We start from the raw sequence: 55,556 nt of genomic DNA, 5'->3' as shown, positions 1-55,556 counted from the left end.
CAGCTTCGACTGATTCATCAGGGGCCGGCTGGACAGCAAGCCACCGCCCAGGCTGCGTGACCGACTGAAGCTCTTGAAGGTGTACGCCGGCGCCATGAAGCTTTTGCAGGGCGAGCTTGACTGCGGCTTGCTTGCTCAGGTTGGGGAAGCTCGTGCCTGCCAGCTGGAGGTTGTATCGCGTGAAATCTCGCCCTGCAGAGATTCCGGCAGTGACCGCGGCCCCCTTCTGACGTTGCTGAATCTGGAAGTCTTTTGCTTCGGGGAGGGGGATGATCTGCTGCACATCGAGCAGCACGTCTTTATCCAGTCGGTAAGCGACGAGGCGGAAGCAGGAGATGTCTGTGCTGTAGTTTTCGTTTAGCCATAGGACGGTGCTAGTAATCTCGGTGCTGAAGTCCGCAGCAACAAGGACAATTCGAACGTGATTAGGCAGCTCTTCGATGGGTTCATCTAGCCAGTTGAGGATGGTATCCCTGGCCTCAGCTACCGGGATGTTGCGAGAATCAGCAAGTGTTTGTACCAGGTGGTCCAGGGTGACAGTGGAGACCATGGCTGCATAGCGCAGCGCCTGGAGCTCCATATGCCCACCATCTTCCGTTCGCTTCAACTCCATGACGACCAAGGTGCCAGTGCGATCGATAGCGAGAATGTCAATCCGCCGGCGGGAGTCCTTGAACAAGTTGTACTCCTCGGCGATGACGAGAAGGTCATCGCTGATGATGCTCATCCGCTCAATCAGAAGGCGCTGCAGGTCGTCGCGCTCTCGTATGTGCTCAGCCGCCAGAGTCGTGCGCACTAGAGGTTCGATCTTGGAAGTTGAGTAGCGGTACAGAGGCATGGGCTCAGTCTGGCGGACTCGAGCAATAAGCGGGTGCATCGTTTTGTTAGTCATCAGATCTCGTCGCTTCCTCGTTCTGTGCCAGGCACGCAGCGGAGGTCGGTGGTCTTTTACAGGGGTCGACGGAATCCATTGACGCACCAACTGCTAGGTTGGCGGAATGGTCGATCAGTCAATCCGGCAGGAGATCGCAGCTTTCGTAGCGGAGCGCGATTGGGCGCAGTTCCACACTCCAGAGAACCTCGCCAAGAGCATTTCCATTGAGGCCAGCGAGCTTCTCGAGTGCTTTCAATGGAATGCCGACGCCGACATGGATCGGGTGCGCGAAGAACTTGCCGATGTCCTCACCTACTGCATCATGCTCGCCGATCGCATCGGAGCGGATCCTGATCAGATCGTTCGCGACAAGCTCGTGACCACGAGAGCGAAATACCCTGCCGATAAGGCTCGGGGGCGCAGTACCAAATATGACGCCCTTTAAGATCGAGCATCTGAAGTTCACTAGCGATTCAATCTCAACTTGGGCCCCCGGCGACCACCGCAACACAAACTGGCCTGTGGTGTACGTCCTGGACGACATCACTGCCAGTCGCCCGACCATGCGAGGCGGCCGACTCAACGACGTGTACGTGGGTGAGTCCCGAAATGCCGTGGCGCGGATGCGCCAGCATCTGGTTGCCCCGGACAAACGACACCTCAGTACCGTCAGGGTCATCGTCGACGAGTCCTTCAACAAGTCTGTCTGCCTCGACCTCGAGTCGTACCTCATTAGGATGCTCGCCGGCGATGGTTCGTACCGGGTCCTGAATCGCAACGATGGAATCACTGAATCGGATTACTTCGATCGACACCGCTATCAAGCCTCATTTCTGGAGGTGTTTGATCAGCTCAGGCGCGATGGGGTCTTCACGCGGAGTATTCCGGAGATTGAGAACAGCGATCTCTTCAAGCTGTCGCCCTTCAAAGCACTGACCTTGGACCAGGCAGTCGCGGTTGAGGGCATCCTCGAGGGTCTATTCGAGGACCTGGGTTCTGGAGCCACGAGCACTACAGTCGTGCAGGGCGAACCCGGCACTGGTAAGACCGTTGTCGCCATTTACATGCTGAAGCTGCTCGTGGACATTGCGAATTCTGTTCCGACTGAAGATCTTGATAGCGATTCCCTCTTCTCCGAGTTCTTCGGCGGTGAATACAAGAAACGCCTTTCCGGAATCCGAATCGGTCTTGTGGTTCCCCAACAGTCGTTGCGGAACTCGATCAAGAAGGTGTTCAAAAAGACGCCTGGATTGAAGCCCGACATGGTGATGACGGCGTTCGAGGTGGGGGAGTCTGACGAGCACTTTGATCTGCTGATTGTCGACGAATCGCATCGTCTCAACCAGCGAGCCAATCAGCCATCAGGCGTGCAAAACAAGAAGTTCCAGGTGATCACCGAGAAGCTGTTCGGCACCGATGACACAACGAAGACCCAGCTCGATTGGATCCGGGCCAAGAGCACACACCAGATTCTCCTGCTCGACGCCGCACAGAGCGTTCGGCCCGCGGACCTTCCTCCCGAAGTCCTCTCGCAGCTCGTGGAACGTGCGCGCGCGGCCAATCGCAACTACCCCCTCGCTACCCAAATGCGGGTGCGCGCCGGCGCGGACTACGTGGGGTACGTCCGACGGATACTCAGCCCCGACGTCGGGGGAGTCTCGGTACCAATGCGTCCTGAGACTTTTGAAGGGTATGACCTTCGCATGTTCGACAGCGTCGCTGACATGCACGCCGAAATTCGTCGTCTGGATGCTGAGGTCGGCCTATCGAGACTGCTGGCCGGATTCGCTTGGGCTTGGACGACTAAGACTGACAAATCCGCCTATGACATCGAGCTTCCGGGCGTTCAGCTTCGCTGGAACGGCACGCAGACTGACTGGATCGCCTCTTCGACCTCGCTTGAGGAGGTCGGGTCTATCCACACCGTGCAGGGGTACGACCTCAACTACGCCGGGGTCATCATCGGCCCCGACCTGCGCTACGACGCCAGCTCGGGGCGCCTTGTCGTCGATCGATCACAGTACTTCGACAAAAAAGGCAAAGAAAATAACGCAGTCCTTGGCAAGGTCTATACCGACGAAGACCTCTTGCGTTTCATCACCAATATCTACGCGGTCCTGCTGACGCGCGGTATCCGAGGCACCTTTATCTACGTGTGCGATCCAGTTCTTCGTGTGCACTTGCAGCAGTTCATGCCGCACAACTAAGAGACAGCTCCGATTTGGGCGGCTGATAGGGGAGGGGACCATCGGGCGCAATGGTGAGCATCCTCCAGCACGTCGCTAGCTAAGCTGACAATACGCATCGACGGCCAAGCAACGGAGTGCACTTGTGAAGAAGAGAATCAATGTCGTCGGTGCTGTTCTCACCAGGGGCCAGACAGTTCTTGCGGCACGTCGCAGCTCCACAATGTCGCTGCCTGGCATGTGGGAATTCCCCGGGGGAAAGATCGAGCCGAACGAGTCGCCAGAGCAAGCTTTGCTCCGCGAGCTAGACGAAGAGTTGCTTTGCTCGGCAGAGATCGGCGAGCACGTCGAAACCACGGAGCACGAGTATGACTTCGGGATCGTAATTCTCACCACGTACTACTGCTCGCTGGTTGGGGCTGAACCTCGCCTCACCGAGCATTCAGAGATTCGCTGGGTACAGGCGACCGAGCTGGACCAGCTTGAATGGGCTCCCGCTGACGTACCTGCTGTGGAACGGGTCATGAAAGACTTTCGGGTTTGAGTTCGACCAGCAGGCAGCTAACCCGCGACAACACGTTTGGATTTCTCGATTCACAGGTCGAGGCCGATCAGGTATTCAATCCGACCCTGGTCTCGAACACCGACGGTAATACGATGCTTCGGGCCATTCGCGATGAGCTGAAGCGCTCAGAGCGATTCGTCTTCTCCGTCGCATTCATCACGCCGAGCGCGATCGCCATGCTCAAACAGGCTCTCCTCGATTTTCGGGGTACCGGCACCATCATCACGTCCACCTACCTCGGATTCAACTCACCCGCCGCATTCTATGAGCTGCTCAATCTCGAGGGCATCGACGTCTACGTGCACCCAGATTCGGCTGCAGGCTTCCACGCCAAAGGCTACATCTTCGAGCAAAAATCAAGCACCACAGCCATAGTGGGCAGTTCCAACCTGACAGAGCGCGCGCTGCTTCAGAATCACGAGTGGAACCTGCGCTTCTCCGCTCTTCCCGACGGTGACATCGTGCAGCAACTGAAGCGAGCGGCTCAAGCACATATTGACGCTTCAGCTTCTCTCACCCGGGCCTGGGTTGACGTGTATGCGTTGACCTGGTCGGCACCACCTCGGGCTTCTCTGGCCGTTCCGAGTGGGACGGAACCGTCTGGTGGTCTTCCGCCGGGCGGAATTATCTTCCCGAATGCAATGCAGGTCGAAGCACTTGCTGAGATTGCTGCGCTGCGGGATGCGGGCGAGCATAAGGCTGTCGTTATTTCTGCAACAGGGACTGGAAAGACAATCCTCTCCGCCCTGGACGTGCGTGCCTATTCACCGGAGCGGATGTTGTTCGTTGTGCACCGCGAACAGATCCTCGACCGTGCAATCGAGGAGTTCAAGCGAGTCCTGGGTGCCCCGGATAGCGACTTTGGCAAGTTTGTCGGGTCGAAGAAAGAACTCGACCGCCGCTACGTCTTTGCTTCGATCCAATCGCTGTCACGGCCAGAGAAGCTCGAAGCGATCTCGCCCAAAGCCTTTGACTATGTCCTGATCGACGAAGTCCACCGTGCCGGTGCCGCCAGCTACCGACGGCTGATCGAGTACCTCGAGCCGGACTTCCTCCTCGGAATGACCGCGACGCCCGAGCGCACCGACGATTTCAACGTGTTCGAGCTATTTGACTACAACGTGCCGTATGAGATTCGTCTCCAGAAGGCCCTTGAGGCAGACATGTTGGCGCCGTTCCATTACTACGGCGTGACCGACTTTATTCAGGCGGACGGCGAGGTCATCGATGAGGTGGCAGACCTCAGTCGGCTTGTGGCCTCCGAGCGGGTGGATCATCTCGTGTCGACAATCGAGCGGTACGGCCACGCTGGTGTTCCGGTTCGAGGGCTGATATTTTGCAGCAAGAACGCTGAGGCTGCCGAGCTCGCCACGCTTCTGAATCAACGTGATGTTCATGGACACCGTCTGCGCGTCCGCGCACTGAGCGGCACAGACTCGGTCGAAGAACGCGAGCTGATTGTGCAGATGTTGGAGCGCGGCGAGCTTGACTACATCGCGACTGTAGACATCTTCAACGAGGGTATCGACATCCCATCGGTCAATCAGGTGATCATGCTTCGGCAGACGCTCTCCAGCATCGTGTTCACACAACAACTGGGACGCGGACTTCGAAAAGCTGCAGGCAAGGACCACCTCGTGGTCATCGACTTCATCGGCAATTACGACAACAACTACCTGATCCCCATTGCACTGTTCGGCGACAGCACCCTGAACAAGGACTCGATCCGCAAGAAGATCATCGATTCTCAAGAAGCGGGCGCCATCGCGGGGCTATCGAGCGTCAACTTCGACGAGATATCGAGGGAGAGGATTTTCGCGTCCCTCGCGACCACAACCCTCGACAGCATGACCAATCTGAAGAAGTCCTTCCTCGAGCTCAAGAACCGTTTGGGGCGTCCGCCGGCGCTACTCGACTTCGCTCGCTTCGATCTGGTTGACCCTGTGGTGATAGCGACGAAGCAGAAGAACTACTGGCGTTTCCTGTGCAAAGTTCGGGTGGTCAACGTCGAGGCCGGCCCTTACGAGAACGCTATTCTGACTTATCTCTCGGGGGAGCTCTTGAACGGCAAGCGCCCCCATGAGCTCCTGCTCCTCGCTGAGCTTCTGTCCACCCCGAATGGAGTGACGGTTGAAGAATTCAAGGCATTGCTGGGGGAAAACGATCTGTCCAGCGAGCCGGCGACTCTCGATTCAGTGCTCGCTCTGCTGAGCTTGTCATTCTTCAAGGAGGCGGATGCCACAAAGTACGGTTCCTCCCCGATCGTCACCCTCCGGGACGGAATCTATCGCCTGGGCGAAGACTTTTCCGCGGCATGGGACAAGGAGGTGATGTTCCGCGAACATGTGCGGGACATCTTGGACACCGGGCTACACCTGGCTCGGCACCGCTACAGATGGACGGGAAGGCTCGAAGTGGGCCAGCGATACTCCCGAAAAGATGTTTGCCGTCTCCTCAACTGGAAGTCGAACCAGCAGAGCACGATCTACGGGTACAAGGTCGACACCTTTTCGAACAGCTGCCCCATTTTCGTCACCTACCACAAGGGCTCTGAGGTGTCAGAGAGCACGAATTATGGTGACGCGTTTCTCAACCCGTCAACCTTAACTTGGTTCACCCGCAGCCGGCGCACCCTCGGGAGTGGAGAGGTAAAGGCCATTGTGGAGAATCGACTTCCGCTTCACCTGTTCGCAAAGAAAGATGATGCAGAAGGCACCGACTTTTACTACCTCGGGCAAGCTCAGGCACGTGATGCCCACCAAACGAGCATGTCGGGAAGTGGGGGTGGAACACTTGATGTCGTGTCCATGACGTTAGGTCTCGCCAGCCCGATTGAATCAAGCCTCTTCGAGTATTTGTCAGCGAGGGGTCGGTAGTCGTCGGGGGCGAGAACCCACTCCATATTCGATCGGCAGTAGCCGAATTCGCAACGCGCGGCCAGCGCGCGGGCTGCTCTGATAGCTTCATACCCCAGTTCGAGGTGCCTAGCGCGATTTAGCGTCTGACAAGGTGATTTATCGCTAAGGTCCAAGCATCAGCACTCAGGGTGTAGTGCGATTCTCGAGGAAGATGTCTTCTACACATTTTCACTGTTCAGTACGTCCACAACTCCGCATGCGAAACAGCCTCAATGGCAGATTGTCACTGCTACTGTCACGGCGCTGGACATCAGAATGATCTAGTTGTTCGAGCCGCGTCATGCACCAATGCTGCTGACTATGCAATCCTCCTCGACAATCTAGAGAAGGTCCTAGGCGGCTTCCACAAAAGAATCCGAGATGTCACTACGCCGACGCGCGGCGCTCGAAACGTGCCGTTACCGAGAGAGATCGTCAGCATGCGGACTTCGGTGGGTAGCGGAGCCACTTGGTTTGAGACCCTGATGGTGGACGAAGCGCTCCACGCCGCATTTATTGAAGTAGCTCAAGGAAGTATGGCTAGCGGCCCCGTCGTCCGGCGTGTGCAGGCTGACTTCGTTAACAGGATTACGCATGGCGCGATCACCGTCATCGGCTCACCAGTAGCTTTCACAAACGTGGTTGAGTCACACGTGTGGTGCAGCATCGTCGCAGAGAAGCTCGGTTCGCTCACGCCAATGAGCAGTGGGGCATTGCCACGGGGTGGTCTTGCAGATATTTGCTACCCGAGGAAGTCAACGGCTAAAGCTCCAAGCTCCCTGGCGGTTGTGCGATCGAGGGGTCTCGCGCACATCGACGCTGCCTACGCAGCCGCAGCGGCAGAGCCCATTCCGAGTGATCAGCTCCTCGCGTTGTTGCGTCTAGTCGGGGCAGCAACTTACCCAGATCTTTGGCACCATGCGGCGGCTGTGCGATTCTGCCTGTCGCCATCTGTCGCCGCGGTCGGTTGGGCGCCTGCAAACACGACCGCCATCGCAACCCCCGCCAATTTTGCTGAACTGCTGGTCGCTGGTATCGAAGGAACCACTGGAGGTTCTGAAATGGCGAAGAATACTTGGCCCACTTCGTTTAGCTGCGCCAGCCATTTTCCTAGGGGCGGCCACGGCATTGCCATCTAGTACCGCACACGTGCGCCGCTGAGAGACCTCGTGATCTGGGCTTTACAGGGGGTGAGGCTTAGCAGGTGCATCCCCGTGACGATGCCCCAGACCAGAGCCGGGGCCAGGCGGTGACCGCGGATGCTGGCGCGGTCAGGACCGCAGGCGGAGCAAAACAGGACCGGTTGGGCTCTTCCTCTCGAGCTCGACGACCGCGTGGCGCGATTTCAGAAAGTCCGAAAATTGGCGGAATCCCAGAGTTCGTTCCTGAAAAGACGGGTCCATGCGTCTCATCTGCAGCTTAAGAGCCGAGGCGTGTTGCCACTCCTGATCGTTGTTCGCCAGCAGGTCCATCGCCCTCACCAGCAAGGCGGTCGCGGCCTTGCGCGCGGCCGGGCTGACGGCCGGGTTTGCGGGCGCGCTTGCTTCGGGACCCTCTGGTTCTTCAGCGATCGTTGGCACAACGTTCGACACCGCAGATGCCGCTGCCGGCGGATCCGTTGTCTTGATAGCAGGCTCGGTGAGCTGTGCCGCGCTCACCACGCCCGGCAGGGAGTCATAGTCGGCGAACTCGTGGCAGGCCGCGGCCAGCGCGGTGCTGGTGGCCCCGGATACTCCGATGCCGATGACGTAACGGCCGAGTCTCTTACATCGCTGGGCGAGCGGGATGTAGTCCGAGTCGCCGGCGACGATGACGATGTGGCTGAGGTCGGCAGACCGGAAGGAATCTTCCATGACGTCGATGGCCAGGCGGATGTCCGCCCCGTTCTTGAGCGATGCCACCGTGGGAAAGAGCTGAATCAGATCGACGGCGCGGTCGGTAAGTTGCCGCTGGTAGCGCGCGTTGACCGCGGCCGACCAGTCGGCGTAGGCGCGGCTGATGACGATGGCGCCAAACGACGATGCGTAGTCGAGCACGGCGCCGACATCGATCATGGCCAGTTGGATGCGTGCGGTGACCGCCGGGTCGGCCTTGGCGTTGCCGTTGGTATGGTGGCGCGCTTTGTCTTTGGCGAACTGATTGGTGCCGTGCAACTGGTTGTAGCGGGAGATGACGATGTTGTCGAAGTCCAGATAGACCCCAACCTGATCTTCTGACTGCTCGGCCATCCGGTGTTCCTCTTTACTGGGGGTGTCGCGTCCATCCCGTCGGGACGTGAATAGGAGATTGAATCGAGAAGGGCCGTTTTCGCGATAGCTCTGCACCCGACTAAGCGGGTAGGAACGAAGCCGCAAGCAGGCCATGAACGAATCGCGCGGTCTGCTCGGTCAGCGTTCCGGGCTTCAGGAGGTTCTCGATGGCCTTCTTGGGCCACACGACGCGCACTCCACCGATGACGAAAGCGCCACCGATGAGGGGCCAGTCGGCGCCAACGAAACACAGCATTCCGTGCACGGGAATCTCTTCCCAGCCCGCGTCTCTAAGCGCGGACCTCACGAGACTGACCTGCTTCTGCACACCGGCGACCTGCTTAGTGCGGTCCCGCGATCCGACCATAAGTTTCTCTGTTCGGGGGCTGAACAGTCCACCTTCAACTCTCAGGCTCGGACGACCTTGATACTTCTTGGCGTCAATAACGAAGACCCCCGCTGCAGTCACGGCGATGTGATCGATGTTCGCTTTGGAACGCGGGATGCGACGGTCGTGCAGAACGCGAACGCCATGTCCGCTGAGCGCATCGAGGCTTTGGCCGAGGTCTTCCTCTCCGCGCGCTCCGATAGCCCAGGCTTGAGTGCTCTGCGGATCATCGGACAGCGCGAGTATCAGGTTCCCCAGGTGCGGGTGCTTGTCGCGGATCCTCGTGGCGCGCTTCTCTCTGAGACGCTCGTGTTCTCGCCTGGCGGAGGCGCCGGCGGTGCCCGTGAAGACCTCGAATTGTTCTGTTCCTTGTTCCAGCTCCACGACAGTGAGCGCCTCGGGCGACGGAACTACCACCGGGCTGGCGGCCACCGGCGCGGCCGGGGTCGAGTGGGGCGGGCATTCCACGCAGGTAACGGTCTTGGACTCTCGCTCGTACATTGCCACGGTCCCGGCGGGAAGTGCGTATCCACAGGCTCGGCATCGTCCTGCGTAGCGCAGCCGCATTCTGTTTGGCGGTGGCGTCGCTTCGTCGCTCACGCCGTTGCCCCCTGCGCCGCGATGCAGCCGACCCACACTCCGTCGCGGGACCGCGTTATGCCCACGAACAGTTCGCGGCGGTCGCGCTCGTCGCGTTCGATCTGGGAATCGGACCACTCTTGGTCAGCGACGCCGGGGGACATCAATTGTTCCGCGACCCAGGGCAGAAGCACCTGCTTGAACTCCAGACCCTTGGCCCGCTTGATGGTGCCGACCTTTACGGCATCCGTGGACGAGCCGTCGTAATCGGTGAGTGCGATGACCGGGATGCCCGCGGTGCGGAGCAGCATGACCGCGTCGCGCACCTGCCAGGTGGTGGAGCAGAGCACGCCCACGTCGCCCCAGCCCACGCTCATGCTCTGCGTAGCCCGGCGAATCTGCTGGATGAGTTTTCCGTCGTGGTCGGTTCGTGTGCGGGCCCGGGCGAAGAGGGGGCGATCACCGTGGCGTGGCGAGGTGATCGCGGTGGCGTTGGTGCTGGCGCCTTCGATGTCGACGTAGCTGGCATCGCCGACCACGTGGGATGCCAGGGCGAGGATTTCCGCGGTGTTGCGGTAGTTGACGTCCATGATCACGCCGCGGCCGGCGACGGAGAGGCCCGCCTCGGCGAGGGTGTATCCGCCGGGGTAGATGGTCTGTTGGCCGTCGCCGATCAGGGTGAACGCATCCGCCCCGTCGCCGGCAACGGAGGCAAGCATGCGGATCATCGCGCAGGACAGGTCCTGGGCCTCGTCGACGATGACGGCGGTGTACCCGACCATCGGTGTGGCACGCAGGGCCGCTTCGGCGAGCAGGATCAGGTCGGCGAAGTCGTGCACCTCGCGGGTGCGCAGGAACGATTCGTAGCGCTGGTAGAGCGCCCATACCGAGCGGCGCTGGTCGAGGGTGAGGCGGCGGCGCCGGCCGATGCGGGCGCAGTCGGCGTACTCCTCGAAGGTGGTGAGGCCACGGCCCTTGATCACGTGGTCGAGCTCCTCCCGCCAGTAGCGGGAGTTCGTGTCGATGGTAACGAGCGGCCCGGAGGTCGCCTTCCAGGCCTCCTCGAAGGCCTGATCGGCCAACTTGGGCTTCACCTGCACGTCGATGCCGCGCTGGTCGAGCACCTTGCGGGCGAACTGGTGTACACCGGTGAACTCCACCCGGTCGGCGACATCCGGCGCCATGCGCCCGAGCAGATTGCTGAGCACGTCGGGCAGGGTGCGCACGAAGGTGGTCACCAGCACGCGCGCATCCGCCTGCGACCGGGCCAGGTAGGCCGCGCGGTGCAGCCCCACGACGGTCTTGCCGGTCCCGGCCGCCCCACGGATGCGGGAGGGACCGTTGAAACTGCGGCGCACCAACTTGGCCTGGTCGGGGTGCAGGAAGGTCATCCACTCCTCGATCGGCGGGGCGAGGAGCCCCTCGAGGATGGCGGCTTCGATGTCGCTCTCTGTAGGTAGGTGGTCCAGATCGAGGACGGGTTCCGGGCCGATGATCGGTTCGGGTAGGGTGACGTCGAGCGGGGCCGGCGCGCCGATCAGCGGGAAGTGCTTGATCGCGGCGGCCAAGACCAGCTCGACGGCGGAGGCGGTGAGGCGCTGCCCGCGGCGGGCGATGTGGCGCACGATGTCGCCTTCGCCGACGATCTCGACCCCGCCGACTGACGCGTTGACGCCCTTGTGTCCGGCGAAGACGACCACGGGGCGTACCTCGCCCGGGGCGAGGCCGATCTCGGCCAGCGCGGCCTCGGTCTTCCAGGCAAGGTCGGCCAGGCCGTCGAATTCGTCGGTGACGTCGGCCTGGCCGCGAAACACCCGGCCGGCGGCGATGACCGGATCCTTCCACGCTTTGGTGTCCACGATGAACAGGCCGCCGGGACCGACGACGACCATGTCGACCTGAGCGCGACGGCTGCCGGGCCACTGGCGGTCGGGTAGGAAGTGGTAGCCGGCTGCGGCCAGGGGAGCAAGCACGTGGGCGATGCGCTTCTCGCTATCGGCGGCGGCGAAGTAGTTCGCCGCCTTCGCCCTCGAGGACTCTGCGGCCTGCGCATGCGCTTCCGAGAGGGCCAGTTGGCGTGTGGCCTCGCTCCACGCCGATCCGCCTGCCGACATCCGTCCCCCGAACCTAGATATGGGCTGAGCTTATCGGCAGGTCTGCGACGGGCAGACGCGGATCCTCACAAGGTTCGACGGGAGCTGCCCTGACGGCATGGAAGGTCAGCCCCGAAAAGGGGGGATGCTACGGGCCGGGCGCTCCGCCCGAGGATGAAAGGATGGCTCTGGAGCGGCCGATCGGGCGAGAATTCTCGGCGGTTGTTGTCCGCAAACAGGAACTCGCCGCGGGTCGCGTCTCGACTGACCTCGGCGACGATTCCGGCCCTATCGACATGTTGCCGATGCGGTGGGCGCCGGCGAGTCCGCGGCATCACGAGTGAATCTCAGGGGAGAAGACAGATGACCATGACGACCGGGCAGCCACCTGCCGACTGGTATGCGGACCCGATCGGCCGCCATGAGCGGCGGTATTGGGATGGTTCCGGATGGACTGAGCATGTGTATTCAAACGGACAGCAGACAGTTGACCCGATGTCCTCGCCGACACCGGATGCAAGGGTTGAATCAACGACGGCCGCGACGGCCGAGAGCGCCGGGCCGGTCGTCCCCGCCAAGGTGTCATTTTTCGGCGCGCGGAAGGTGGCCCGCGACGCGCAGGAGGAAAACCGGCGCCTGCAGGCGCTGCTGGATAAGCACGGCCTTCGCGAGATCGCCGAGCTGGAAGCGATGACGGAAGACCTAAAGCTGGAGATCGCGACCGCGCGAGAGGATCTCGCGCTGCACGTGGCCGCCACCGAGCAGGACCTGGCTCGAAAGATAACGGCGACAGAGCAGGATCTTGCCCGTCAGATCGCCGAAGCCGAGCAGGAGCTCCGCAACACGCAGGCCGCGAAATTCGCTGCGGCGGCTGAGCGAGCATCCGTGGCCGCTGAGATCGTCAACCTTCGCGACTCGGTCCTCTTGCAAGAGTTCGGCCTCTACGACAATGAGCACCCCGCTGAGTCTTCAGTTTCCCTCGCCACGGAACTGGAGTCCTTACGCACCCAGATCAAACAGGCGGTTCGCGAGGGGCAGGCGACGACGGCAACCACTGGCTTCACCTTCAACAACAGCACGGCCAAGGGCGGCAAGTTCGTGCGCGATATGTCGAAGCTGATGCTCCGCTCCTACAACGCGGAGGCGGAGAACTGCCTAAAGTCAGTGCGCGCCGGCAATCTCGCCACGGCCCAGAAGCGACTCGGCACGACAGTTGACCAAGTCGAACGTCTTGGCGGGATGATCGACCTGCACATCACTCCGTACTATCACCGTCTGCGTCTGCGTGAGCTGGAGTTCGCCAGTCGGCACCTGCAGGCGCTGCAGGTGGAGAAGGAGCTTGAGCGTGAACGCCGGGAGGAACTGCGCCAGCAGAAGCAGGCGGAGCAGGAACTGGCGCGCGAGAAGGAGAAGCTCGAAAAGGAGCGTTCCCACTATGCGAACGTGCTGGCTACCCTCATCGAAAACGGCGACGCCGAAGGCGCTGAGCGGATGCGCGCTCAGCTGGCCGACGTCGATCGCGCCATCGAAAACGTCGACTATCGGGCCGCGAACATAAAGGCTGGCTACGTCTACGTGATCAGCAACATCGGATCGTTCGGACCCGAGGTCGTGAAGATCGGGATGACCCGCCGGCTCGTGCCGATGGATCGCGTCCACGAACTCGGCGACGCGTCTGTCCCGTTCCGGTTCGATGTGCACGCACTGTTTTTCGCCGACAACGCACTCGCGGTCGAAGCTATGCTCCACCAGCATTTTGCAGACCGGCGCCTCAACCGAGTGAACCTCCGCCGCGAGTACTTCCGTGCAACTCCCGCCGAGGTGCTCGAGGTCCTCAATGCGCATCGTGTCGAGGTGCTTGAGTACACGGTCGAACCGGAAGCGGCCGAGTTCCGGAGCAGCGTTGTGCTGTCTCCCAGCGCATAGGGAGTGGTGGCGGGACGCGGATGCGCTAGCAGTGGGGAGGCGCTTCTGGGTGGATTGGCCATCGGTTGGAGGTGTCGGATTCAGTGTGGTCCGGCGACCTCGCGGCATCCGTGCGCACGATTCGCGACCGTGGGAGTAGACCCACTTTGACAGGTGTCCGAATCTCCGAGCCGGAAAGAGACGGCAATCGCGTGTGACGCACGCGAGACCAGCGAATTGAGGCCGGACTAAAGTCGATATTGTCATCACCATGGACGGCATACTGGTGCAGATTCTCATTACAGCTTTCGGAACGTTCTTGGGTGCAGCCCTGGCGCTGATGTCAGCGTCGTGGTTCCGATCCCGCGATGAGCAACGCAATGAGGATTCGATCGTGAATAGCGTGATCATATTCCTGTCAGCACGCCGAGCTTTGGTCGTGTCCGATCCCAGGATTCTCCAGTCCGTGGACACCGCTGACTGGAATGGCGACTACGCGCGAGCGGGCAGGTCCGTAGGTATGATGCGCGACGAGATACTGCGGGCGTCCGCGCTTGTGACTCCATCGAGCAAGTGCAGTGGACCCCTTCAAAGGATGGTGATGAGCTGCAATCTCTACATGGAGAAATCAGCCAACAGGCCCGTCAACTACTGGATAGATTTGAATGAGCTCAGGCTCGCCTTGACCGTAGACGTCCAGCGCCTTCAGGCCGCGAATCCGCGCCTCTCCGATGTCCTCCCCGGGGCTGCAGCTTTCGCAGCTGCTTAGCCGCATAGCTCGCGCAGACGCGGTCTACCAAGATGGTCGAAAATTGCCCCTGGTCTGGGGTCGCGCGCGGCACCGATCGCCCGGGCCGGGCGCACCCGAGTCGATAAGGTCAAGGAAGGCTCGTCAATTGGGGATTGACGGAACTATCGAAGCCCGCCGCGCATTGATTCGTCACCGCGACAGCCCCCGGCATCCCTCGGCAACCCGCTGACGTGATCGCTGACGTCACGCGGCCATTTCGGCTGCCCCGAGAGGACTCAATGCCCGCGTCGAATGAAACCCCGAAACCCGTGGGCACTGATGGCGTGACACCGCCCGGGTGGTACGACGACGGGTCCGGCAAGCAGCGCTGGTGGGACGGCGCACTGTGGACCGAGCACCTCGCGCCCGTTCCCAGCGGCCAGAAGGCTGGGCGACAGTTCGGCTGGTTCAAGCCGACTCGGAGCACCTGGATCGTTGGCGGTGTCCTCGTTCTGCTGCTGTGGTCAGCGGCCACTACGGGCGGATTCCCGGGCGTCCTCGCCGTCCTCGGCAGTGTCGGCTTCTTCACCGCACTGTACGTGGTCATCACCGGCCGGCGCTCGTGGGCATCGATTCCGACGCGCAAGATCGCGGCGATCACCCTGGGCGCCAGCCTCATCGCGGGCCTGCTCGGCGGAGCCACCGGCGCTGCTCTCGATGAGCCTGACTTGGTGAGCGCCGAGTCGACACCGACAGCCAGCACGACGCCGACCGCCGCTCCCAGCAGAAAGCCCACCCCCACCCCGACGCCCGCCCCATCTTTCACCGCTGAGTCGGCCGACGCGCCTGCATCAGCGGTGGCGCCCGATGAGGGTGCTTCGGTCGTTGTCGCAGACACTGGCGTGACGAACACGACAGCACTCACGCTGCTGGCCACCGTGGCGGTCAAGGGCAAGGCCGCGAAAACGGGATATGACCGCAAAGTGCAGTTCGGTGCGGCCTGGCTCGACGTGGACCGCAATGGCTGCGACACCCGAAACGACATCCTTACCCGAGACCTCACCGAGATCAAGAAGTCGGGGGTGTGCAAGGTGGTCACGGGGACTTTGACCTCCCCGTTCACCGCCGGCAAGATCGCCTTCGTGCGTGGCCAGGACACCTCTTCGCTCGTGCAGATCGACCACGTTGTCGCGCTCTCCAATGCGTGGCAGACCGGCGCACAACTGCTGACCCAGGCCCAGCGTGTGTCCCTGGCCAACGACCCGATCAATCTGCTCGCCGTTGACGGCCGTTCCAACGCCCAGAAGGGTGATGGCGACACCGCCACCTGGCTGCCGTCGAACAAGTCGTTCCGCTGCAGCTACGTCGCCCGCCAGGTGTCGGTGAAAGCCACCTATGGCCTGTGGGTCACCCAGGCCGAGCACGACGTGATGGCGAAGGTTCTCAGCACTTGCACCGGCGAAATGGCGGTCACGTCGTCCTTCGCGCCGGTGCCGGCACCGGCGCCGGTTGTGGCCCCCGAACCTGCTCCGGAGCCGGAGCCGGAGCCGGTGGTGGAGCCGGATCCTGAACCCGCACCGGTGGAGCCGGCACCCGTAGCGCCGGCGCCGGCGCCAGCACCCGAGGTCTCCTACGCCAATTGTGATGCCGTGCGCGCCGCGGGTGCCGCACCGATCTACGAGGGAACACCGGGCTACAGCACCAAGCTGGACCGGGACAAAGACGGGATCGGCTGCGACACCTAAGCGCCTGGCCGCGGGCATCGCCCGTCATCCCGCCAAGAATAAATGCCTGACCGCCTCTGCGCCCACTCCGTGCTGGAGGCTGAAATGGTGGCCGTCTAGTTTTCGGGCGCACGTGAGTGGCCCCGCAGCGACCAGCGCTGCGGGGTCACTCCTATTGCCATCCGATTTAGTAGCTGCTGGCAGATCCGGCCGGGACGGCGCCGGAGACTAGTGCCGCGCTGCCCGAGACGCCTAGTCGAGTCGCACCGGCGTCAATCATGGCGAGGGCGTCATCGTAACTGCGAACCCCGCCCGACGCCTTCACCTGAGCTCGGTCGCCCACGGTCTGCTTCATCAGGCGCACGGCGTGCACGGTGGCACCGCCGGCGGGGTGGAAGCCGGTGGAGGTCTTGACGAAGTCGGCGCCGGCGGCCACGGCGGCCTCGCAGACGGCGACGATCTCGGCATCCGTCAGCGCCGCGGATTCGATGATCACCTTGAGCACCTTCGGGGCCGGGACGCTGGCGCGCACCGCCGCGATGTCGGCCTGCACGTCGGCGAAACGGCCGGCCTTGGCGGCGCCGATGTCGATGACCATGTCGATCTCGTCGGCGCCCTGGGCGACGGCGAGGGCGGCCTCGGCGGCCTTGATGCTGCTGTGGTGCTTGCCGCTGGGGAAGCCGCAGACGACGGCGACCTTGAGGTCGGCGCCGGCGGGGATGGTTAGCGGCAGCATCGAGGGGGAGACGCAGACCGAGTAGGTGCCCAGCTCTATGGCCTCGGCGATGAGGGCGGTCACATCGGCGGCGGTAGCCTCGGGCTTGAGTAGGGTGTGGTCGATCATGCGGGCCACCGCGGCGGCGTCGGGGGAGAGGAAAGTCATGGGGTGCGTCCTTAGTTGGTGACGAGTTCGGGGGTGCCGTGTGCTGTGGCGGGGTCGCCGGCCGCGGTGGTGAGGGTGGTGTGCGCGGCGGCGATGACCGCGTCGAGGTGGATGCCGCGCAGGCGGAGCACCTCGGGGCCGCTGCCCGATTCGCCGAACTGCTCGACCGAGACCACGCGGCCGTCCAGGCCCACCCAGCGGTACCAGGCGTCGCCGCGACCGGCCTCCACGGCAACCCGGGCGCGGAGGGCTGCGGGCAGCACCGACTCGCGGTAGTCGGCGCTCTGCTCGGCGAACCACTCGACACAGGGCATCGAGACCACCCGAGCGTTGACGCCCTGCTCGGCGAGCTGGGTGGCGGCGTCGATGGCCAGGTGCACCTCGCTGCCGGTGGCCAGGATCGCCAGGTCGGCTCCGTCGCCGTGGTGCCATCGCACGTAGCCGCCGGCGGTCACCCCGGCGACCGTGGTGTCGGTGCTCGCCAGCACTGGCAGGTCTTGCCGGCTGAGAATCAGCGCGACCGGGCGGTCGGAGGAGGCGAGGATGCGGCGCCAGGCGGCGACGACCTCCACGGAGTCGGCGGGGCGCACCACGTCAAGCCCGGGGACTGTGCGCAGCGACGCGATCTGCTCCACCGGCTGGTGGGTGGGGCCGTCTTCGCCCACGGCGACGGAGTCGTGGGTGTACACGTACACCGCGCCGAGCCCCATCAGGGCGGCCAGGCGGATGCTCGGGCGCATGTAGTCGCTGAACACCAGGTAGGTGGAGGCGAACGGGCGCCACGGGCCCTGCAGGGCGATGCCGCTGAGGATGGCGGCCATGGCGTGCTCGCGGATGCCGAACCTGATGAACTCACCGGCCGGGTTGGCGGCGGAGAACCTGTCGCCGTCCACCTCTACGGTGGTGGAGCCGGCCAGGTCGGCCGAGCCGCCCCAGAGCGGGGCCTGACCCTGCAGGGCGCGGAGCACGGCGCCGTTGGTCTTGCGGGTGGCGATGGTGTCGCCGGGCTCGCCCAGCTTCACCGTGTCGAGGGCGGCGGTGGAGAATTCGCCGCCGCGGAAGGCCTGCCAACGCGCCGCGGCCTCGGGCTCCCGGGTGGCCCAGGCGGCGAGGTCGGCCTCCCAGGCGGTGTGCATCCGCTCGCCGCGGGCCAGCGCGCGGCGGGTGTGCTCGAGTGTCTCGGGAGCGACGAGGTCGTGCAGGGGAGCGTCGGGGGCGAAGCCCAGCGAAGTTTTCACGAGGGCGAGCTCGTCGGTGCCGAAGCCGCCGGAGTGCGCGGCGGATGTGCCGCCGAACTTGGCCGACGGGGCGCCGATCACGGTGCGGAGGGCCACCAGGGTTGGCTTGCCGGTTCGCTCGGCGGCCTCGCGCAGGGTGGCCTCGAGGGCGTCGAGGTCGTTGGGGGTGTCGATCTCGAGCACCCGCCATCCGTAGGCCCGGTAGCGGGCGCGCACGTCTTCGGCGAAGGTCGCGTCGGTGTTGGAGTCGATGGTGATGCCGTTGTCGTCCCAGATCAGCACCAGGTTGTCGAGGCCCAAAGTGCCGGCCAGGCTCGACGCCTCACCGGAGACGCCCTCCTGCAAGCAGCCGTCGCCGGCGAGCACCCAGGTGGTGTGGTCGAGCAGCGCGGAGCCGGGGGTGAACACGGCGCTCTCGTGCCGGGCGGCCATGGCCATGCCCACGGCGGATGCGACGCCCTGGCCGAGCGGTCCGGTGCTCATCTCCACGCCCACGGTGTGGTGCACCTCGGGGTGGCCCGGGGTCTTTGAGCCCAGCGTGCGGCTCTTGGCGAGGTCGTCGAGGGTGAGCCCGTAGCCGGTGAGGAACAGCTGGGTGTAGAGCAAAAGACTGGCGTGACCGGCGGAAAGAACGAACCGGTCTCGGGCGGGCCAGTCGGCCTGGGCGGGGGAGTGGCGCAGGACCCGGGAGAACAACACGTGGGACACTGGTGCCAATGCCATGGCGGTGCCGCCGTGTCCGTGACCTTTGGCCTGTACCACGTGGGCGGCCAAGGCTTGGGCGCTCGCCACGGCTCGGGCGTCGAGCTCGGTGTGCGTCGTCGTTGACGGGGATTTCTTCGTTTCGGTAGCCATGCGAGACACTTTGGTATACAAATGTACTTAAGTCAACAAGGGGTTTGGCTGCCGTGTCAGCGCGCAGTCCGGTTCTTCGGAAGGAACGGGAATTCGATGGCGCACACTCTCTCCACCGGTTCGGGTGTGGTGCTGGGCTTGATCCGCTCCGGCCGGGCCACCACCCGCAGCGACCTGATCGACCAGCTCGGCTGGTCGCGCATCACCCTGGCCCGGCGGCTCGACGAGTTGTTGCTCGCCGAGATCGTGGTGAGCGTGGGGCAGCTCGATTCCCGCGGCGGCCGCCCGCCGGAGGAGTTCGCGGTGAACCCGAACGCCGGGCTGCTGCTGGCCGTGGACATCGGCGGCTCGCACACCCGACTGGCCATCACCGACCTGGTCTCCACCATCCTCAGCGAGGACGAGGCCGACATCGGGCTGAGCGAAGGCCCGGCGGAGATCTTCGAGTGGGCCGGCCAGGTTTTCGACCACATGCTCGACAGGCTCGGCAAGACCCGCGCCGACGTGGTGGGTATCGGCGTGGGCGTGCCCGGCCCGGTCGACTTCGTCACCGGCAGGCTCGCCACCCCGCAGGTCTACGCCCAGTGGGAGGGCGTGCTGGTGAAGGATTACTTCGCCGGCCGCTACGAACACGCCGTCTTCGCGGTAGACCGCGACGTGAACATCATGGCGCTCGCCGAGGTGCGGCGCGCGTGGAGCTCCTACCGTGACGTGGCGGTGCTCAAGGCCGGCATCGGCGTGGGGCTCGCGTTTGTGCTCGACGGCTCGATTTACCACGGCTCGCGCGGGGGTGCCGGCGACCTCAGTGCGGTGGGCGCCGGCGGCGCACGGATGCAGCGCCTCGAGACGATCGCCAGCGGCGCGGTGATGCGCCAAGAGCTGCTGGCCCAGGGCCGGAGCGTGCGCACCAGCAATGACATCGTGGGCCTCGCGCTGGCCGGCGACGCCGAGGTGCTGCGGCTGCTCGGCGAGACCGGCACCGCCATCGGGCGGAGCCTGGCCCACGTGGTGGGGCTACTCAACCCGCAAGCCGTGGTGATCGGCGGCAACCTGGCCCAGGCCGGTGAGCCGTTCCTCGGTCCCATCCGGGAGGCCATCTTCGCCGGTGCCCGGGACTTCGCTCTGCAGGGCCTGGTGGTGGAGAAAACCCGGCTTGGACACATCGCCGGGGTCACCGGGGCCTCCCTCATCGCGCAGGACGCCCTCTTCGAAGCCGACCGCATCAGCCGGCTCACCCGCGCCGGCGGCAGCGGCGTGTCGCTCCGCGCGTAGGCGCCGACTCCCGAGGGCTAGGGACGGCATCTGAATAAACTTTGGTGCACTTGTAGACAAAAGGTCGCCTAGGCTTATACAGTCTTCCCAGTCGCTCTCGCAGGTTGAGACGGCTCGCACCCAACAAAGGAGTTCACCCGTGGCATTCAACCTCGCCGAAGCGCTGTCGTCGATTCAGACCCAGGCGGATGCCTCTGACTGGCGCGACGCGATTCGTCTGGCGGGCGCGGGTCTGGTCTCCGGTGGTGCCACCACGGCTGCCTACACCGACGAGATGATCGACGCCGTCGAGAAGCACGGCCCCTACATCGTCATCGCCCCGGGCATCGCCCTGGCGCACTCCCGGCCGTCGCCCGCGGTGCTCATCGGTGGACTCAGCTGGGTGAGCCTGGCCACCCCGGTGGAATTCGGCAACAAGGCCAACGACCCCGTCACCGTCGTGATTGGCCTGGCCGCCGTGGACCACGACGCTCACCTGCAGGTGATGCGCGCCCTGGCCGGGGTGCTCTCCGACAGCGCGGCCATGGAACGGTTGCGCACCGCCACCTCCTCCGACGAGGTGCGCGCCGTGCTCGGCGAACTCGCCGCCGCTGCTGCGTAACGCGGCCCCCACGCATCCCCTTTTCACTCTCTCGTCTCACCCAATCGAAAGGCACCCCATGAAGATCGTCGCCGTCTGTGGAATGGGCATTGGAACGTCAGTGCTCCTGAAAATGAACGCCGAGAAGGTTCTCGCCAAGCTCGGCATCGATGCGGATGTTGAGGCCGCCGACATGGGTGTGGCTCGCGGCGCCGCGCAGACGGCCGAGATCGTGCTCACCTCGGAGGAGCTGGCCGAAGAACTCGGCGATGTGCCCGCCGAGGTCATCATCATCAAGAACTTCTTCGATCTCGAGGAGATCACCGAGAAGCTCACCGCCGCCGTCGAGTAACCCCCTTCACCTTCCCTTCTCACAGAATATGGAGCTCCCACAATGGAGTGGCTCGTCGTCGTACTGAACTTCATCGGACAGCAGATCCTCAACGTGCCTGCGTACCTGATCGGCATCATCACCGCCATCGGGCTCATGGCGCTCAAGCGCAACTCCGGGCAGGTGATCGGCGGCGCGCTCAAGGCGGCCCTCGGCTTCCTGATCCTCGGTGCCGGCGCCAACGTCGTGGTGGGCTCCCTCGACCCGCTGGGCACACTGATCCTCGCGGTGACCGGCGCCCAGGGCGTCATCCCCACCAACGAGGTCATCACCGCGATCGCGCAGGACGAGTTCGGTGCGCAGAGCGCCTACGTGCTCACCCTCGGGTTCCTGGTGATGCTGGTCCTGGCCCGGTTCACTCCTCTTAAATACGTGTTCCTCACCGGGCACCACATGGTCTTCATGGCCACCATGCTCACCGTGGTGCTCTCCGTCGGCTTCGGCAACGGGGCCAGCTGGCTCGTCGTTCTCATCGGTGCGCTGCTGCTCGGCGTGATCATGGTGGTCATGCCCGCGTTCGTGCACCCGTGGACCAAGAAGATCACCGGCAACGACACCATCGCCATCGGCCACTTCGGCACCCTGGGCTACATCGCCGCCGGTGCCGCCGGTCAGGCCGTGGGCCGTCGCAGCAAGTCCACCGAAGACATCAAGTTCCCGCAGGGCCTCAAGTTCCTGCGCGACTCGATGGTCGCCACCTCGCTGTCGATGGTGCTCATCTACATGGTCTTCGCCATCTGGGGCCTCATCGCCCTGCCGCTGCAGGAAGCGCTGGACATCTTCGGCTCCGCCGACGCGGGCGCGTTTATCATGGCCGCCTTCGCGCAGGCCCTGCAGTTCGGTGTCGGCGTCGCGATCATCCTCTACGGTGTGCGCACCGTCTTGGGTGAACTGGTTCCCGCGTTCCAGGGCATCGCCGAGAAGGTCGTGCCCGGGGCACGTCCGGCGCTCGACATCCCGATCGTGTTCCCGTTCGGCGCCAACGCCGTGCTGATCGGCTTCCTGAGCTCCTTCGCGGGTGGCCTCATCGCCCTCGGTGTGCTGGCCATCTGGCTCAACCCGGTCTTCGGGCTCGCGCTGATTCTGCCCGGCATGGTGCCGCACTTCTTCACCGGTGGTGGAGCCGGTGTCTACGGCAACGCGACCGGCGGACGCCTGGGCGCGATGATCGGTGGTTTCGTTAACGGCGTGATCATCACCATCCTGCCCGCCGTTCTGTTGCTGGTGCTCGGCGACTTCGGCTTCGCCAACAGCACCTTCGGCGACGCCGACTTCGGCTGGTTCGGCACCCTCGTGGGTGTCAGCGTGGGCGTGGGCGGCGGCCTCGCAGTGATTCTCGCGATCCTCATCGCCGTGGTGCTGGTCAGCGTCGCGATCGTCTACCAGATCCGCGTCGTGGACAAGGGCTGGGTACCCGGGGCCAAGCGTGACGTCTGGATCGCGGAGGAGAAGGCGGCCGAGAAGGCCATGCTCGACGCCGAGAAGGCTCGTCGCAAGGCGGAGAAGGATGCGGCGGCCGAGGCCGTTTAGCTGCTTGAGTTTGTAGTATCGCCAGAGGGCGGCTCCGCGGTGCGGGGTCGCCCTCTGGCGTTGCATCCGTGATGGCCGCCTCAGGCTGGGGCCAGGCGAGCCGGTCGATACCGTGCAGCGCGCGCACAGGGTAGGGTCGATCTCTTCGGCAGGACCGAAGTCCCGAAACCAGGCCGCATGCGCAACTTCACCGTCACGACAACCTTTGATGGAACATGGTGGTTGTTTCTCATTGAGGAACTCGGCATTCTCGGGCAGATGCCCCATCGGCAAGACGTGCGCCCGGAGGCGCGCCTGCTCGCCGCGCTTTGGCTAGACGTGCAGCCCAACGCGGTGAACATCGGCCGGGTACGGTACGCGCGGATGCACTGGAGCCGGCTTGACCCTCGCGACCGGTAGTCCCCTTCTATCGACGACTGGTGGCCGCGAGGGCGAGACAGACGTTCCGGCGGCGACCTCGACCCGGCGCGAGGGAACCTTTCCGCTCCCGACAGCGTTGCCCCTGATATGAAAGCCATTGTGTACAGCCAGACCGGTGACCCGTCCGTGCTTCAGCTTGTGGATCGGCCGGTGACCGAACCCGGCGCGGGCGAGGTGCGGGTGCGAATGGTGGTCAGCGGGGTGAACCCCACCGACTGGAAATCGCGTCGCGGCTCGGCAGCAGGCGAGAAGCTGGCATTCGACGATGTCGTGCCCGGCCAGGACGGTGCCGGCATCGTGGACGCGGTCGGCGCCGGCGTGCAGCATGTCGCGGTGGGCGACCGGGTCTGGCTGGCGCTCGCCGCGTACCAGCGGGCGAACAGCGGCTCGGCCCAGGAATACGCCGTGCTCCCCGCGGAACGCGTCTTCGGGCTGCCGGCGAACGCGAGCTTCGACCAGGGCGCAAGCCTCGGGGTGCCGGCGATCACGGCGCATCGCGCGTTGACGGTGGCCGAAGACGGTCCGCGCCGGCTGCAGCCGGGGGCGCTGGCCGGCGAGGTGGTGCTCGTGGCGGGCGGCGCCGGGGCGGTCGGGCATGCCGCGATCCAGCTGGCCCGGTGGGCCGGGGCATCCGTCATCACCACCGTGAGCTCACCGGAGAAGGCGGCACTGGCCACCGCCGCCGGCGCTCAGCACGTGCTCACCTACACCGACCCGGACATCGTCGCCCAGATCCGGTCGATCGCACCGGAGGGGGTGGACCTGATCGTGGAGGTCGCACCCGCCCAGAATGCGCGGCTCGACCTGGCCGTCATCCGAAACCGCGGGTCGATCGCGGTCTACGCCAACAACGGCGGCGACCAGATGACCCTCGATGTGCGCCAGCACTTCAGCCTCAATGTGCGCTACCAGTTCGTGCTGCTCTACACGGTAGGGAGGGACGCGATTCGGGCGGCGGCCGAGGACATCACCGCGGCCCTCATCGACGGCGCGCTCGTCGTGGGGGAGGAGGCGGGGCTGCCGCTGCACCGCACCGACCTCGCGCACACGGCGGATGCCCATGCGCTGGTGGAGAGCGGCGTGGTGGGGAAGGTGCTGATCGACGTGGCGGCCGGCCAGTAGGCGAGCGCTCAGGGCAGGAATCCCGCAGGATAGAAGGCATGGCCCACCGTCAACGCACCCCCGCCTCTCCCGATGAACGGGCAGACAAGGCCTGCGCCTCGTGTGGACGGCGCATCGAGTGGCGCGCCAAGTGGGCTGACAACTGGGATGCGGTGAAATACTGCTCGGCCGCGTGCCGCTCGCACGGCGTCAACGCGACCGACCTCCGGCTGGAGGAGACCATCGTGACCCTGCTGAATGCGCGGGCGCAGGATGCCACGATCTGTCCGTCTGACGCGGCGCGAGCCATCGGTGGCGAGGAGTGGCGCGACCTCATGGAGCCGGCCCGAAGAGCCGCCCGGCGGATGGTCGCCCGCGGAGAACTGCAGATCACGCAGGGTGGTTCCGTGGTGGATCCGTCGACCGCGAAGGGGCCGATCCGGTTGCGGCGACCGCGGTAGGGCTCTTCGGAAGCCCCGCTATGGGGGTCTGCCGCTGCCCGAGCTCGTGGCCGACGAGCAATAGATTGGCCGTGCCGCATCCGTTCAGACGCGGTGAACCTGACCCAAAGGACTCCCATGGATACCGCTGCAATCACCGCCTGGACATTCGTCTCCGAGGTTCCGATCCCGGCCGACGTTGAACCCATGCTTGTTCCGGGGGAGAAGGCGGTCGCGGCGTACAAGACGTTCCGGGACAGCGCGGTGTTCACGACCAAGCGTCTTATCGTGCGGGATGCTCAGGGGATCACCGGCAAGAAGGTCGAGATGTACTCGCTGCCGTACTCCAGCGTGAACATGTGGTCGTCGGAGAACGCCGGCTCGCTCGACATGAACGGGGAAATCGAGTTGTGGACGCGCGCCGGTCACATCAAGATCAAGGTGGGCAAGGCCGTCGACGTGCGAGCGCTGGACCGCCTCATCACCCACGCCGTGCTCGGCGCCGAGCTGGCGGTCGTCTAGAAACCGGCGCGGTCGTCGCCGGCACCGGCAATCGGCGTACTATCACCGGCATGACCGGCGTCGCGTCGACCTCCGAGAGCACCGTCACACCGCGTACCTACCTGTTCGCCCTCACCGACGGCGGTGGCACCGTTCCTCCCGAGCTCGGTGTCGCACGCCGGCTGGTCGACCGGGGGCACCGGGTCACCGTGCTCGCGGACGAGTCGCTGGCGGACCAGGTGCGCAGCACCGGCGCGATGTTCGTGCCCTGCCGGTGGAGCCCGGCCGAGGCGTTTCGCGACTATGAGCTGCGCACCCCGACGAGCCTCGCCCGGGGGATCGCCGACTACATGTTCACCGGTCCGGCGCCGGCCCAGGCCCGGGACACGACGGCGGCTCTGGACGCCGTGCGGCCGGACCTGCTGGTCACCTCCTCCTTCGCGCTCGGTGCCATGATCGCCGCCGAGGCCCATGGATGCCCGTTCGATGTGCTGCTCCCCAACTCCTACCCGTTGCCGGCCACGGGCATGCCGCCGTTCGGGTCCGGCCTGTCGCCCGCGCGCGGACCGCTCGGGCGGCTGCGGGATGAGACCATGACCGCCGTGGGCGCCCGGATGATCGACCGGTACGCGCTGGAGAAGATCAACGCGGTGCGGGCCGACTACGGTCTCGGCCCGGTCGCGCACATGTGGGACCAGATCCATCACGCCCGACGTCAGCTTGTGCTCACCTCCCGGGCGTTCGACTTTCCGGCGACGCTGCCGCACAACGCCCGCTATGTGGGGCCGATCCTGGACGATCCGGCCTGGGCGGCCGAGGAGGAATGGACCGCGCCGGCCGGTGACAGTCCGCTGGTCCTGGTCGCGATGTCCTCCACGTTCCAGAATCAGGTGGACTGCCTGCAACGGGTCGTCGACGCGCTCGGCAGCCTGCCCGTGCGGGGCCTGGTGACCACGGGGCCCACGGTTCCCGCCGACGCGCTCCGGGCGCCGGCGAATGTGACGGTGGTGGATTCGGCGCCGCACCGCGAGGTGATGCGCCACGCCAGCCTCGTCGTCACCCACGGTGGCCACGGCACTGTCATCAAGGCGCTCGCGGCGGGACTGCCCCTGGTGATCCTGCACCACGGCCGCGACCAGGCCGACAACGCCGCCCGGGTCACGGCTCGCGGCGCCGGAGTGGCGGTGTCGCGGCGCGCACCGGCACAGCGCATCGCCCGGGGTGTGACCACGGTGCTCGGCACCGACGACTACCGAAAGGCCGCCGAGGCGCTGGGCCAGGCGATCCGACACGACGCCGCCGGCACCACCCTGATCGACGAGCTCGAGACCCTGATACCGGCGCCCGGACGGACCACTCCCTCCGGGTCGTAACCGAGCCGGTGAACGGCCCCGTTGGCGACGCCGTTCGGGCTGTGCGACTTCACAGAAACTCGTTTGTGTGTGAAACTTGACGACTTCTCGTGCCCGCTTGCGGCATCCGAGTGCCCGCAGGCCGGGCATCCGAACAAAAGGAACTCCAATGACGGATCAAACTTTTCAGTTGGCGGCGATTGTGCTGTACTTCGCCGGGATGCTCGCGATCGGCTGGTTTGCCTTTCGGCAAACGAAGGATCTGGACGACTACATGCTCGCCGGCCGCGGCCTGAAGCCCGGCACCGCGGCGCTCAGCGCCGGCGCATCCGACATGTCCGGTTGGCTGCTGCTCGGTCTGCCCGGCGCCATCTACGTGTCCGGTCTGGTGGAGGCGTGGATCGCGATCGGCCTCACCATCGGCGCCTGGCTGAACTGGAAGTTCGTGGCCCCGCGGCTGCGCTCGTACACCCACGTGTCCAACAACTCCATCACCATCCCGAGCTTCTTCGAGAACCGGCTCAAGGACACCTCGCGTCTGCTGCGCGTGGTCTCCGGTGTGATCATCCTGGTGTTCTTCACGTTCTACGTGTCCTCCGGCATGGTCGCCGGCGGGGTGTTCTTCGAGAACTCGTTCGGCTCCACCTTCCTGGCCGGGATGCTCATCGTCGCCGGCGTCACGCTGCTCTACACGCTCTTCGGCGGCTTCCTCGGTGCCACCCTCACCGACGTCGCGCAGGGCCTGCTGATGCTCGCCGCCCTGATCGTGGTCCCGGTGGTGGCCCTCTCCGCCACCGGCGGCATCGGCGCCACCATCGACTCCATCCGCGAGGTCAACCCCGACCTGCTCTCGCTCACCGCCGGCGGATCCGTGCTCGGCGTCATCTCCGCCGCCGCGTGGGGCCTGGGCTACGTCGGCCAACCGCACATCCTCGTGCGGTTCATGGCGCTGCGCAGCCCGCAGGACGCCAAGGCCGGCCGCCGGATCGGCATCGGCTGGATGATCCTCACCGCCCTCGGCGCCCTGGCCACGGCGCTGATCGGCATCGCCTACTTCCAGCAGAACCCCGACGTCACCCTGGACAACCCGGAAACCGTGTTCCTGCTGCTCTCGCAGATCCTGTTCCACCCGTTCGTCGCCGGTCTGGTGCTGGCGGCGGTGCTGGCCGCGATCATGAGCACCATCTCGTCGCAGCTGATCGTCTGCTCCTCGGCGCTGGTCGAGGACCTGTACAAGATCGTGGGCAAAAAGGATGCGACGCCCAAGCAGCTGGTCATGCTCGGCCGTCTGGGGGTGCTGCTGGTGGCCCTCGTCGCCGGGCTGATCGCACTGAACCGGGATTCGACCATCCTGGAACTGGTCGGCTTTGCCTGGGCCGGCTTCGGTGCGGCGTTCGGCCCCGTGGTGCTGCTCTCGCTGTACTGGAAGAAGCTCTCCACCTGGGGTGCCCTGGCGGGCATGGTCACCGGTGCTGTGGTCGTGTTCGTCTGGGGCAACTCCGAGCTGAGCGCCACGATGTATGAGATCGTGCCGGGCTTCCTCGCGAGCCTCCTGGTGACAGTGGTGGTCTCGCTGGCCACCTACAAGCCCTCGATGGAGATTGAGGCGGAGTTCGACGAAGCCGTGGCGCAGGCCCACCACAATTACACGAAGCCGGAAGCTGCTCCGGCCGCCGTCTAGTTCTCGGCACTGCTTTCGTTCGCACCCCGCCCCGACCGATCATGGTCGCGGGCGGGGTGCGTTGTAGCGTGGGCGTGTGACCGAAAAGCAGCCCTACGACCGTGTGCAGAGTTACGACGACTTCGAGGTGCGCCGCTATCCCGGCCATGTGCTGGCCGAAATCGTGGTCGGTGGGCCGTTCGACGAGGCCGGCAACCGGGCCTTCCGTTCTCTGTTCGCCTACATCAGCGGAGAGAACGTCTCCCGCACCAAGGTGGCGATGACGGCGCCGGTGGTGCAGGATGCCGCCGGATCGCGGATTGCTATGACAGCCCCGGTGGTGCAGCAGTCTGTCGCAGCCGAGGATGCCGCGGACGGCGGCTACCGGGTGGCGTTCGTTCTGCCGGCGAGCCTCACCATCGACAGCGCCCCGCGCCCGACCAATCCCGAGGTGCACCTGCGTGCCGTGCCTGAGGCACTCGTGGCCGTCATCCGTTACCGCGGGCGCTGGACGCAGGACAGCTACACGCGGCACCTCGACGAACTGCGGCAGGCCATCTCGGCCGCCGGGCTCACCCCGGTCGGTCAGCCGCGGTTCGCCCGCTACGATCCACCGTTCAAGCCCGCGTTCCTGCGGCGCAACGAGGTGCTGATCAACGTCAACGCATCCTGAGCCGGCCGGCACCTCGAAAAGAGGAAACAGTGACTTTATTAGGATGCAATCGGGCGCAGCATCCTAATTTGCGACCTCTCACCCTTAATCGTTCGTCCCTCGGTCTCAGCGGCCCCGTCAGAAGATGACGAGCAGGATGCCGACCACGAGGCAGATGCCCAGAAGGTGGAGCGTGTTGCGCGCGGTTGAGCGGAAGACCGGTTGCCGCTGCCGCCGCGCGAGAAGTGCCACCGGAACGGCCGCCGCCACCAGCACGATCAGCAGACCGACCGCTCCGACGATGGTGGCGAAGACCCCTTCACCATCGTTCGAATTGGGATCGCCCGGCCACCAGCCGTTGGCGTCGCCGATCGCCTGGAGCCCCAGGCCGAGAACAAGCACCGGCCAGAAGGCGATGGCGACCGCGATCAGGTCGATCAGGATGACCCCGGTGATGAATAGTCGACGGCTGCGTGTCGCTTGGCTGTTGGCGGTCACCAGCTCTGGTCCCGGGGCGCGAAGACGGCGTTGCTCTGCATGGGCTCAGCCTAAGGTGGCCCACCTGAGGGACTGTCGAGGACGTCGGCACGAACCCTAGCGCGGCGGCGATCGTGCCGGGGGTCAGGTGGGCTGGGCCGATGCAGATCAACGACGTGGTTGGGCCAACGCGCGAGCTCGGGGACGGTCTGGGCTGGCTCGATGTCGTTGTGCGGGCGAGGCGCCGGTATGCGGGTGGCGCGCCACCCGCATACCGGCGCTGCACCCGCATAGCGCCGCTGGCGCGACATCAGGGCAGCCGCGGGCAGCCACGGGCAGCCGCGGTGGATCAGGTGTCGGTCGTCTGCGCCGGCTGCCGCTCCATCTGGCGCCAGGCGCCACCGGTGAGCGGGCTCAGCGTGACGAGAGTGTAGGCGACGGCGATGATGCCGAAGGATGCCGCGAGGCCGATGGTGTCGGCGGCGATACCGCCGAGCAGGGCACCGAACGGCACCCCCGCCCAGGCGCCGGCGTTGATCATGCCGAACACCCGGCCGCGCATGTGCGGGGGAACACGTTCGAGCTCCACCGTGCCCAGGATCGGGTTGATCGCCCCGGCGGCCAGGCCGGACAGGGCGGTCATGGCGAGGAGCACGGGCAGTGGAGCGCCGAGGGCGAAGGCTGCGCTCGAGGGCCCGCCGGCCAGGGCGAAGCACGCCGCAAACGTCAGCCGGCGAGGAACGCGGTGGGCGACGAAACCGAAGACGACGTTGCCGACCAGGGCGCATCCGCCCATGACCGCCACCAGCAGACCCAGCACGGCCGCGCCGCCCAGGCGATCGTTCGCGTAGAGGGGCAGCAGGGTCGCACCGCGGGCCGCGTCGAACAGGTTCGTGATGAGAACCAGGCCCACAATCAGCCGCATCAGCGGGTCGTGCATGACAAACCGGAATCCCTCGGCGAGGTCGGCCCAGTAGCTGGTTCGGGGCGCGTCGGAGCGGTCGACGGCCGCGGGCTTGAGGGAGTCGGCAGGCAGAACGGCCACGAACGCCCAGGTGAGCAGCGCCGAGACCGCGAAGGTGGCGGCGTTGACGAACAGGGCCGCCATCGGCCCCACCAGCGCGACGAGCAGTCCGGCGATGGAGGCGCCGATCAGCCTCGCGAAGCGTTCCGAGCCGTCGAGCAGGCCGACGCTCTGCTCGAGGCGTACTCCTGCCCGGGCGGTCAGGCTCGGCAACATCACCCGCCGGGCGGTCTGCCCGGGGGTGTCCAGCAGGCCGCCGGCGAACACCAATAAGAGGAGTGCCCAGAACGGCAGGCCGACGGTGAGGGCGAGCACCGGGATGGTCAGCACGGTCGCTCCGCTGACCAGGTCGGCGACGATGGCCGCGCGGCGGTGGCCGACCCTGTCGACGACGACCCCTCCGAGCGCGCCGCCGATCACCACTGGGGCGGTGGCGAAGAACGCGGCGACGCCCACCTCGACCCCGGAGCCGCCGAGGCCGAGCACGTAAAAGGGGATGGCGAACGCGGTCACGACGTTGCCCGTTTGGGAGATGGCGTGCGCGGTGAGCAGCGCGGTGAGGGAACCGGTGGCGCGGCGGTCGCGGGGGCGCGCCTCCGTGGTGGGTGTGGTCATCGGTGGGCCGGTCAGGGTCGGCGGTAGGCCTGGTAGACCAGCACCACGGGTTCGGCGCCGTCGCTTCCGGCGGGGTCGTGGGCGGCCCCGGTCTCGACCCAGCGGTCCACGAGCGCCTCGAGTTCGGCGCGCATGGCGGTGAGCTCCTCGACGGTCAGGCGCAGGCTGCGGTCACCGCTGGCGGCGGCGCCGACCCAGTCGCGGGGGAGGTTCGGTGTTGCGTCGATGTAGTCGGTGTACCGGGCGGCGTAGGCCTGGGCAATCGACTTCTGCAGGCTCGCCGAGGCGGCGAGCTGGTCGGGATCGTCGAGCAGATCGGCGGGCTCCCAGCTGGTGAGCGCGGTGGTGGCCTGCCACCAGTGTTCGCGCTGGTCGCTGCTCTGCGCCTCGGCGGGCTCGATCAACGCGATGGAGGCCAGCTTGCCGAGGTGGTAACTGATGGTGCCCGGGGCCTCGTCCACGATGTCGCCGAGCTGCGCCGCGGTCTGCGGTCCGAGTTCGCGCAGCAGTCCCAGCAGACGCAGGCGGGTCGGATGCGCGAGCACCCGCATCGAGGCGGCCGACGTGAGCGTGGTTCGGCGGGTATCGCGGGGAGTCATGCCCCGACGATATAAGAACAACGATCATTGCGCAACACTCGTTGTGCATTCTCGGCAGGGTGAGAGGTATCGGTGGGGGCGCTGCGGTGCCGGACGCGCATCCCGAAGTCTGCGGGTCAAGCGCCGTTATGCGGGTGGCACGCCACCCGCATAACGGCGTATGACCCGCATGCCTTGGCTGGCGCATGACTCTGGCGCGGCCGCGGGGGAGTCGGGCCCAAAAGGACAGCCTGGGGGAGCGTCTAGTGGTGCAGCGCCTTGTCGATCTTCTTCGCGTTGTGTGTGGCCAGCTTCTGCAGGTGGGCGCGACCCTTCTTGGCCTCCGGCCCGTTCCAGACTTTCCGGGCCCACGCTCCACCCGCTCGTATCGACCCCGGCCGGCCTTGGTGCCGAGGCGTAACTGACGAGGTGGAGGGCGGACGGACCTGTGGAGAGAACTGAGGATAACTCTTGACGCGGCAGAACTTAACCGGTTTAGTTGACGAATGACGTACAACGATGTTCGATCAAGCTCCTGTTCATCCGCTCACTCACGGCCGGGCCGTTTCGCCCTGGCCGCCACCCTGTCGGTCGCCCTCGTCGGCACCGGCGCCCTGGCCGCCGTGCCAGCGTCGGCGGCCACCGCCACTAGCGGCACCACCACAAAAAGCACTCCGGCGGCTCTCCCGGCCGCCGAAGCATCCGCCCCGCTCACCAACCTCAGCCACCTCAACTTCCTGCTCGCCGAGGTGCCCCTGCCGGTGATCGCCGGGCACACCACCTACCAGGCCGCGGAGACCCCGGTGGTCGAGGCACCCTGGACCTATGCCGACAAGAACGACGACGGCAGTTACAGCCCGATCGGCGGCGGTGTCCTCGACCCGGCCACCGGCTACTACAGCCAGGGCGCGTTCAACGCCGACGACACCTCCCGCGCTGCCGTGGTGTACCTGCGGCATTGGCAACAGACCGGCGACACGACGAGCCGGGACCACGCCTTCCAGACCCTGCGCTCGCTCACCTACTTGCAGACCACCGAGGGACCCAACGCCGGCAACGTGGTGCTCTGGCAGCAGGTGGACGGCACCCTGAACCCCAGCGCCAAGCCCGTCGAGCTGCCCGACCCGAGCGACTCGGACGAGTCCTACTGGCTGGCCCGCACGGTGTGGGCGCTCGGCGAGGGCTACGCCGCGTTCGCCGACGATGACCCGGAGTTCGCCGCGTTCCTCGAGGAGCGGCTCAACCTCAGCCTGGCCGCGCTCAACGCCGGGTCGCTCGGCGACTACCCCAGCTACGACGTCGCCGACGGCGACCCGGTGCCGGCCTGGCTGATCGCCGACGGCGCGGATGCGTCGGCCGAGGCCGTGCTCGGCCTCGCCGCCTACCTGCAGGCCGAGCCCGCCGGCCCCACCGTGGCCGTGGCCGAAACCGCGCTCAGCCAGCTGAGCGAGGGCATCGCGGCGATGTCGACGGATGAGGGCGCCAGCGGCGACTGGCCGTTCGGCGCGATCATGCCGTGGACGAAGTCGCCCAGCCTGTGGCACGCCTGGGGCGGGCTGGCCCCGGCGGCCGTGGCGACGGCATCCCGGGTGCTCGACGACCCGACCCTGCTCGCGGCCGCGGTTCAGGACACCGCACAGTTCACCCCGCAGCTGCTCGCCGCGGGCGGACCTGACAACGCCTGGTCGCCGACCCCCGGCGAGGCGCAGATCGCCTACGGCGTCGATTCCCGGCTGCAGAGCCTGGTGGCCACCGCTGAGGCCGCCGATGCCCCCGGGCTGCTGAACCTCGCCGCGATCACCGCCGGCTGGTACTTCGGCGCGAACCCCAGTGGCCTGCCGGCGTACGACCCGGCCACTGGCACCGCCATCGACGGCATCGAGCCGGACGGCGGGGTGAACCCCAACTCCGGCGCCGAGTCGACCATCCACGCGCTGTTCTCGATGCTCACCCTGGACGCCAACCCCGACCTCAAGGCCGCGGCCCTGGGAATCACCGCCACGGTGGCCACCGACGGGCTCAGTGTGGTGGAGGCCGAGTCCGGGACGATCACCGGCGGCACCGTGACCACCCCGGCCTCGGCCTGGACCGGTGAGGCCAACTGGTCCGGCGGCGCCTACGTGGACCTGGCGGCGGGCGGCACCCTGCGCATCACCGTCCCGACCGACGACCAGGCGCGCCGGGTGCACCCGATCGTGAACCAGGTCGTCGACCCCGCTGGCACGACCACGTGGACCGTCGGCAGCAAGCGGCCGGGCAAGGGCAAGGCCCCGCTGTTGGGCAGCACAGCCAACGGCGGCGCCGGCGAGCAAGGCGTCACCGAGGCGCCCGGCCAGCTACTGCCGCTGCCCCTGGCCAACACCCTGCCGGGCAAGGCCAGCGAGGTCGTCGGCACGACGGATGCTTCGGTGCAGCTGGACGCGCTGCTGATCCAGCCGCTGATCTCCACGGTCGCGGTGACCGGGCCGGACGGCTACTCGACGCTGTTCGTGAGCGCCGACGTCGCTGACACGAAGCGCCGCATCGACGTGCCGCGCGGGCAGCAGCTGGTGCAGCAGGCCTTCGACGCCGCCGGCCAGCCGATCCCCGACGCGCACAAGGGCAAGGGCGACAAGCGCGGCGGCACGGTGTTCATCGCCGCCGGCGGGTTCACCCAGGTGTGGTTCGAGGCTCGATGACTCGCGAATTCGACACCACGGATGCCGCGGAGCGCCATAGCCGATGCCGCCCGCGTCAGCCGACCCACGGTATTCGGAGTTCCGCCTCCGTAGTATCGTCGGAACAATGACAAACATTGCGGAGTCAGCTGCAGGCACCCCACAGGACGACCATCGGTTCTTTGGTCAGCCTCGGGCGCTGGCCAGCATTTTCGGTGTCGAGATGTGGGAACGCTTCTCGTTCTACGGGATGCAGGGCATCCTGCTGCTCTATTTGTACTACTCGGCGGCGGAGGGCGGCCTCGATATCCCGCAGGCCACGGCCGCGGGCATCGTCGGGGCGTACGGCGGAGCGGTTTACCTCTCCACCATCCTGGGCGCCTGGATCGCCGACCGGCTGGCCGGCTCCGAACGGGTGCTCTACGTCAGTGCGGTCGTCATCATGGTCGGGCACATCGCCCTGGCCCTGATCCCGGGCGTCGCCGGAGTCATCGTCGGCCTGATCCTGATCGCGCTCGGCAGCGGTGGTCTCAAGGCCAACGCGACCTCCGTGGTCGGCACGCTGTACCGCAAGGACGATCCCCGCCGCGACGCCGGTTTCTCCCTGTTCTACCTCGGCATCAACCTGGGCGCGTTCTTCGGCCCGATCCTCACCGGACTGCTGCAGTCAACCATCGGCTTCCACTACGGATTCGGTCTGGCCGCCGTGGGAATGGCGATCGGTCTGACCCAGTACTCGTTCGGGCGCAAGCGCCTGCCCGACTCCTCCCGCGAGGTGCCCGACCCGTTGCCGCGCAGCAAGTACCTGCCGTACGCGATGATCGCGGCCGCGTTCATCGTGCTCATCGTGGTGCTGGTGCTCATGGGGATCATCACCGCCTCGAACCTGGTGACCATCGTCATCGGCGTGACGATCGTCGCATCCGTGTCGTACTTCGTCGTGATTCTCACCAACCGGAACATCACCACGGTGGAACGGAAGCGCGTGTACGCGTTCATCCCGCTGTTCGTGGCGAGTGTGGCGTTCTGGTCGCTCTACCAGCAGCAGTTCACCGTCGTGACGCTCTACTCGGACCTGCGGCTAGACCGCGTGTTCTTCGGCTGGGAGATGCCGGTGTCGTGGGTGCAGTCGATCAACCCGGTCTTCATCATCGTGCTGTCGGGTGTGTTCGCTGCGCTGTGGACCAAGTGGGGCTCGAAGCAGCCGTCCACGCCGGTGAAATTCGCCTTCGGCACCGCGATCATGGGCGTGGGGTTCCTTTTCTTCCTGCCGTTCGCCGGGGGCGCGGCCAACTCGACCCCGTTGCTGGCAATGGTCGGCATCCTGCTGGTCTTCACCGTCGCGGAACTGCTGCTCTCACCCGTCGGGCTGTCCGTCTCCACGAAGCTCGCGCCCGAACTGTTCAAAACCCAGATGGTCGCGCTGTTCTTCCTGTCGGTCGCCCTCGGCACCGCCATCTCCGGTCTGCTGGCCGAGTGGTACGCGGTGGCCCCCGAACACCTGTACTTCGGGGTGCTCGGTGGCATCGCCATTGTGCTCGGGATTATCCTGGCGCTGTTCGCCCGGCCGATCCTGCGGCTGATGGGCGGGGTGCGCTAACCGACCGAGAGGGTGCCATGGAGCCGTCGCCGACGCCAACCACGGATCTGGAGTTCATCGAGCTCGGCTCCGGCCCGGCGTTCACCATGCTGCATCCCGGCGGCACCGACGCGCGCGCGCTCGCCCCGATTATGGAGCGTTTCGCCGAGCGGTATCGAGTGCTGGCGCCGGACCGGCGGGGGCACGGCCGCACACCCGACACCGACGGCCCACTGACGTTCGAGGGGATGGCGGACGACAGCATCCGCTTTCTGGAGCAGCACACCGCGGGCCCGTCCCCGCTATTGGGCTACAGCGACGGTGCCGTCGTGGCGCTGCTCGTGGCTCTGCGGCGACCCGACCTGGTGTCGCAGCTGGTGTTCGTCTCCGGTGTCTATTCGCTGGCGGGGTGGCCCGCCGGCACCCTGAATGCCGACGTGCCGGAATTCATGGTCGACGCCTACGCCGAGGTCTCACCGGATGGCCGGGAGCATTACGCCGTGGTGGCCGGGAAGCTGGCCCGGATGCACCAACAGGGTCCGACGCTGACGACGGCGGACCTCGCCGCGATACGGATGCCGGTGCTCGTGCTCGTCGGCGACGATGACGACATGGCGCTGGAGCACATCGTGGAGCTCTACCGCGCCTTGCCCGCCGGCGAGCTCGCGGTGGTGCCGCACGCGTCGCACGGTGTGCTGGTGGAGAAGCCGGACCTGTGCCGGGATCTCATCGTCGAATTCCTCCGGCCCGACAAGCCGGACACCTTCGCCGCGGTGCGCCGCGCGCACTCGGCCTGAGCCGGGAGACCCGCCGCTAGAACAGGGGGCGTCGGGTCCACTCGACGAACAGTGCGAAAGCCGGCGTCGCGAACACCAAGAAGACGATCAGGTTGACGATCACGCTGCCCCGAAACGCCGACCGGAAACTGGCCTTCTGGGTCTTGTGCCGCAGCGTCTGCTGGGCGACGATGGCGCCCGGCCAGCCGCCGATGGCGCCCCACAGAAGAAGAGTCGTCTCCGACACGCGCCAGCGCCCCGCGGTGGCCGCCGACTTGTCGACCGCGTAAAAGGAGAAGCAGACGATGCTGGCGGCGAGGTAGAGACCGGCGACCCACACGGGGATCGGCCAAAGTGTGTTCACGACGAGGTAGCCGGCCACGAAGAACAGGATCGGGAGGTACCGTGCGGCGCGGGATGTGCGCCGGGCGGTGGTGCGACCCGACGACGACAGCATCCGTTTGCCCGCCGGGTGCACCCGTGCGGCACGGCGTTTGCCGTCTGCCGACTGCTCGATATCGAAGGTGAGCGCCTCGCCGAGTTGCGGCCGCGTGTGGCCGGCCGGGAACGCCTTGATATGCACGAAGGTTTTGCCGGTTCCCTGAGCGGGAGTGATGAAGCCGAATCCGCGGTCGTCGTCCCACGCGGTCAAGGTGCCGTGCACTCGTTCAGTTCGGGAACCCATGGCTCGAGCGTAACGGGCGCCGAGCCACCATGGCCCCGCTCAGCGGTTCACGGTGCGGCGGGCGGATCCGCAGCCGTGGTGAGCGCGTTCGGTTCGGGCAGTGCGGACATACCCTCTGGTGTGTCGGCGGAGCTCACGAGAGCTTCGATCCAGCGGGGATTGAGCGTTGGCTTCAATCGATCGGTGAACCTGTAGAGGATTGAAATGTGGGGGTGGATCCAGATCGAACCTCGACCGCCGTCGCCATCTCTGTCCTGTCGCCAGGAGAACTGGAAACTCTCGTTCGAGTGCAGCTTCACCGCGAAGGCAACCTGAAGATGGGCGAGCATCCGATCGTTGAAGTCGATTCTGAGGCTCGAGTCGTAGACCAGATGTCCCATCAGATGACCTCCCTCACGGTGTGCTTGGCGAGACCCTATGCCTGGCAGGCCGGAATCGCTGGGGGGTTGCGCACAGGGGGTAGCGTGCCGGTCGGCCCTTGCCGTTTGGTGAGGTCTGGGTGTCAATTGGATGCAGCGGTGAGGAAAAGTTGGGACGACGACGTCGGGAGTTGCTCATGTCGGGAAAACAGGATGCGTCGAAGGGGACGGGCCGGGGCGGCGCGGAACAACGCAAGGCCGCGACGTCGTCGGGCCCTCCGGCAGATCGGCCGGAGAAAATCCGCAACGTCGCCCTGGTCGGTCGGTCCGGCGCCGGTAAGACCCTGCTCGCCGAAGCGCTGCTCGCGGCCACCGGTGCCCTCACCCGGATGGGCACGATCGAGGGCGGCAGCACGGTGAGCGACTCGGACCCGTCCGAGATCCACCAGCAACGATCCGTGGCGCTGTCGGTGCTGCCGCTGACGGTCGGCGAGGTGAAGGTGAACCTGCTCGACACCCCGGGCTACGCCGATTTTGTCGGCGACCTGCGTGCCGGGCTGCGGGCAGCGGATGCGGCGCTGTTCGTGGTCTCGGCCGTTGACGGTGTCGACGCGGCCACCACCGCTCTCTGGGCGGAGTGCGAGCGCATCGGGATGCCCCGGGCGGTGGTGATCAACCGGATCGATCACCCGCGGGCGGCGTACGAGGCGGTGCTGGCGGCGTGCCAGGAGAACTTCGGCGCCGTGTTGCCGCTGGCCGTGCCGATCCGCACCGACGGGAGCATCACCGGGCTGCTGGGGTTGCTCTCCGGCACGGTTTCGGACTCCGGCGCGGGCGCCGCCGGGCCCACCCAACGGCCGGCCACCGAGGCCGAACGCGCTGACGCGGAGCCGGCCCGGGCCACCCTGATCGAGGGGATTATCGCCGAGAGCGAAGACGAAACCCTGATGGACCGCTATCTCGGCGGCGCCCAGATCGACCTGCACACCCTCACCGCCGACCTGGAGATCGCCGTGGTGCGCGGCAGCTTCTATCCGGTGCTGGCGACCTCCGCCGAGACCGGGGTAGGCATGACGGAACTGCTGGAGCTGCTGACCGGCGCGTTCCCCTCGCCGATGGAACGTGCCCTGCCGTCGGTGACGGACCTGGACGGCCGACCGGTGGGGCCGCTGACCTGTGATCCGGACGGGCCGCTGGTGGGCGAGGTCGTGCGCACCACCATCGATTCGTTTCTGGGCCGGGTCTGCCTGGTCCGCATCTTCTCCGGCACGCTGCGGGAGGACACCATCGTGCACATCGGCGGCCATGGCCTCACCGACCGGGGCCATCAGGACCACGACAGTGACGAACGGGTCACCCACCTGCAGTCCCCGCTGGGCGCCATCCTGCGACCGGTGCCGTATTGCGTGGCGGGAGACATCTGCGCGCTGACCCGGCTGACCGACGCGGAGACCGGGGACACCGTGTCCGACCGGGAGGCGCCGTTGCTGGTCGAGGCGTGGGAGATGCCGGAGCCGCTGATGCCGGTGGCGGTGCACGGCGCGACGCGCAGCGATGACGACGCGCTGGCCAAGAACCTCGGCAAGATCGTGGCCGTCGACCCGACCCTGCGGGTGGAGCGCAACGCTGAGACCCACCAGCTGGTGCTGTGGTGCATGGGCGAGGCGCACGCCGAGGTCGTGCTGGACCGGCTGCGCAGCCAGGGCGTGAAGCTGGAGACCGTCGACGTGATCACGCCGCTGCGGGAGACCTTCGCCACGCCGGCCGGTGCCCGGGGGAGGTACGTGAAACAGTCCGGCGGCCACGGCCAATACGCCATCTGCGAGATCGAGGTCGAACCACGGGAGCGCGGGGCGGGGTTCGAGTTCGTGAACAAGATCGTCGGCGGTGTGGTCCCCGGGCACTACATCGGGTCGGTGGAGAAGGGCGTTCGCGCGCAGATGGAGAAGGGCGTCTCGGCCGGGTTCCCCGTTGTGGACATCCGGGTGACCCTGGTGGGCGGCAAGACGCACAGCGTCGATTCGTCGGATGCGGCGTTCCAGGCAGCCGGGGCGCTGGCGCTGCGGGAGGCCGCCGCGGAGGCCCGGATCCAGCTGCTCGAACCGGTCTCGGCGGTCACGATCAGGGTGCCCGACGCCTCCGTCGGCGCGGTGATGACCGACCTGTCCACCCGCCGCGGCCACATGACCGGCACCACATCGGTGGGTGATGAGCGCACCGAGATCAGCGCCGAGATCCCGGATGCCGAGCTGCTACGGTATGCCATCGAGCTCCGGGCCTTGACGGCGGGGAGCGGTCTCTTCCGCCGCAGCTACCTGCGGCACGACCCGGTGCCGCACAATGTTGTGCCGGCGGCCGCGAGTGTGTGACCGGCCGTGAAGGTGTGACCGGCCCGAGGGCGGCCGGCGAGGCGGGACCGAACGAACGGAGCGATCGACCATGACGCCAGTGACCTGCGATATCACCGTCTCCACCGACGGCTACGCGGCCGGCCCCAATCAGAGCCTGGAGAATCCGCTCGGTGAAGGGGGAATGCGGCTGCACCGCTGGGCGCTCGAGCAGCCTGCCGAGAATGCCGCCCAAATGGAGGCCATCCTGGAGGCGGGTGCATACATCATGGGCCGCAACATGTTCGGTCCCGGCCGAGGGGAGTGGGACGACGAATGGACGGGCTGGTGGGGCGACGAGCCGCCGTACCACGCGCCGGTGTTCGTGTTGACGCACTATCCGCGGGCACCGCTGGTCATGGCGGGAGGCACGACGTTCACGTTTGTCACCGACGGCATCGAATCGGCCTTGGAGCAGGCGCGTGCCGCGGCGGGGGAGTTGAGCGTGGCCATCGCCGGCGGGGCGTCCACCGTGCGGCAGTACCTCGCGGCCGGGCTGATCGACGAATTGCGGCTGCATATCGCGCAGGTGGTGCAGGGCACCGGCGAGCCCTTGCTGGAGGGACTGGATGACGTGAGGTTGGAACAGGTGAGCTCGGTGGAGAACGAGCTGGTCACCCACGTCCTCAGGGTGGTGCACTGAGCCGTGCAACGCCGTGGCGCGCTCGACCCATCCGTTGGTTGCGCCTGTCGAACCCGGCGACCAGTCCCGCTCGAACCGCACTCTCTCAGCGAGGCACCGGCGCCGAGCTGTGCGGGCTGTCGTACTCGCCCAGGGCGTAGCGCAGCTGTTGGTTAAGGTCGTTGAGCGCCTGGCGCACGTTGTAACGAGGGTCGGCGCCCTCGCTCAGTGGCGCGGCGATGCCGTCGCTTGCGAGACGGTGCAGAAGGGTCTGCACCGAATGATCGTCGAGGCCGGCCATCCAGACCAGCCCTTCGAGGTTGGCCAGCACGCCGACGAGAGCGGCAGCATCGCGCTTACTGAGGGGGTGAGGGCAGTTGGTGTCATCCACACGGGCAGTTTCATCCGCAATCGTGATGAGGGCAATCCCCGTCCCTCCCCTGTGAGCGCGGATGCGGCCGGCGTGTGGGGCTCCTAGGCCGGGACGTCGCTGTCGCCGGAGGGGTGTTCCCCGGCGTCGAGCTCCTGGAAGAGGGTGATCTGGAGGCCGGCCGGCGCATCCATTCGCGAGTTGATCGAGCGCCACGGGGTTTCGCGGGGCGTGGCGGTGAGAATCGCGCCGGCGTCAACGAGCCGGTCGGTGGTCGCCGCGGTGTCGTCCACCTCGAACGCGACGCGGAGTCGATGGCTGGGCTGGCCGTCGGCCTCGACCCGATCGATCAGCCGCACCTGGGCGGGATTGGACAGCTCGAGGGTGGCGATCCCGGCGCTGAGGATCACGACCCGGGCGTCGCCCTCGCCCTCGTAGGACTCCGACACTGGCAGCCCGAGCACGTCGCGGTAGAAGGCGAGGGCGGCATCGAAGTCCTCGGTCTCGACGACGAGGCGCAGCTGCCGGACCGGGGCCGGGTTGGGGTTCGTGGGTTCGCTCATGCTGTGGATGGTAGCCGCGCTGGGTGGCGGCCGTGCGTAGGTCGTCGGGCGTAGGGCCTTGGTGCACGGGTGACGCGTGGCCGCGAAGGCGGCGCGCTGTGCGGGGCGGGCGCCGTTATGCGGGTGGCGCGCCACCCGCATAACGGCGCCTGACCCGCATACTTCCACGAGCACAGCGACGGCACGCCGACGGCGCCTCGACGGGGTGCGTACGGTACGTCGAGGAGCACCGCCGACGGCACCGCGGGCCGGCACGGGGTGCGCTACCGTCGAGGTGACTCAGTTTTGATCGCCCTCGAGGAGTTGCCATGACAGACACCACCGCGCCGTCCGGCGCCGGTCCCGAGCAGGACGACACCGCCGGGCAGGGCAGCCCGGCGGCCGGCAGCCTGGCGGCCGCCATCGCGCTGGCACAGGCGGCGCACGCCGGGCAGGTCGACAAGCTCGGGGTGGCCTACATCGAGCATCCACTGGGCGTGATGAGCCTGGTCAACACCGTGCCCGAGAAGACCGTGGCGGTGCTGCACGACGTGGTGGAGGACACCCCCATCACGCTCGACGACCTGCGCGCGCAGGGCTTTGACGAGCCCGTCGTGCGGGCGGTGGATGCGCTGACCAAGCGGGCCGGCGAACCGCTCGCCGAGTCGATGGCCCGGGTGGCCGCCGACCCGCTGGCGCTGGTCGTGAAGCACGCCGACCTCGCCCACAACGCGAACCCGGTCCGTCAGGCCGCGCTGCCGCCCGAGATGAGCCGGCGGCTCACGGCCAAGTACACGGAATCGGCCCGACTGCTCGGCACCACGCTCGCGGCGGTGCTCGACAGGGGATGACGGCTGCGCTCAGGTAGCGCCCGCGCGGGTCGGCTCCGCGACTACCGGCGCTTGGCGAGCAGGGCGCCGAGGCCGGTCACCGCGGCGACGGCGACGGAGCCGAGCGTGAGGACCAGGGTGGGGTTGCGCTTGTAGGCGTCGGTGAGCTTCCCGAACGTGTCGGTCGCGAACTCCCGTGCCGAGGCGATGGCTGCGGTGGTGTCGATGTCGCGCAGGGCCGCGGTGGCGGTGGCGACGGTGTCGTCGACGGCGTGGCGGGCCTGGTCGGCGAGCTCGCCGGCCTTCGCGACGGTGTCCTCGACGAGGTCGTGGGCCTGCTGTGCGGTGTTGTCAGTCATGAGATTCCTTTCGAAGGGGGTGCTGGCTTAGCGGTGAACGGCCTTGGTGATCTTCTTCGTGTTGCGGCGGGCGAGCTTCTTCGTGCCGACGCGGGCCTTCCTCACGGTCGGGTCGTTCCACGCCTTCTTGGCGTTGCGGCGGATCTGCTTGTACCGGCCTCGGCCGGCCTTGGCGCCGATGAGGTAGAACGCGAAGGCCACGGCGGCGGCGAGGAGAAGACGAAGTGCGGTCATGGTGGCCTGCTTTCTGGTTGGGGACTGAGGCGAGGCGTCCGAGCCCGGGCCGGGTACGGCCGAGCTGACCGGCCACGGTGCCGAGCGGATGACTCGCCCTACCTATGAGTGGCGTGAAACCGGCAATTCGTCACGGAATCCACCGTTTTCGGCAGCCGTCGGAGCAGAATGGCAACATCCGACGAAGGGAGCCACTGTGGCCTCGACATCCGCTTCCGCCTGGACGGACGCATCCAGCAACCTGCTCAAGGTCACCCGCGGGTTCGTCCTCGGCACCGTCGATCCCGGCTCAACGCCCGGCTTCAGCGGCAGCAAAACGGATGCCCAGACCGCCGGGGTCGCCGCCGCTGAGGCACTCTCGCACCAGCAGGAGATGCTCTTCGCCAACAGCCGGGAGGGCGACCCGCGCAAGATCCTGCTCATCCTGCAGGGGATGGACACCTCCGGCAAGGGCGGTATCGTGCGCCACGTGGTGGGCGCTGTCGACCCCCAGGGCGTCAGCCACGTGGCGTTCAAGGCACCCACCCCGGTTGAGCTGCGGCACGACCTTCTGTGGCGCATCCGCCGAGAGCTGCCGACCGCCGGCATGATCGGAGTCTTCGACCGGTCGCACTACGAAGACGTGTTGATCGGCCGGGTCAGGCAGCTCGCGTCGCCAGAGGAGATCGAGGAACGCTACGACCTGATCAACGCCTTCGAGCAGGAGCTCGTCGACGATGACACCACCGTGATCAAGGTGATGCTGCACATCAGCGCCGGCGAGCAGAAGAAGCGCCTGCTCGAGCGGCTCGACCGGCCCGACAAATACTGGAAATTCAACCCGGGTGACATCGACGAGCGCATGCTCTGGCCCGGCTACCAAGCGGCGTACCAGACCGCGCTCGAGCGCACCTCCACGGTGTTCGCGCCCTGGTACGTCGTGCCCGCCGACCGCAAATGGTTCGCCCGCCTCGCGGTTCGGGAGCTGCTGCTCAAGGCGTTGAACGACATGGTGCTCACCTGGCCGCCCGCCGACTTCGACGTGGCCGCCGAGCGGGCCAGGCTGGCCGCATCCTGAAGGGTGGGTCCATGGTGGTGTTGAGCGCGGGCATCCTGCTCTATCGGTTGACGGATGCGGCGGAGCCCGAGGTGTGGATCGCGCACATGGGCGGCCCGTTCTGGGCGCGCAAGGATGCCGCGGCCTGGTCGATCCCCAAGGGTGAGTACGGGCTCGGGGAAGACCCGTTCGCGGCGGCGCGGCGGGAGTTCGAGGAGGAGATCGGGGTGCCGGCACCGGCGGTGGAGTATGTCGAGCTGGGTGAGTTTCGGCAGCCGTCGGGCAAGGTGGTGACGGTGTTCGCGGCGGAGGCCGACCTCGCGGTCGACATCGTGGTGAGCAACACGTTTGAGCTGGAGTGGCCGAAGGGGTCCGGCCGGTTGCGGTCGTTCCCCGAGGTGGACGATGCCCGATGGGTGGGTCTGGAGCAGGCCCGGGTGCAGCTGGTGCGCGGGCAGGTGCCGGTTCTCGATGCCCTGGTGGAGCTGCTGAGGAGTCGGGGGCGGCTGGCTCGGTAGCGGTTCGGCCCCTGGGCCTGGTGTCGGCTCGGCCGCGGGAGGGGTGGTTCGGGTGCCGGATGCCTGCTCCGGGGTGCTGCGCGGGCAATGCGCCGTTATGCGGGTGGCGTGCCCCCCGCACAACGGCGCCTACCCCGCATAACGCGAATTCCGGTCGGTCGGGCGCGGAGCATCAGGGACCGCAGGGGTTCAGCGGGCCACCAGCCGGGGCCGCCGGACGGCGACCTCCGCGCGGTCATACCGCAATTCTCTCCCGCCGATCGAGCCATCCGCGGCCACCCACGCGGCCACCCTCGGGGGCACCGGCGGGGGCGGATCGGGTGCCGGTCGCCCGCAACCGGACCAACTGTTGCCCGTGCGGACAATTGTGCCCGGCACACCGGGCGCAATTGTCCGGATCGGCAACAGTTGCCGAACATTGGGCAGCGGGGACTGCCCGGCGTCAGCGGAAGCGGTCGTCGTCGAACGGCTGCACGCCATCCGCCAGGCTCCACGCCGCGGCGAACGGCATCAGGGTCTCGATCCGGGCCACCCGCACCCCCTCGGCGGTGGGCAGCAACACCCGGATGCCGGGGTGGTAGTCGAAGAGCACCTGGCGGTCCCGCCCGCACGGGCCGACCACGCCGCGACCGTGATTGCCCACGGCAACTATCGTCGTGATTTCCCGCGCACCACCGGCGCGGGCGGTGCCCAGGGCGACGAGCTCGGCGCACGGACCGCCGGTGAAGTGGAACAGGTTCACGCCGGCGAACATGCGGCCGTCGGCGGCCCGGACGGCCGCGCCCATGGTGTGGGCGCCGTCCTCGTCGGGGCCTGCATCCGTGTTGGCGTCGATGGTCGCACGAGCGAGCTCGATGAGTTCGCGGTCATCCGCTGACGGGGTTTCGAGTTCGGGGGTTGCAGGCATGGGCTCATCCTACGGAGGGACGGGTCCGGCCGCCGGCGGAGGAGCGGCCGGCGTGGCCTTCGGGGCGTTAGGCGGGTCAGGCGCCGTTATGCGGGTGGCGCGCCACCCGCATAACGGCGCCTTGCCCGCATACCTCGGCGGCCACGCCCGGGCCGAGGCAATGTGGCTGCGCGCTGGCTCAGGTGGCGTCGGGCGTGAGCCGCGCGGCATCCTGGAGCAGGGCCCGGAACTCGTCCAGCTCGAGGGCGTCGATCGACGCGAACGTGATCGCGGCGGAGCTGACCTTGACCTTGCCGAGCCGGCCCTTGTACTGCTGCACGAGGGAACCGTCCTCGTCGGCCGCATTCACGTACACGCTGAGGTGGTTCTTCTGCCTGGCCAGTCCCACCACGAACCACTCCACGGTGGGCTTGCCCGGCCGGGCGATCACGGTGTGGCCGTAGCCGATGATCTGCTGCTCGGTGCCGCCCCAGAAGACGCCCTCCCACAGCTCGCGGGTGACCCCGGCGAAGACCTCGGAGATGATGGCGTCGAGGGCCCGCATCGAGTCGACAAAGGGGCCGTCCAGGGTCGCGAGGAACTCGTCGACGTCTCGACCGGTTAGCTCCATGGTGATCTCCTTCGGTGTGGGGTGGGGCGCTGTCTCGATCGTAGGGGCGGTGCTGTCGCCGCGTCAGCGTGCACCACGGCGGCTGTCGCGAGTGTGGCACCGATCGGCGGATGCGGGGCCGGGCATCCGGCGGATGCGCTAACCCCACGTAGCTCCCGCAAACCCGCGCGGCGCTCCCACATCCACTTGGCGAGTCCGACCGTGGCAACCCCCTTGAAGGGGCACAGCCACGCGGATACGGTTCCAGCGTGCACATCTCACGAAGGAGGCCCCATGCCAGCCACCGCCTTGCCCTCCAGCGGCGACAACCCTGACGACGGCGCCGGTGCCGTCAAGATTTGCGACGGCCGCGGCATGGTCGAGATCCATCGGATGTTCCGGGCCGGGTTCGGTGAGGCCCCGGCGCTGGTCGGTGCGGTGCCCGACAGCGACGCCGAGCAGGCCGACCTCGTCGGCGACTACCTCGCGATGCTCTCCACCGGGCTGCACGCACACCACGAAGGCGAAGACACCATGCTGTGGGGCCGGCTCGAGAGCCGGGCCCCCTCCTGCGCGGCCCACGTGACGCGCATGAAGGAGCAGCACGCGCTGATGCTCGTGCACCTCAACGAACTCGATGCGGCCCTGCCGGCCTGGCGGGCGAGCGGCCGGGCAACGGATGCGGCATCCGTTGCCACAGCCCTGGCCGGCATCAATGCGGCGCTCGCCGTGCACCTGCCCGACGAGGAGACCCACATCGTGCCCGTGATGGAGACCGTCATCACGCCGAGGGAGATCGACGCGCTCTCCGAACACGGTCGGAAGGCCACCCCCAAGGGCAAGATGTTCGTTCAGCTCGGCACGATCCTCGCCGCGCAACCGGACGGCGGCGACGACTGGCAACACGAGCACCTGCCCGCTCCGGTGCGGCTGCTCTGGCGGCTCGTGGGCAGGTCACGGTACGAGCGGTACCGGGCGGCGCTGGTCAAATAGGCGGATGCGCCCGGATGTCGACCGGGTGGGCCCAACGTTCGGAGCTGAGGGCGGTTACAGGCCCGCCAGCTCCGGGAACAGCATTCCAGGCAGGTACGGCCAGAACAGGGTGAGGGCCAGCACGACCGGGACCAGGATGATCACCAGGACGCCCAGCGCGAAGGAGTAGCTGAGGACCACGGCCATCAGCTGCAATCCCACAAAAGCGACGGGCTCGTCACGCACCTCGTGCACGTCGTCGAAAATCGTCAGCCCGTCGGCCTCCGGCGCGTTCCGCTCTGCGGTGTTGTGCTGTGTCGTGTCCATCTGTACCCCCGGGGGGAAGACTACCGGTGCGTGGAGTGGTGCGGACGTCGTTACGAGTGACCCGGGGCCGGGGATGCGCGGCGGGTTGGCTTTCAGGTTGCGCTGTCGGCTACCGCTCCATGCGGCAACGGAGGTCAGCCGGCCACGGTCGGGGCCGGGTGCGATGTTGCGTTTACGGTACCCCCGGCAGGGGTGGGGTGCAACGGGGCTGATGCGCCGGGCAGGTGAGGCGGTGCGCCGGCGCGTGGGGGCGGATGGGCCGGGTTGTGACGCGGGGCGGGTGCGGGTGTGCGGCGGGGAGATGCATTACGCGGGTCAGGCGCCGTTATGCGGGTGGCGCGCCACCCGCATAGCGGCGCGCCGCCCGCGCACCTCGGCCGACGGCATCCTGCCCGCACACCTCGGTCGACCGCATCCTGCCCGGCAGGCGTAGCGGGCGCCGGCGGCGCAGGCGTAGCGTGGACCGGGAGGCCTGGCGCAGCGCTAGCCGGGCCGAAGCGCGGGCGCGGCGTGGGCGTAGCGGGACGGTGGGACGAAACAGAGCCGCCTCGGGCCGGGCGCGGTTGGTGCCGCTCGGGCACCTCTCGCGGGGGTCGGCGCTCGAGGAGGAACTGAGATGGCCGTCAGGGAGGCCTTCACCGCCGAGGAATGGCAGGCCGTGGGGGCCGCACCGTTTCTCGTGGGACTGTACATGGTGGGGGCGTCGCCCAGAGGGCCGATGGTGGTCGTAACGGAGATGCTTGCCGCGGAGAAGGCCGTGACGCGCGAGGCGCATCACCCGGACGCGCTGCCCATCGTCAAGGAAATCGACGCGGACCTGGTGGCGGAGGTACTCGCCCGCGACCTCGGCGTGATCGACGGCGCCGCCGATGACCAGGCCCGGGTGCTGGGCGAGCTGGCCCGGGCGTTGGCCTTGGTCGAGGCGCAGGCGCCGACGATGGACTCGGCCTTCCGGGCCTGGCTGTTCCGGGTGGCCGAGCACGTGGCGCGCACCGCCACGGAGGGTGCGCCGCCGGGTGCCAGGGGCAGGCGGGGAAGCGGGGAGGTGGCCGCGGCGCTGAAGACGCTGGCGGGAATGCTCGGGGTGCCTCGACGGTGAGACCCCCGCGTGCTGCCCGAACGCCCTCCGGCCCGGAGGCTAGACGGTGCCGAGCTCGGAGAGCTTGGCGCGCACGTCGGCGTCGCTGGGCTCGACCATGTGGGTGTCGTCGGAGAACACGATCACGGGGATCTGGGTGCGGCCGCTGATGGCCTTGGCCCGGTCGGCGCCGTCGGCCACGGCCTCAAGGTCGACGTAGTCGTAGACCACACCGAGGCCGTCGAGCAGCTTCTTCGAGCGACGGCAGTCGCGGCACCACTCGGCGCCGAACATGGTGATGGTGGCGGCGGCGGATGCGGTAGGTGCGGTCATCCGTCGAGTTTAGGCGGGTGTCGGCTGAGTGGATGCCGGGTGCCGGGGGTCGCGGAGACCCCGCACGAGTCCCCGTGCGAAATAATACGCTGATCAGAGCGAAACTGTGGTTGACTCAGCTTAGGATCCACCCGAAGGAGTACCCCATGAAGCGCCCGAGCGCCGCCGTGATCGGTCTGGTCGTCAGTGCCGGATTTTGTGTCGGGTTCACCGGGTACCTGATCTACGTGGGCCTCCAACCGGATGCGCCGAGCGGTTTCGCCACGCCGGCCGAGATCTACCTGGGCGGCGGCGGACTGCTCGCCGGGGTGCTGGGCCTGGCGGTGTTCCTCGGTTTGGTGCTGCGGCCCGCTGAGCCGATGCGCGACCAGATGCCGGCCGACGACGAGACACCGCGCGTCTAGCCCACCCGCACGCCCAGCTGGGCCGACCGGCCCCGGCGACCCGGCGACCGTTCAGAGTGTGCTCAGGGCGCCGTCGGTGCGGGCGCTGCGGTGAGGTCCGGTTCATCCGCTGCGGCGGCATCCGCGGACCGAGTGCGTACCCGGGTGGCCAGCACCGGTGCGAAGAACACCACGAGCAGGCCCGCCAGCGGCACGAGGAGCAGCCCGTAGCGCAACTGGGAGAGGTCGGCGATGGCGCCGATGATGGGCGGCGAGAACAGGAAACCCAGGCGCAGCAGCCAGGCGACGATGGTGAGTCCGGTGCCGGCGCGGAAGCCGGGCAGCTCGTCTGCGGCGTGCATCGCGGCCGGGATCAGCGTGGCGACGCCGAAGCCGGCCAGGCCGAAGCCCACGACGGTGCCCGGGATCGACGGAAAGGCAAGGGCCGTGCCCATACCCAGGAACACGATCGCGCCGCCGGTGCGGGCCACAGCCCGCTGGCCGAACCTGTCGACGAGGCCGTCGCCGAGCAGCCGGCCGATGAACTGCATGCCCTGCAAAGCGATGAAGCCGAGCCCGGCCACCAGGGCGGATGCGCCGAGAGCGTCGGAGAGATAGATGGCCGACCAGGACGCGCCGGCGTCCTCGACGACGGCGCCGGAGGCGGCGATCACCACGAGCGCGCCGAGCACCAGCCACTTGCCCCAGCGGCCGGCCGAGCGGGTGGGTGCGTCGGCGTGCGGTTCCGGGGCGGTTGCTTCGGGTTCGAGGGGCTCGGGGCCGGCGAGGAGGAACCTGTAGCTGTACAGCGCGAACAGGCTGAAGGTGACGGCGGACACGATGAGGTGCTGGCCGCGCGGAATGTCGAGCTGGGCGGCGGCGGCGCCGAGGAGGCCACCGGTGACCGCGCCGATGCTCCACACGGCGTGGAAGGAGTTGAGGATGGAGCGTTTGTAGAGCCGCTGAACGCGCAGGCCGTGCGAGTTCTGGGCCACGTCGGTGATGGAGTCCATCGCTCCGGCCAGGAAGATACCGGCGGCCAGGGCAGCCCAGCTGGGGGCGATTCCGGCCAGGATCAGGCCCACCGCGGTGAGCATCGTCGAGACCACGGCGACCCGCGACGACCGGAACCGGCGGATCAGCATGCCTGCGGCGAGCCCGGCGAGGAGGGCGCCGAGCGGGAACGCCGCGACCGCGAAACCGAATTCGGCGTTGCTGAGCCCGAGCTCGGACTTGATCGCGGGATACCGGGGGATCAGGTTGGCGAACAGGGCGCCGTTCGTGAAGAACAGCATGGCAACGGCGAAGCGAGCGCGGCGCACGGCCACGTCGGGGCGGGCAGCGGTGCGTTCTGCGGAGCGGGCGGGAGGCGTCATTGCGTCAGCGGACTTTCTGGTGGTGGTGAGTGGTCGTGCGGGTCCCGTTGGTGAGCGCGAGGCACGGGTTTCAAGCTTGGCACGGATGCCGGTGGCGCCGCACCCGGGTGGCCGCGGCGGGCATCCGGTGCGGCGGCAGGTGTTGTGCTTCGTGGCAGGTGTTGTTCACGGCGGCACAGGTTAGAGCACGTGCCGCGACAACAAAGGTGTGCCGCGAGAATCAAAGTGTGCCGCAAGAACAAAGGTGTGCCGCGAGAGTGCCTCGCGGCGGTGCCTGGGTGGCCCGACTCAGCCGAGGGGTAGCTCGAAGATGGTTTCGAGGCCGTCCTCGTCGTCCCATTGCTCGCCCACCTCGACGAAGCCGAACTGGGCGATAAGAGCCCGAGATGGCAGGTTGTCGGGACTGATGGTGGCCCGGACCACCGTGACGGCCGGCTCGATGCGGGCGCGTTCCAGCAGCGCGGTGAGTGCGGCGCGGGCATAGCCCTGCCGCCGGTATGCGGCATCCACGGCGTAGCCCACCTCGACCATGCCGGTGTCGTCCGGCGCGCCGTGGTAGCCGGACTGACCGACGGCGAGCCGCCGGGCGGGGTCGAAGATGACCCTGGTGATCCAGCTGGCGTCGCCCGGCGAGGCGGCGAGCTGCCGGCTGCGGTACCGCCAGGTGTTGGCGCTGGCCGCCTGCACGAAGAAGGGACTCAGCTCCACCGCTGCCTGCTCGTTGGCCAGGTCGAGGTCCTCCTCGGCGAGGGCATCGATGGTGACCTGGCTCAACTGCACGAGGTGCACGGTGGGCGCCACGGTGGATGGCCACGGGTCGTCGAGCGAGGAGGTAGAGATCATGGGTCCTTCGGGGCCGTTCCGGGTGGGACTGATGGTGGACGGGCCACCTGGTGGTTCGGGCGGCGAACGCGGTATCGACGGCGGCCGTGGCCACTCCGAGCGCGCGCACCTGAGGCTACCGCTCAGCGCCCGGGTTTCTCGAGGACTTTTCCGGAGTTCGCTCAATCGTGCACCGACGTCGGCCCCGTGGACGCCTCCGGCCACCCGGACCCACGAAGAGGCGCAACTGTGCAGTCGCATCTGCTTACCCGGCGATTCCCGCGCCACAACCGGTACCCATCCAGGTGCCCCGGCCGGGCCTTCCCCGAAACGGACCGGCTGCCTATGCTGGCACCGTCGGGGGACCGGCCGCCGGCGACGGTGGCCGCCGCTGATATCGGGAGGAGCGACCATGATGAGCGAGAAACCGCCTCTCCCGCTGGGCCCGGCGGTGCGGGGCCTGGCCGCCTGCGTGGCGCGCACCGGTCTGCTGCTCGTGCAGCGGCGCATCCACTTGCCGCGGGGCAACGCCGGCAAGCGACTGTCGTTCGCCGACGGCAGCCGCGCGGTGGTCTACCGCGAAACAGTGGTGGACCGCGCGGCGGCCCACACCCCCACGGTGTTGGTGGTGGGGTTCCGCCTGCGGCTGCTGCGCGGCCGGGCGCACCGCTGGTTTCGGGTGCAGAGCATCATGAACACCCCGCTGTTCGTCGGCTTTCCCGGCTACGTGTCGAAGCTGTGGCTGACCCACGACACCAACGGGTTGTACCGGGGCATCTACGAGTGGGACGGCCCGGAGCTCGCCGAAACCTACGCCCGCACCCTGTGGCGGGTGCTCGCGTTGGGCAGCGAACCCGGATCGATCCACTACGCGGTGCTGCCCGGGGTGCACCGGGACGAGTTCCTGCGCGATCCGTACCGGTTTTCGGCCGGGGCCGTCGGCATTGTGGGGGACTGGTGGCGTCCGGCCGAGCCGATGTCGGCCAAGCGCCGGGTGCGCGAACCCGCATGACCGATTTCGACACCGATCTTCTGATTGTGGGTGCCGGCACGACAGGCCTCACCCTTGCGCTGCAGGCCGTCGACCACGGCGCCCGGGTGCGTGTCGTCGAACGCCGGCCGGAAGCGTTCCGGCCGTCGCGGGCGATGGTGATGCATCCGCGCACCCTCGAACTCTTACGTCCGCTGGGGGTGACGGATGCCCTGCTCGCGCTCGGCGACTCCGCACCGTCGGTGCGGCTGCACCTGCCCTCGCGGGTGGTGTCGGTGTCGATCGAGAAGCTTGATCTGCCCGGCACCGCGTTCCCGCACCCGCTGCTGGTGCGGCAGTCCGACGTGGAGGCCGTGCTGGCCGCCGCGCTCGCCGAACGCGGCGTGCTGGTGCAGCGCGGTGCGGAGGTGGTGCGGCTGGCGCGGCTGCGTCAGGGCGGCGCCCGGGCCGTGCTGCGCACCGCGGACGACGAGCCGGACGAGGACGTGCTGTGCCGCTACCTGGCCGGCTGTGACGGGCCGGCGAGCCTGGTGCGCCGGTCGGTCGGCGGATTCCTCGGCGGCGACTACGACCAGGAGGTGGTGCTCGCGGACGTGGAGTTGGGCCCCGCCGGCACCGGATCGCGGGCGGTGGCGCCGGTGATGCTCGAGACCGGGGTCGCGCATGTGGTCGTCGGGCGGCAGGGGCTGGTATTCCTGTTCAACATCGGTGAACGGGCCACCTGGCGGATGCTCGCCACCCGACGGGCCGGCGACGACCGGCAGCCGTTCGGCCAGCCGGGTCCGCCCGTACCGCAGGAGCAACTGCAGCGGCTGGTCGACGAGGCCGGGTTGCCGGCGCAGATCATCGAGGTGGCCTGGTCGGCCCAGGTGCGGTTGCAACACCGGATCGCCAGCCGGTTCAGCCGGGGTCCGCTGTTCGTGGCCGGCGATGCCGCCCACGTGCATTCGCCGGCGGGCGCGCAGGGCATGAACGCCGGCATCCACGACGCCGTGAACCTCGGCTGGAAGCTGGCGTTCGCAGCCGCGGCCGTCCGGCGGCTGCCCGAGACGGCGGACACCCCGGGTGACACGCGGCCGGGCGGCTCCCTGGCCGCCCGGCCCGGGTCGGCGCTGCTGGACTCGTACGCGCTGGAGCGTCGCCCCGCCGACCGGGCCGTGCTGCGGCTGACGCACACCATGTATTGGGCCGAGGCGAGTCTGCATCCGCTGGCCCAGCTCGGCCGGGCGGTGCTGGTGCCTGTGGCCGGGCCGGTGCTGCCCTGGCTCGCCCGGCAACGCCGGCTGACCGCGGTGGGCCTCCGCACCCTCTCGCAGTTCCGGCTGCGGTACCCGCACAGCCCGCTGTCGATGGACGTGCGCGCGTCACTCACCCCGGTGCGCGGCGGGCTGGCCCGGCGGGTGCTGCGGCCGGGCTCGCGGGTGCCCGACACCCTGGTGCGCTGCGAGGGCCGTCGGGTGCGCCTGCACGCGTTGCTCGCGCGGCCGGGGGTGCACATCCTGTTGCAGGCGAACGCGCGACCGGTGCCCGACCGGATGCTGAGCCCGCTGGTGCACAGTTACCGGCTCGACGACAGGCCCGGCACCGGCATCCTCGTCGTGCGACCGGACGGCTACGTCGGGCTGCGGGCTCCGGTGCTCGACGAACCGCACCTCGCCGCGTGGCTGCGCCTGGTGGGGCTGCCCGTGCGGTGAGCGGCGGGTCTAGCTGCGCACCGGTGCCTCGCAGAGTTCCAGCCTGAAGATCGGATGGTCGACCAGATCCGGCAGCTCGGCCAGGAACGGCCTGGCCCGACGGCCCAGTTTCTCGAGGTAGTCGGCGGCGACCTGGTCGTGTTCGAGGCCCCGCAGCTCGGTGGCCCGGTACGGGTGTCGGCGCCACCGGATGCGCAGCTCGCAGCGACCGGCGACCCGGAGGTTGCGCACCCACTGGGTCTCGCCGCGGCCGGCGATGACACATCGGTCGCCCTCGAACCGGAACGGTGCCACCGGGGTGCTGATCTCCCGGCCGCTGATGCGACCACGCACGATGAGGGTGGGGGTGCCGCAGGCCCGGGCGACCGGGTTGACGACGTGCCGCATGAAGCGGCTGGGCGGCAGGTAACCGCGGCGGCGGGTGGGCGTGCTGCTCAAGGTAGGCCTCCATTCAGTGTCATCGGCGAGGGGCACATCCGCCTCATGCCCGACACGGTACTGCCGCGGCCGGGACCGGGGAAGGTGCCCGGGAGTTACGCCCACACCCCCAGCGAAACCACCCGATCGGGGGTATAACTCCTGCAGAGCCATGGGACGGCGGCGGGGCGTCCGCTGACATCCGGGGCACCACCGGCCGGCCGGAAGAAATAGCAGGAGTTGTGCATCCCGCGGCTGATCGGGGGAGTGTGTTCTGGCCGGGCAGGTCCTACGGTGAGGTATGGACTGGGTGGGCGACGTGGGGCGCGGCGAGTGGCTGCGCGAGCGGCTGGACGTGCGGTGGCGAAACATGCACTCTGCGGTGCCGCGTGGTTTCGAAGCGTACGCGCGGGTGTTCCACCCCGTCACGATTGACCGGCCCACCGGCACCGGCACCTGGTCGGGCCCCAACCGGGGGTTTGCGTCCGGCATCGACTACCGGAGCGTGCCGTGGGCGCGGGTGGCCGAGGTCGGGGGTGCCACCATGCATCCGCTGGCGCAGTTCGGCCGGCTGAACCGCGGGGTGCCCAACGAGTACAACGAACTGGTGGATGCCGACGGCTGGCGGTACTCCGAATCCGCCGTGGGCACACTCGACGTGGCCGTACTCGCCGCCGTGGCCCTGCACCTGGCCGCCCACACCGGCACCCCGGATGCCGGAATCGCGGCCGTGTGGGAGGGCTGGGGTGGACTCGTCAGCGGTACCGGGGTCTCCGTGATCATGGTGCGCGACGAAGAGGCGGCCGACCGCGCATCCGATCGTGCGGCCGATCGTGAGACTGAGGCCGGCGAGGCGAGGCTCCGGCAGGCGGCGCTCGCCGCGATGGTCGAGCCCGACGATTCGAGGGGCCCCGGCCTGCTGCCCGCCGATGTGTCGTCCGGTGCTCGGCTGCG

The 55,556-nt window shown here is 67.4% G+C and carries 54 protein-coding genes (2 of these 54 running past the window's edge); 32 read left to right on the top strand and 22 right to left on the bottom strand.

Annotated features, from left to right (window positions below; translation table 11 throughout):
- Window positions 1-838 carry the 5' portion of a hypothetical protein gene (locus E3T19_RS02475; RefSeq protein WP_134408021.1) on the bottom strand. The gene continues 203 nt to the left of window position 1, outside the view, so only the first 838 of its 1,041 coding nucleotides appear in the window; its start codon is at window positions 836-838; its stop codon lies beyond the left edge, outside the window.
- Window positions 839-998: 160 nt separating this feature from the next.
- On the opposite strand from E3T19_RS02475, the gene E3T19_RS02470 reads away from it, so the two are divergent.
- From E3T19_RS02470 to E3T19_RS02455, 4 genes are all read left to right on the top strand, one after another.
- Window positions 999-1,319 (top strand): nucleotide pyrophosphohydrolase, encoded by a 321-nt coding sequence (locus E3T19_RS02470; protein WP_134408020.1) that lies wholly within the window; start codon window positions 999-1,001, stop codon window positions 1,317-1,319.
- A gap of 76 nt (window positions 1,320-1,395) precedes the next feature.
- Window positions 1,396-3,081 carry a DNA/RNA helicase domain-containing protein gene (locus E3T19_RS02465; protein WP_370294235.1) on the top strand — a complete coding sequence of 562 codons (1,686 nt, stop codon included), beginning with the start codon at window positions 1,396-1,398 and terminating at the stop codon, window positions 3,079-3,081.
- A 124-nt stretch (window positions 3,082-3,205) separates the two neighbouring features.
- On the top strand, window positions 3,206-3,604 hold the full coding sequence (locus E3T19_RS02460) for a (deoxy)nucleoside triphosphate pyrophosphohydrolase (protein WP_134408018.1): 399 nt from the start codon (window positions 3,206-3,208) through the stop codon (window positions 3,602-3,604).
- Window positions 3,601-6,501 (top strand): DUF3427 domain-containing protein, encoded by a 2,901-nt coding sequence (locus E3T19_RS02455; RefSeq protein WP_166788768.1) that lies wholly within the window; start codon window positions 3,601-3,603, stop codon window positions 6,499-6,501. Before E3T19_RS02460 ends, E3T19_RS02455 begins: the two co-directional genes overlap by 4 nt.
- 1,292 nt (window positions 6,502-7,793) lie before the next feature.
- Here E3T19_RS02455 and E3T19_RS02450 read toward each other — a convergent pair.
- From E3T19_RS02450 to E3T19_RS02440, 3 genes are all read right to left on the bottom strand, one after another.
- Entirely contained in the window at window positions 7,794-8,750 is a 957-nt protein-coding gene (locus E3T19_RS02450) for an NYN domain-containing protein (protein WP_134408017.1), read from the bottom strand.
- 100 nt (window positions 8,751-8,850) lie between these two features.
- Window positions 8,851-9,543, bottom strand: coding sequence for a nuclease-related domain-containing protein (locus E3T19_RS02445; RefSeq protein ID WP_241979954.1), 693 nt, complete (start codon window positions 9,541-9,543; stop codon window positions 8,851-8,853).
- Window positions 9,544-9,755: 212 nt separating this feature from the next.
- Entirely contained in the window at window positions 9,756-11,852 is a 2,097-nt protein-coding gene (locus E3T19_RS02440; protein WP_134408016.1) for a nuclease-related domain-containing DEAD/DEAH box helicase, read from the bottom strand.
- A gap of 342 nt (window positions 11,853-12,194) precedes the next feature.
- Between E3T19_RS02440 and E3T19_RS02435 the strand changes: the two genes are divergently transcribed.
- The 3 genes from E3T19_RS02435 to E3T19_RS02425 all read left to right on the top strand — a co-directional run bounded on the left by E3T19_RS02435 (window position 12,195) and on the right by E3T19_RS02425 (window position 16,211).
- On the top strand, window positions 12,195-13,757 hold the full coding sequence (locus tag E3T19_RS02435) for a DUF4041 domain-containing protein (protein WP_241979952.1): 1,563 nt from the start codon (window positions 12,195-12,197) through the stop codon (window positions 13,755-13,757).
- 250 nt (window positions 13,758-14,007) lie between these two features.
- Window positions 14,008-14,505 (top strand): hypothetical protein, encoded by a 498-nt coding sequence (locus tag E3T19_RS02430; RefSeq protein ID WP_134408015.1) that lies wholly within the window; start codon window positions 14,008-14,010, stop codon window positions 14,503-14,505.
- A 305-nt stretch (window positions 14,506-14,810) separates the two neighbouring features.
- Window positions 14,811-16,211 (top strand): DUF1524 domain-containing protein, encoded by a 1,401-nt coding sequence (locus E3T19_RS02425; RefSeq protein WP_241979951.1) that lies wholly within the window; start codon window positions 14,811-14,813, stop codon window positions 16,209-16,211.
- 166 nt (window positions 16,212-16,377) lie between these two features.
- Here E3T19_RS02425 and deoC read toward each other — a convergent pair whose 3' ends face one another.
- Together deoC and tkt are read right to left on the bottom strand one after the other, a co-directional pair.
- The gene (gene deoC, locus E3T19_RS02420) at window positions 16,378-17,073 is read right to left on the bottom strand and encodes a deoxyribose-phosphate aldolase (RefSeq protein WP_134408013.1); all 696 of its coding nucleotides are present in this window, start codon (window positions 17,071-17,073) and stop codon (window positions 16,378-16,380) included.
- Window positions 17,074-17,084: 11 nt separating this feature from the next.
- A complete protein-coding gene (gene tkt / locus E3T19_RS02415) occupies window positions 17,085-19,166 on the bottom strand; it encodes a transketolase (RefSeq protein ID WP_134408012.1) in 2,082 nt (693 codons plus the stop codon).
- A gap of 96 nt (window positions 19,167-19,262) precedes the next feature.
- Here tkt and E3T19_RS02410 point away from each other — a divergent pair, with 96 nt between their 5' ends.
- The 11 genes from E3T19_RS02410 to E3T19_RS02360 all read left to right on the top strand — a co-directional run bounded on the left by E3T19_RS02410 (window position 19,263) and on the right by E3T19_RS02360 (window position 29,086).
- Entirely contained in the window at window positions 19,263-20,438 is a 1,176-nt protein-coding gene (locus tag E3T19_RS02410) for an ROK family protein (protein WP_103461722.1), read from the top strand.
- 139 nt (window positions 20,439-20,577) lie between these two features.
- Window positions 20,578-21,039, top strand: a complete 462-nt coding sequence (locus E3T19_RS02405; protein WP_134408011.1) for a PTS sugar transporter subunit IIA — start codon at window positions 20,578-20,580, stop codon at window positions 21,037-21,039.
- Between the two features lie 58 nt (window positions 21,040-21,097).
- On the top strand, window positions 21,098-21,370 hold the full coding sequence (locus tag E3T19_RS02400) for a PTS sugar transporter subunit IIB (protein ID WP_088456877.1): 273 nt from the start codon (window positions 21,098-21,100) through the stop codon (window positions 21,368-21,370).
- Window positions 21,371-21,412: 42 nt separating this feature from the next.
- Entirely contained in the window at window positions 21,413-22,939 is a 1,527-nt protein-coding gene (locus tag E3T19_RS02395; RefSeq protein ID WP_134408010.1) for a PTS ascorbate transporter subunit IIC, read from the top strand.
- Window positions 22,940-23,116: 177 nt separating this feature from the next.
- Window positions 23,117-23,338 (top strand): hypothetical protein, encoded by a 222-nt coding sequence (locus E3T19_RS02390; protein WP_088456875.1) that lies wholly within the window; start codon window positions 23,117-23,119, stop codon window positions 23,336-23,338.
- A gap of 108 nt (window positions 23,339-23,446) precedes the next feature.
- A complete protein-coding gene (locus E3T19_RS02385) occupies window positions 23,447-24,481 on the top strand; it encodes an NADPH:quinone reductase (protein ID WP_134408009.1) in 1,035 nt (344 codons plus the stop codon).
- Between the two features lie 38 nt (window positions 24,482-24,519).
- Window positions 24,520-24,921 carry a DUF2256 and DUF3253 domain-containing protein gene (locus E3T19_RS02380; RefSeq protein WP_134408008.1) on the top strand — a complete coding sequence of 134 codons (402 nt, stop codon included), beginning with the start codon at window positions 24,520-24,522 and terminating at the stop codon, window positions 24,919-24,921.
- Window positions 24,922-25,038: 117 nt separating this feature from the next.
- Window positions 25,039-25,422 (top strand): PH domain-containing protein, encoded by a 384-nt coding sequence (locus E3T19_RS02375; RefSeq protein ID WP_088456872.1) that lies wholly within the window; start codon window positions 25,039-25,041, stop codon window positions 25,420-25,422.
- Between the two features lie 50 nt (window positions 25,423-25,472).
- Entirely contained in the window at window positions 25,473-26,774 is a 1,302-nt protein-coding gene (locus E3T19_RS02370; protein WP_134408007.1) for a glycosyltransferase, read from the top strand.
- 148 nt (window positions 26,775-26,922) lie between these two features.
- The gene (gene putP, locus E3T19_RS02365) at window positions 26,923-28,434 is read left to right on the top strand and encodes a sodium/proline symporter PutP (RefSeq protein ID WP_103430089.1); all 1,512 of its coding nucleotides are present in this window, start codon (window positions 26,923-26,925) and stop codon (window positions 28,432-28,434) included.
- 76 nt (window positions 28,435-28,510) lie between these two features.
- Window positions 28,511-29,086: a heme-binding protein gene (locus E3T19_RS02360; protein ID WP_134408006.1), complete on the top strand. Its 576-nt coding sequence runs from the start codon at window positions 28,511-28,513 to the stop codon at window positions 29,084-29,086.
- Window positions 29,087-29,203: 117 nt separating this feature from the next.
- Here E3T19_RS02360 and E3T19_RS02355 read toward each other — a convergent pair whose 3' ends face one another.
- The 3 genes from E3T19_RS02355 to E3T19_RS02345 form a co-directional block, all read right to left on the bottom strand.
- Window positions 29,204-29,563 carry a hypothetical protein gene (locus tag E3T19_RS02355; protein ID WP_134408005.1) on the bottom strand — a complete coding sequence of 120 codons (360 nt, stop codon included), beginning with the start codon at window positions 29,561-29,563 and terminating at the stop codon, window positions 29,204-29,206.
- A gap of 328 nt (window positions 29,564-29,891) precedes the next feature.
- Window positions 29,892-31,181, bottom strand: a complete 1,290-nt coding sequence (locus tag E3T19_RS02350) for an MFS transporter (protein WP_134408004.1) — start codon at window positions 31,179-31,181, stop codon at window positions 29,892-29,894.
- Between the two features lie 11 nt (window positions 31,182-31,192).
- Window positions 31,193-31,780 (bottom strand): helix-turn-helix domain-containing protein, encoded by a 588-nt coding sequence (locus tag E3T19_RS02345; protein ID WP_103461706.1) that lies wholly within the window; start codon window positions 31,778-31,780, stop codon window positions 31,193-31,195.
- A gap of 485 nt (window positions 31,781-32,265) precedes the next feature.
- Between E3T19_RS02345 and E3T19_RS02340 the strand changes: the two genes are divergently transcribed.
- The 3 genes from E3T19_RS02340 to E3T19_RS02330 all read left to right on the top strand — a co-directional run bounded on the left by E3T19_RS02340 (window position 32,266) and on the right by E3T19_RS02330 (window position 36,792).
- Entirely contained in the window at window positions 32,266-34,437 is a 2,172-nt protein-coding gene (locus E3T19_RS02340) for a hypothetical protein (protein WP_134408003.1), read from the top strand.
- Between the two features lie 106 nt (window positions 34,438-34,543).
- Window positions 34,544-36,016, top strand: coding sequence for a peptide MFS transporter (locus E3T19_RS02335; protein ID WP_088456864.1), 1,473 nt, complete (start codon window positions 34,544-34,546; stop codon window positions 36,014-36,016).
- A 17-nt stretch (window positions 36,017-36,033) separates the two neighbouring features.
- Window positions 36,034-36,792: an alpha/beta fold hydrolase gene (locus E3T19_RS02330; RefSeq protein WP_134408002.1), complete on the top strand. Its 759-nt coding sequence runs from the start codon at window positions 36,034-36,036 to the stop codon at window positions 36,790-36,792.
- Window positions 36,793-36,808: 16 nt separating this feature from the next.
- Here the strand turns inward: E3T19_RS02330 and E3T19_RS02325 are convergent, their stop codons facing one another.
- Together E3T19_RS02325 and E3T19_RS02320 are read right to left on the bottom strand one after the other, a co-directional pair.
- Window positions 36,809-37,456 (bottom strand): cold shock and DUF1294 domain-containing protein, encoded by a 648-nt coding sequence (locus tag E3T19_RS02325; protein ID WP_134408001.1) that lies wholly within the window; start codon window positions 37,454-37,456, stop codon window positions 36,809-36,811.
- A 47-nt stretch (window positions 37,457-37,503) separates the two neighbouring features.
- Window positions 37,504-37,836 (bottom strand): ATP-dependent DNA ligase, encoded by a 333-nt coding sequence (locus E3T19_RS02320; RefSeq protein ID WP_134408000.1) that lies wholly within the window; start codon window positions 37,834-37,836, stop codon window positions 37,504-37,506.
- A 176-nt stretch (window positions 37,837-38,012) separates the two neighbouring features.
- On the opposite strand from E3T19_RS02320, the gene E3T19_RS02315 reads away from it, so the two are divergent.
- Both E3T19_RS02315 and E3T19_RS02310 read left to right on the top strand, forming a co-directional pair.
- Window positions 38,013-40,184, top strand: coding sequence for an elongation factor G-like protein EF-G2 (locus E3T19_RS02315; RefSeq protein ID WP_134407999.1), 2,172 nt, complete (start codon window positions 38,013-38,015; stop codon window positions 40,182-40,184).
- Window positions 40,185-40,254: 70 nt separating this feature from the next.
- Complete coding sequence (locus E3T19_RS02310) at window positions 40,255-40,845, top strand: dihydrofolate reductase family protein (RefSeq protein WP_134407998.1); 591 nt, start codon at window positions 40,255-40,257, stop codon at window positions 40,843-40,845.
- 85 nt (window positions 40,846-40,930) lie between these two features.
- Here E3T19_RS02310 and E3T19_RS02305 read toward each other — a convergent pair whose 3' ends face one another.
- Together E3T19_RS02305 and E3T19_RS02300 are read right to left on the bottom strand one after the other, a co-directional pair.
- Window positions 40,931-41,215 carry a hypothetical protein gene (locus tag E3T19_RS02305; protein ID WP_088456858.1) on the bottom strand — a complete coding sequence of 95 codons (285 nt, stop codon included), beginning with the start codon at window positions 41,213-41,215 and terminating at the stop codon, window positions 40,931-40,933.
- Between the two features lie 83 nt (window positions 41,216-41,298).
- Window positions 41,299-41,757 carry a VOC family protein gene (locus E3T19_RS02300; RefSeq protein ID WP_134407997.1) on the bottom strand — a complete coding sequence of 153 codons (459 nt, stop codon included), beginning with the start codon at window positions 41,755-41,757 and terminating at the stop codon, window positions 41,299-41,301.
- A 308-nt stretch (window positions 41,758-42,065) separates the two neighbouring features.
- Here E3T19_RS02300 and E3T19_RS02295 point away from each other — a divergent pair, with 308 nt between their 5' ends.
- The gene (locus E3T19_RS02295; protein WP_103461697.1) at window positions 42,066-42,587 is read left to right on the top strand and encodes an HD domain-containing protein; all 522 of its coding nucleotides are present in this window, start codon (window positions 42,066-42,068) and stop codon (window positions 42,585-42,587) included.
- 41 nt (window positions 42,588-42,628) lie between these two features.
- On the opposite strand, the gene E3T19_RS02290 is transcribed toward E3T19_RS02295, so the two are convergent.
- Together E3T19_RS02290 and E3T19_RS02285 are read right to left on the bottom strand one after the other, a co-directional pair.
- The gene (locus E3T19_RS02290) at window positions 42,629-42,925 is read right to left on the bottom strand and encodes a hypothetical protein (RefSeq protein WP_088456855.1); all 297 of its coding nucleotides are present in this window, start codon (window positions 42,923-42,925) and stop codon (window positions 42,629-42,631) included.
- A gap of 27 nt (window positions 42,926-42,952) precedes the next feature.
- Window positions 42,953-43,159, bottom strand: a complete 207-nt coding sequence (locus tag E3T19_RS02285) for a hypothetical protein (protein WP_134407996.1) — start codon at window positions 43,157-43,159, stop codon at window positions 42,953-42,955.
- Window positions 43,160-43,355: 196 nt separating this feature from the next.
- Between E3T19_RS02285 and E3T19_RS02280 the strand changes: the two genes are divergently transcribed.
- Together E3T19_RS02280 and E3T19_RS02275 are read left to right on the top strand one after the other, a co-directional pair.
- On the top strand, window positions 43,356-44,216 hold the full coding sequence (locus E3T19_RS02280) for a PPK2 family polyphosphate kinase (protein ID WP_241979948.1): 861 nt from the start codon (window positions 43,356-43,358) through the stop codon (window positions 44,214-44,216).
- An 11-nt stretch (window positions 44,217-44,227) separates the two neighbouring features.
- Window positions 44,228-44,713: an NUDIX domain-containing protein gene (locus tag E3T19_RS02275; RefSeq protein WP_134407994.1), complete on the top strand. Its 486-nt coding sequence runs from the start codon at window positions 44,228-44,230 to the stop codon at window positions 44,711-44,713.
- Window positions 44,714-45,155: 442 nt separating this feature from the next.
- Here E3T19_RS02275 and E3T19_RS02270 read toward each other — a convergent pair whose 3' ends face one another.
- Both E3T19_RS02270 and E3T19_RS02265 read right to left on the bottom strand, forming a co-directional pair.
- Entirely contained in the window at window positions 45,156-45,620 is a 465-nt protein-coding gene (locus tag E3T19_RS02270) for a cytidine deaminase (RefSeq protein WP_198415083.1), read from the bottom strand.
- A 178-nt stretch (window positions 45,621-45,798) separates the two neighbouring features.
- Window positions 45,799-46,230 carry a DUF1801 domain-containing protein gene (locus E3T19_RS02265; RefSeq protein WP_134407993.1) on the bottom strand — a complete coding sequence of 144 codons (432 nt, stop codon included), beginning with the start codon at window positions 46,228-46,230 and terminating at the stop codon, window positions 45,799-45,801.
- A gap of 273 nt (window positions 46,231-46,503) precedes the next feature.
- Between E3T19_RS02265 and E3T19_RS02260 the strand changes: the two genes are divergently transcribed.
- Window positions 46,504-47,202, top strand: coding sequence for a hemerythrin domain-containing protein (locus tag E3T19_RS02260; RefSeq protein WP_134407992.1), 699 nt, complete (start codon window positions 46,504-46,506; stop codon window positions 47,200-47,202).
- 54 nt (window positions 47,203-47,256) lie between these two features.
- Here the strand turns inward: E3T19_RS02260 and E3T19_RS02255 are convergent, their stop codons facing one another.
- Window positions 47,257-47,508: a hypothetical protein gene (locus tag E3T19_RS02255; RefSeq protein ID WP_103461691.1), complete on the bottom strand. Its 252-nt coding sequence runs from the start codon at window positions 47,506-47,508 to the stop codon at window positions 47,257-47,259.
- 616 nt (window positions 47,509-48,124) lie between these two features.
- On the opposite strand from E3T19_RS02255, the gene E3T19_RS02250 reads away from it, so the two are divergent.
- Complete coding sequence (locus E3T19_RS02250; protein WP_103478697.1) at window positions 48,125-48,607, top strand: hypothetical protein; 483 nt, start codon at window positions 48,125-48,127, stop codon at window positions 48,605-48,607.
- 39 nt (window positions 48,608-48,646) lie between these two features.
- Here E3T19_RS02250 and E3T19_RS02245 read toward each other — a convergent pair whose 3' ends face one another.
- Complete coding sequence (locus E3T19_RS02245) at window positions 48,647-48,919, bottom strand: glutaredoxin domain-containing protein (protein ID WP_088456847.1); 273 nt, start codon at window positions 48,917-48,919, stop codon at window positions 48,647-48,649.
- A 146-nt stretch (window positions 48,920-49,065) separates the two neighbouring features.
- On the opposite strand from E3T19_RS02245, the gene E3T19_RS02240 reads away from it, so the two are divergent.
- Entirely contained in the window at window positions 49,066-49,323 is a 258-nt protein-coding gene (locus E3T19_RS02240; protein WP_103478699.1) for a hypothetical protein, read from the top strand.
- A 62-nt stretch (window positions 49,324-49,385) separates the two neighbouring features.
- On the opposite strand, the gene E3T19_RS02235 is transcribed toward E3T19_RS02240, so the two are convergent.
- Both E3T19_RS02235 and E3T19_RS02230 read right to left on the bottom strand, forming a co-directional pair.
- The gene (locus E3T19_RS02235; protein ID WP_088456845.1) at window positions 49,386-50,678 is read right to left on the bottom strand and encodes an MFS transporter; all 1,293 of its coding nucleotides are present in this window, start codon (window positions 50,676-50,678) and stop codon (window positions 49,386-49,388) included.
- Between the two features lie 288 nt (window positions 50,679-50,966).
- Window positions 50,967-51,521 carry a GNAT family N-acetyltransferase gene (locus tag E3T19_RS02230; RefSeq protein ID WP_134407991.1) on the bottom strand — a complete coding sequence of 185 codons (555 nt, stop codon included), beginning with the start codon at window positions 51,519-51,521 and terminating at the stop codon, window positions 50,967-50,969.
- Between the two features lie 391 nt (window positions 51,522-51,912).
- Between E3T19_RS02230 and E3T19_RS02225 the strand changes: the two genes are divergently transcribed.
- Together E3T19_RS02225 and E3T19_RS02220 are read left to right on the top strand one after the other, a co-directional pair.
- Window positions 51,913-52,512, top strand: coding sequence for a hypothetical protein (locus E3T19_RS02225; protein ID WP_134407990.1), 600 nt, complete (start codon window positions 51,913-51,915; stop codon window positions 52,510-52,512).
- Window positions 52,509-54,185, top strand: a complete 1,677-nt coding sequence (locus tag E3T19_RS02220) for an FAD-dependent monooxygenase (protein ID WP_134407989.1) — start codon at window positions 52,509-52,511, stop codon at window positions 54,183-54,185. The genes E3T19_RS02225 and E3T19_RS02220 overlap by 4 nt, the downstream gene beginning before the upstream one ends.
- Window positions 54,186-54,194: 9 nt before the next feature.
- Here E3T19_RS02220 and E3T19_RS18840 read toward each other — a convergent pair whose 3' ends face one another.
- Window positions 54,195-54,623, bottom strand: a complete 429-nt coding sequence (locus E3T19_RS18840) for a nitroreductase/quinone reductase family protein (RefSeq protein WP_166788767.1) — start codon at window positions 54,621-54,623, stop codon at window positions 54,195-54,197.
- 280 nt (window positions 54,624-54,903) lie between these two features.
- Between E3T19_RS18840 and E3T19_RS02210 the strand changes: the two genes are divergently transcribed.
- Window positions 54,904-55,556 carry the 5' portion of a hypothetical protein gene (locus tag E3T19_RS02210; protein WP_166788766.1) on the top strand. The gene runs 298 nt beyond the window's last position, so 653 of the gene's 951 nt are visible here — the first part of the coding sequence; its start codon is at window positions 54,904-54,906; its stop codon lies off the right edge, out of view.

The organism is Cryobacterium sp. TMT4-31, assembly GCF_004403385.1.
Lineage (GTDB): Bacteria > Actinomycetota > Actinomycetes > Actinomycetales > Microbacteriaceae > Cryobacterium > Cryobacterium zongtaii.
This window is presented reverse-complemented; position numbering and strand designations above follow the sequence as displayed.

Excerpts from the sequence above, each read along its gene's own strand:
- E3T19_RS02310 (WP_134407998.1), top strand. The coding sequence starts at position 40,255 with ATGACGCCAGTGACCTGCGATATCACCGTCTCCACCGACGGCTACGCG.
- E3T19_RS02330 (WP_134408002.1), top strand. The coding sequence starts at position 36,034 with ATGGAGCCGTCGCCGACGCCAACCACGGATCTGGAGTTCATCGAGCTC.
- E3T19_RS02315 (WP_134407999.1), top strand. The coding sequence starts at position 38,013 with ATGTCGGGAAAACAGGATGCGTCGAAGGGGACGGGCCGGGGCGGCGCG.
- E3T19_RS02450 (WP_134408017.1), bottom strand. The coding sequence starts at position 8,750 with ATGGCCGAGCAGTCAGAAGATCAGGTTGGGGTCTATCTGGACTTCGAC.
- E3T19_RS02390 (WP_088456875.1), top strand. The coding sequence starts at position 23,117 with ATGCGCAACTTCACCGTCACGACAACCTTTGATGGAACATGGTGGTTG.
- E3T19_RS02470 (WP_134408020.1), top strand. The coding sequence starts at position 999 with ATGGTCGATCAGTCAATCCGGCAGGAGATCGCAGCTTTCGTAGCGGAG.
- E3T19_RS02225 (WP_134407990.1), top strand. The coding sequence starts at position 51,913 with ATGATGAGCGAGAAACCGCCTCTCCCGCTGGGCCCGGCGGTGCGGGGC.
- tkt (WP_134408012.1), bottom strand. The coding sequence starts at position 19,166 with ATGGCTACCGAAACGAAGAAATCCCCGTCAACGACGACGCACACCGAG.
- E3T19_RS02275 (WP_134407994.1), top strand. The coding sequence starts at position 44,228 with ATGGTGGTGTTGAGCGCGGGCATCCTGCTCTATCGGTTGACGGATGCG.
- E3T19_RS02345 (WP_103461706.1), bottom strand. The coding sequence starts at position 31,780 with ATGACTCCCCGCGATACCCGCCGAACCACGCTCACGTCGGCCGCCTCG.
- E3T19_RS02400 (WP_088456877.1), top strand. The coding sequence starts at position 21,098 with ATGAAGATCGTCGCCGTCTGTGGAATGGGCATTGGAACGTCAGTGCTC.
- E3T19_RS02290 (WP_088456855.1), bottom strand. The coding sequence starts at position 42,925 with ATGACTGACAACACCGCACAGCAGGCCCACGACCTCGTCGAGGACACC.
- E3T19_RS02375 (WP_088456872.1), top strand. The coding sequence starts at position 25,039 with ATGGATACCGCTGCAATCACCGCCTGGACATTCGTCTCCGAGGTTCCG.
- E3T19_RS02245 (WP_088456847.1), bottom strand. The coding sequence starts at position 48,919 with ATGACCGCACCTACCGCATCCGCCGCCGCCACCATCACCATGTTCGGC.
- E3T19_RS02435 (WP_241979952.1), top strand. The coding sequence starts at position 12,195 with ATGACCATGACGACCGGGCAGCCACCTGCCGACTGGTATGCGGACCCG.
- E3T19_RS02230 (WP_134407991.1), bottom strand. The coding sequence starts at position 51,521 with ATGATCTCTACCTCCTCGCTCGACGACCCGTGGCCATCCACCGTGGCG.
- E3T19_RS02260 (WP_134407992.1), top strand. The coding sequence starts at position 46,504 with ATGCCAGCCACCGCCTTGCCCTCCAGCGGCGACAACCCTGACGACGGC.
- E3T19_RS02295 (WP_103461697.1), top strand. The coding sequence starts at position 42,066 with ATGACAGACACCACCGCGCCGTCCGGCGCCGGTCCCGAGCAGGACGAC.
- E3T19_RS02340 (WP_134408003.1), top strand. The coding sequence starts at position 32,266 with ATGACGTACAACGATGTTCGATCAAGCTCCTGTTCATCCGCTCACTCA.
- E3T19_RS02300 (WP_134407997.1), bottom strand. The coding sequence starts at position 41,757 with ATGAGCGAACCCACGAACCCCAACCCGGCCCCGGTCCGGCAGCTGCGC.
- E3T19_RS02385 (WP_134408009.1), top strand. The coding sequence starts at position 23,447 with ATGAAAGCCATTGTGTACAGCCAGACCGGTGACCCGTCCGTGCTTCAG.
- E3T19_RS02235 (WP_088456845.1), bottom strand. The coding sequence starts at position 50,678 with ATGACGCCTCCCGCCCGCTCCGCAGAACGCACCGCTGCCCGCCCCGAC.
- E3T19_RS02380 (WP_134408008.1), top strand. The coding sequence starts at position 24,520 with ATGGCCCACCGTCAACGCACCCCCGCCTCTCCCGATGAACGGGCAGAC.
- deoC (WP_134408013.1), bottom strand. The coding sequence starts at position 17,073 with ATGACTTTCCTCTCCCCCGACGCCGCCGCGGTGGCCCGCATGATCGAC.
- E3T19_RS02270 (WP_198415083.1), bottom strand. The coding sequence starts at position 45,620 with ATGCCTGCAACCCCCGAACTCGAAACCCCGTCAGCGGATGACCGCGAA.
- E3T19_RS02320 (WP_134408000.1), bottom strand. The coding sequence starts at position 37,836 with ATGGGACATCTGGTCTACGACTCGAGCCTCAGAATCGACTTCAACGAT.
- E3T19_RS02240 (WP_103478699.1), top strand. The coding sequence starts at position 49,066 with ATGAAGCGCCCGAGCGCCGCCGTGATCGGTCTGGTCGTCAGTGCCGGA.
- E3T19_RS02430 (WP_134408015.1), top strand. The coding sequence starts at position 14,008 with ATGGACGGCATACTGGTGCAGATTCTCATTACAGCTTTCGGAACGTTC.
- putP (WP_103430089.1), top strand. The coding sequence starts at position 26,923 with ATGACGGATCAAACTTTTCAGTTGGCGGCGATTGTGCTGTACTTCGCC.
- E3T19_RS02250 (WP_103478697.1), top strand. The coding sequence starts at position 48,125 with ATGGCCGTCAGGGAGGCCTTCACCGCCGAGGAATGGCAGGCCGTGGGG.
- E3T19_RS02350 (WP_134408004.1), bottom strand. The coding sequence starts at position 31,181 with ATGACCACACCCACCACGGAGGCGCGCCCCCGCGACCGCCGCGCCACC.
- E3T19_RS02370 (WP_134408007.1), top strand. The coding sequence starts at position 25,473 with ATGACCGGCGTCGCGTCGACCTCCGAGAGCACCGTCACACCGCGTACC.
- E3T19_RS02395 (WP_134408010.1), top strand. The coding sequence starts at position 21,413 with ATGGAGTGGCTCGTCGTCGTACTGAACTTCATCGGACAGCAGATCCTC.
- E3T19_RS02220 (WP_134407989.1), top strand. The coding sequence starts at position 52,509 with ATGACCGATTTCGACACCGATCTTCTGATTGTGGGTGCCGGCACGACA.
- E3T19_RS02285 (WP_134407996.1), bottom strand. The coding sequence starts at position 43,159 with ATGACCGCACTTCGTCTTCTCCTCGCCGCCGCCGTGGCCTTCGCGTTC.
- E3T19_RS02335 (WP_088456864.1), top strand. The coding sequence starts at position 34,544 with ATGACAAACATTGCGGAGTCAGCTGCAGGCACCCCACAGGACGACCAT.
- E3T19_RS02410 (WP_103461722.1), top strand. The coding sequence starts at position 19,263 with ATGGCGCACACTCTCTCCACCGGTTCGGGTGTGGTGCTGGGCTTGATC.
- E3T19_RS02255 (WP_103461691.1), bottom strand. The coding sequence starts at position 47,508 with ATGGACACGACACAGCACAACACCGCAGAGCGGAACGCGCCGGAGGCC.
- E3T19_RS02325 (WP_134408001.1), bottom strand. The coding sequence starts at position 37,456 with ATGGGTTCCCGAACTGAACGAGTGCACGGCACCTTGACCGCGTGGGAC.
- E3T19_RS02265 (WP_134407993.1), bottom strand. The coding sequence starts at position 46,230 with ATGGAGCTAACCGGTCGAGACGTCGACGAGTTCCTCGCGACCCTGGAC.
- E3T19_RS02440 (WP_134408016.1), bottom strand. The coding sequence starts at position 11,852 with ATGTCGGCAGGCGGATCGGCGTGGAGCGAGGCCACACGCCAACTGGCC.